Origin of the sequence: Kurthia populi, assembly GCF_042686175.1 — a bacterium.
Taxonomy (GTDB): Bacteria; Bacillota; Bacilli; order Bacillales_A; family Planococcaceae; genus Kurthia; species Kurthia populi.
Genome location: NZ_JBHUOR010000044.1, coordinates 57672 through 106823 on the forward strand (window position 1 = coordinate 57672; position 49152 = coordinate 106823).

48 protein-coding genes (1 of these 48 cut by a window edge) are annotated in these 49152 nt (G+C 38.7%); 20 read left to right on the plus strand and 28 right to left on the minus strand.

What is annotated here, in order from left to right:
* The 7 genes from ACFSY7_RS09530 to aceA form a co-directional block, all read right to left on the minus strand.
* Positions 1 to 93, minus strand: the 5' end (the start) of a protein-coding gene (locus ACFSY7_RS09530) for an ABC transporter permease (protein ID WP_020189314.1). 720 nt of this gene lie to the left of the window's left edge; 93 of the gene's 813 nt are visible here — the first part of the coding sequence; the start codon lies at positions 91 to 93; its stop codon lies beyond the left edge, outside the window.
* Between the two features lie 12 nt (positions 94 to 105).
* A complete protein-coding gene (locus tag ACFSY7_RS09535; protein WP_020189313.1) occupies positions 106 to 894 on the minus strand; it encodes an ABC transporter ATP-binding protein in 789 nt (262 codons plus the stop codon).
* Positions 895 to 1247: 353 nt separating this feature from the next.
* A complete protein-coding gene (locus tag ACFSY7_RS09540; protein WP_126990829.1) occupies positions 1248 to 1907 on the minus strand; it encodes a potassium channel family protein in 660 nt (219 codons plus the stop codon).
* 37 nt (positions 1908 to 1944) lie between these two features.
* The gene (locus ACFSY7_RS09545) at positions 1945 to 2199 is read right to left on the minus strand and encodes a hypothetical protein (RefSeq protein WP_199754666.1); all 255 of its coding nucleotides are present in this window, start codon (positions 2197 to 2199) and stop codon (positions 1945 to 1947) included.
* 134 nt (positions 2200 to 2333) lie between these two features.
* Positions 2334 to 2459 (minus strand): protein YhfH, encoded by a 126-nt coding sequence (gene yhfH / locus ACFSY7_RS09550; RefSeq protein ID WP_020189310.1) that lies wholly within the window; start codon positions 2457 to 2459, stop codon positions 2334 to 2336.
* 20 nt (positions 2460 to 2479) lie between these two features.
* Complete coding sequence (aceB, locus tag ACFSY7_RS09555; protein WP_380147693.1) at positions 2480 to 4075, minus strand: malate synthase A; 1596 nt, start codon at positions 4073 to 4075, stop codon at positions 2480 to 2482.
* 159 nt (positions 4076 to 4234) lie between these two features.
* A complete protein-coding gene (gene aceA / locus ACFSY7_RS09560) occupies positions 4235 to 5506 on the minus strand; it encodes an isocitrate lyase (protein ID WP_126990831.1) in 1272 nt (423 codons plus the stop codon).
* A 201-nt stretch (positions 5507 to 5707) separates the two neighbouring features.
* Here aceA and ACFSY7_RS09565 point away from each other — a divergent pair, with 201 nt between their 5' ends.
* The 8 genes from ACFSY7_RS09565 to ACFSY7_RS09600 all read left to right on the plus strand — a co-directional run bounded on the left by ACFSY7_RS09565 (position 5708) and on the right by ACFSY7_RS09600 (position 13271).
* The gene (locus ACFSY7_RS09565; protein ID WP_380147694.1) at positions 5708 to 6376 is read left to right on the plus strand and encodes a LytTR family DNA-binding domain-containing protein; all 669 of its coding nucleotides are present in this window, start codon (positions 5708 to 5710) and stop codon (positions 6374 to 6376) included.
* Positions 6377 to 6632: 256 nt separating this feature from the next.
* Complete coding sequence (locus ACFSY7_RS09570) at positions 6633 to 7175, plus strand: helix-turn-helix domain-containing protein (RefSeq protein WP_020189306.1); 543 nt, start codon at positions 6633 to 6635, stop codon at positions 7173 to 7175.
* Positions 7176 to 7190: 15 nt separating this feature from the next.
* Positions 7191 to 8291 (plus strand): ABC transporter ATP-binding protein, encoded by a 1101-nt coding sequence (locus tag ACFSY7_RS09575; protein WP_020189305.1) that lies wholly within the window; start codon positions 7191 to 7193, stop codon positions 8289 to 8291.
* Positions 8281 to 9105, plus strand: coding sequence for an ABC transporter permease (locus ACFSY7_RS09580; protein ID WP_020189304.1), 825 nt, complete (start codon positions 8281 to 8283; stop codon positions 9103 to 9105). The genes ACFSY7_RS09575 and ACFSY7_RS09580 overlap by 11 nt, the downstream gene beginning before the upstream one ends.
* On the plus strand, positions 9092 to 9883 hold the full coding sequence (locus ACFSY7_RS09585) for an ABC transporter permease (protein ID WP_020189303.1): 792 nt from the start codon (positions 9092 to 9094) through the stop codon (positions 9881 to 9883). Before ACFSY7_RS09580 ends, ACFSY7_RS09585 begins: the two co-directional genes overlap by 14 nt.
* Positions 9883 to 10959 carry an ABC transporter substrate-binding protein gene (locus ACFSY7_RS09590; RefSeq protein WP_380147695.1) on the plus strand — a complete coding sequence of 359 codons (1077 nt, stop codon included), beginning with the start codon at positions 9883 to 9885 and terminating at the stop codon, positions 10957 to 10959. Before ACFSY7_RS09585 ends, ACFSY7_RS09590 begins: the two co-directional genes overlap by 1 nt.
* 209 nt (positions 10960 to 11168) lie before the next feature.
* Positions 11169 to 12794: an FAD-binding protein gene (locus tag ACFSY7_RS09595; protein ID WP_380147696.1), complete on the plus strand. Its 1626-nt coding sequence runs from the start codon at positions 11169 to 11171 to the stop codon at positions 12792 to 12794.
* Positions 12795 to 12815: 21 nt separating this feature from the next.
* Positions 12816 to 13271: a CoxG family protein gene (locus tag ACFSY7_RS09600; RefSeq protein ID WP_380147697.1), complete on the plus strand. Its 456-nt coding sequence runs from the start codon at positions 12816 to 12818 to the stop codon at positions 13269 to 13271.
* Between the two features lie 125 nt (positions 13272 to 13396).
* Here the strand turns inward: ACFSY7_RS09600 and ACFSY7_RS09605 are convergent, their stop codons facing one another.
* A complete protein-coding gene (locus tag ACFSY7_RS09605; protein ID WP_380147699.1) occupies positions 13397 to 14035 on the minus strand; it encodes a TetR/AcrR family transcriptional regulator in 639 nt (212 codons plus the stop codon).
* Positions 14036 to 14194: 159 nt separating this feature from the next.
* On the opposite strand from ACFSY7_RS09605, the gene ACFSY7_RS09610 reads away from it, so the two are divergent.
* Positions 14195 to 15364 (plus strand): MFS transporter, encoded by a 1170-nt coding sequence (locus tag ACFSY7_RS09610; protein ID WP_380147700.1) that lies wholly within the window; start codon positions 14195 to 14197, stop codon positions 15362 to 15364.
* A gap of 158 nt (positions 15365 to 15522) precedes the next feature.
* Here ACFSY7_RS09610 and ACFSY7_RS09615 read toward each other — a convergent pair whose 3' ends face one another.
* The 6 genes from ACFSY7_RS09615 to ACFSY7_RS09640 form a co-directional block, all read right to left on the minus strand.
* The gene (locus ACFSY7_RS09615) at positions 15523 to 16653 is read right to left on the minus strand and encodes an N-acetyldiaminopimelate deacetylase (RefSeq protein WP_380147701.1); all 1131 of its coding nucleotides are present in this window, start codon (positions 16651 to 16653) and stop codon (positions 15523 to 15525) included.
* 61 nt (positions 16654 to 16714) lie between these two features.
* A complete protein-coding gene (gene dapD / locus ACFSY7_RS09620) occupies positions 16715 to 17428 on the minus strand; it encodes a 2,3,4,5-tetrahydropyridine-2,6-dicarboxylate N-acetyltransferase (RefSeq protein WP_126990836.1) in 714 nt (237 codons plus the stop codon).
* 95 nt (positions 17429 to 17523) lie between these two features.
* Complete coding sequence (locus tag ACFSY7_RS09625; protein WP_020189295.1) at positions 17524 to 18420, minus strand: LysR family transcriptional regulator; 897 nt, start codon at positions 18418 to 18420, stop codon at positions 17524 to 17526.
* A gap of 77 nt (positions 18421 to 18497) precedes the next feature.
* Complete coding sequence (cbpB, locus tag ACFSY7_RS09630; RefSeq protein WP_020189294.1) at positions 18498 to 18935, minus strand: cyclic-di-AMP-binding protein CbpB; 438 nt, start codon at positions 18933 to 18935, stop codon at positions 18498 to 18500.
* Between the two features lie 228 nt (positions 18936 to 19163).
* A complete protein-coding gene (locus ACFSY7_RS09635; RefSeq protein ID WP_020189293.1) occupies positions 19164 to 21278 on the minus strand; it encodes an RNA degradosome polyphosphate kinase in 2115 nt (704 codons plus the stop codon).
* Between the two features lies 1 nt (position 21279).
* Positions 21280 to 22818, minus strand: a complete 1539-nt coding sequence (locus tag ACFSY7_RS09640) for a Ppx/GppA phosphatase family protein (protein ID WP_380147702.1) — start codon at positions 22816 to 22818, stop codon at positions 21280 to 21282.
* Between the two features lie 151 nt (positions 22819 to 22969).
* Here ACFSY7_RS09640 and ACFSY7_RS09645 point away from each other — a divergent pair, with 151 nt between their 5' ends.
* Complete coding sequence (locus tag ACFSY7_RS09645; protein WP_020189291.1) at positions 22970 to 23404, plus strand: YkyB family protein; 435 nt, start codon at positions 22970 to 22972, stop codon at positions 23402 to 23404.
* Between the two features lie 111 nt (positions 23405 to 23515).
* On the opposite strand, the gene ACFSY7_RS09650 is transcribed toward ACFSY7_RS09645, so the two are convergent.
* From ACFSY7_RS09650 to ACFSY7_RS09660, 3 genes are all read right to left on the minus strand, one after another.
* Positions 23516 to 24418 carry a chemotaxis protein gene (locus ACFSY7_RS09650; RefSeq protein WP_380147703.1) on the minus strand — a complete coding sequence of 301 codons (903 nt, stop codon included), beginning with the start codon at positions 24416 to 24418 and terminating at the stop codon, positions 23516 to 23518.
* 249 nt (positions 24419 to 24667) lie between these two features.
* Positions 24668 to 25537, minus strand: coding sequence for an NAD(P)-dependent oxidoreductase (locus ACFSY7_RS09655; RefSeq protein ID WP_380147704.1), 870 nt, complete (start codon positions 25535 to 25537; stop codon positions 24668 to 24670).
* 70 nt (positions 25538 to 25607) lie between these two features.
* Positions 25608 to 27002, minus strand: a complete 1395-nt coding sequence (locus ACFSY7_RS09660) for a YfcC family protein (RefSeq protein ID WP_126990839.1) — start codon at positions 27000 to 27002, stop codon at positions 25608 to 25610.
* Positions 27003 to 27147: 145 nt separating this feature from the next.
* On the opposite strand from ACFSY7_RS09660, the gene ACFSY7_RS09665 reads away from it, so the two are divergent.
* The 3 genes from ACFSY7_RS09665 to ACFSY7_RS09675 all read left to right on the plus strand — a co-directional run bounded on the left by ACFSY7_RS09665 (position 27148) and on the right by ACFSY7_RS09675 (position 29741).
* Positions 27148 to 27630: a GNAT family N-acetyltransferase gene (locus ACFSY7_RS09665; RefSeq protein WP_380147705.1), complete on the plus strand. Its 483-nt coding sequence runs from the start codon at positions 27148 to 27150 to the stop codon at positions 27628 to 27630.
* 82 nt (positions 27631 to 27712) lie between these two features.
* Entirely contained in the window at positions 27713 to 28906 is a 1194-nt protein-coding gene (locus ACFSY7_RS09670; protein ID WP_380147706.1) for an MFS transporter, read from the plus strand.
* Entirely contained in the window at positions 28893 to 29741 is an 849-nt protein-coding gene (locus ACFSY7_RS09675) for a MerR family transcriptional regulator (protein WP_380147707.1), read from the plus strand. Before ACFSY7_RS09670 ends, ACFSY7_RS09675 begins: the two co-directional genes overlap by 14 nt.
* A gap of 99 nt (positions 29742 to 29840) precedes the next feature.
* On the opposite strand, the gene ACFSY7_RS09680 is transcribed toward ACFSY7_RS09675, so the two are convergent.
* Positions 29841 to 30023, minus strand: a complete 183-nt coding sequence (locus ACFSY7_RS09680) for an aspartyl-phosphate phosphatase Spo0E family protein (protein ID WP_020189284.1) — start codon at positions 30021 to 30023, stop codon at positions 29841 to 29843.
* Between the two features lie 109 nt (positions 30024 to 30132).
* Complete coding sequence (locus tag ACFSY7_RS09685) at positions 30133 to 30321, minus strand: hypothetical protein (RefSeq protein WP_020189283.1); 189 nt, start codon at positions 30319 to 30321, stop codon at positions 30133 to 30135.
* Positions 30322 to 30424: 103 nt separating this feature from the next.
* Between ACFSY7_RS09685 and ACFSY7_RS09690 the strand changes: the two genes are divergently transcribed.
* Positions 30425 to 30619, plus strand: coding sequence for a YkvS family protein (locus ACFSY7_RS09690; RefSeq protein ID WP_020189282.1), 195 nt, complete (start codon positions 30425 to 30427; stop codon positions 30617 to 30619).
* Between the two features lie 90 nt (positions 30620 to 30709).
* Positions 30710 to 31309 (plus strand): CPBP family intramembrane glutamic endopeptidase, encoded by a 600-nt coding sequence (locus ACFSY7_RS09695; RefSeq protein WP_380147709.1) that lies wholly within the window; start codon positions 30710 to 30712, stop codon positions 31307 to 31309.
* A gap of 120 nt (positions 31310 to 31429) precedes the next feature.
* Here ACFSY7_RS09695 and ACFSY7_RS09700 read toward each other — a convergent pair whose 3' ends face one another.
* Positions 31430 to 31879, minus strand: a complete 450-nt coding sequence (locus ACFSY7_RS09700; protein WP_126990843.1) for a MarR family winged helix-turn-helix transcriptional regulator — start codon at positions 31877 to 31879, stop codon at positions 31430 to 31432.
* 138 nt (positions 31880 to 32017) lie between these two features.
* Here ACFSY7_RS09700 and ACFSY7_RS09705 point away from each other — a divergent pair, with 138 nt between their 5' ends.
* Positions 32018 to 33745: a B12-binding domain-containing radical SAM protein gene (locus ACFSY7_RS09705; protein WP_380147711.1), complete on the plus strand. Its 1728-nt coding sequence runs from the start codon at positions 32018 to 32020 to the stop codon at positions 33743 to 33745.
* A gap of 47 nt (positions 33746 to 33792) precedes the next feature.
* On the opposite strand, the gene ACFSY7_RS09710 is transcribed toward ACFSY7_RS09705, so the two are convergent.
* Positions 33793 to 35151: a TrkH family potassium uptake protein gene (locus tag ACFSY7_RS09710; RefSeq protein ID WP_020189278.1), complete on the minus strand. Its 1359-nt coding sequence runs from the start codon at positions 35149 to 35151 to the stop codon at positions 33793 to 33795.
* Between the two features lie 222 nt (positions 35152 to 35373).
* Positions 35374 to 36144, minus strand: coding sequence for a TerC family protein (locus ACFSY7_RS09715; RefSeq protein WP_126990845.1), 771 nt, complete (start codon positions 36142 to 36144; stop codon positions 35374 to 35376).
* Between the two features lie 621 nt (positions 36145 to 36765).
* Here ACFSY7_RS09715 and ACFSY7_RS09720 point away from each other — a divergent pair.
* Both ACFSY7_RS09720 and ACFSY7_RS09725 read left to right on the plus strand, forming a co-directional pair.
* Positions 36766 to 37221 carry a hypothetical protein gene (locus ACFSY7_RS09720; RefSeq protein WP_380147713.1) on the plus strand — a complete coding sequence of 152 codons (456 nt, stop codon included), beginning with the start codon at positions 36766 to 36768 and terminating at the stop codon, positions 37219 to 37221.
* Positions 37222 to 37237: 16 nt separating this feature from the next.
* Positions 37238 to 38584: a hypothetical protein gene (locus ACFSY7_RS09725; RefSeq protein WP_380147714.1), complete on the plus strand. Its 1347-nt coding sequence runs from the start codon at positions 37238 to 37240 to the stop codon at positions 38582 to 38584.
* Positions 38585 to 38714: 130 nt separating this feature from the next.
* Here ACFSY7_RS09725 and ACFSY7_RS09730 read toward each other — a convergent pair whose 3' ends face one another.
* The 5 genes from ACFSY7_RS09730 to ACFSY7_RS09750 all read right to left on the minus strand — a co-directional run bounded on the left by ACFSY7_RS09730 (position 38715) and on the right by ACFSY7_RS09750 (position 45099).
* Positions 38715 to 39260: an NADPH-dependent FMN reductase gene (locus ACFSY7_RS09730; RefSeq protein WP_126990847.1), complete on the minus strand. Its 546-nt coding sequence runs from the start codon at positions 39258 to 39260 to the stop codon at positions 38715 to 38717.
* 138 nt (positions 39261 to 39398) lie between these two features.
* Positions 39399 to 40973 carry a peptide chain release factor 3 gene (locus ACFSY7_RS09735; protein ID WP_020189273.1) on the minus strand — a complete coding sequence of 525 codons (1575 nt, stop codon included), beginning with the start codon at positions 40971 to 40973 and terminating at the stop codon, positions 39399 to 39401.
* Between the two features lie 196 nt (positions 40974 to 41169).
* Positions 41170 to 42420 carry a LysM peptidoglycan-binding domain-containing protein gene (locus ACFSY7_RS09740; protein ID WP_380147715.1) on the minus strand — a complete coding sequence of 417 codons (1251 nt, stop codon included), beginning with the start codon at positions 42418 to 42420 and terminating at the stop codon, positions 41170 to 41172.
* A gap of 143 nt (positions 42421 to 42563) precedes the next feature.
* Positions 42564 to 44036, minus strand: coding sequence for a UDP-N-acetylmuramoyl-L-alanyl-D-glutamate--2,6-diaminopimelate ligase (locus tag ACFSY7_RS09745; RefSeq protein WP_380147716.1), 1473 nt, complete (start codon positions 44034 to 44036; stop codon positions 42564 to 42566).
* Positions 44037 to 44040: 4 nt separating this feature from the next.
* Positions 44041 to 45099, minus strand: coding sequence for a M42 family metallopeptidase (locus ACFSY7_RS09750; protein WP_020189270.1), 1059 nt, complete (start codon positions 45097 to 45099; stop codon positions 44041 to 44043).
* A 218-nt stretch (positions 45100 to 45317) separates the two neighbouring features.
* Between ACFSY7_RS09750 and ACFSY7_RS09755 the strand changes: the two genes are divergently transcribed.
* Complete coding sequence (locus ACFSY7_RS09755; protein ID WP_380147717.1) at positions 45318 to 46820, plus strand: two-component system sensor histidine kinase NtrB; 1503 nt, start codon at positions 45318 to 45320, stop codon at positions 46818 to 46820.
* 41 nt (positions 46821 to 46861) lie between these two features.
* Here the strand turns inward: ACFSY7_RS09755 and ACFSY7_RS09760 are convergent, their stop codons facing one another.
* A complete protein-coding gene (locus ACFSY7_RS09760; RefSeq protein WP_380147718.1) occupies positions 46862 to 48238 on the minus strand; it encodes an aldehyde dehydrogenase in 1377 nt (458 codons plus the stop codon).
* Between the two features lie 154 nt (positions 48239 to 48392).
* Here ACFSY7_RS09760 and ACFSY7_RS09765 point away from each other — a divergent pair, with 154 nt between their 5' ends.
* Positions 48393 to 48815, plus strand: a complete 423-nt coding sequence (locus ACFSY7_RS09765; protein WP_020189267.1) for an Ohr family peroxiredoxin — start codon at positions 48393 to 48395, stop codon at positions 48813 to 48815.
* The last annotated feature ends 337 nt before the right edge of the window (positions 48816 to 49152 follow it).

Here is a 49152-nt window from a genome sequence, read left to right on the forward strand (position 1 = left end):
TAATACAATGGATTGCTTAAATAGCTTTGTGCCTATCGTAAATCCGCTCGTTTCCTGCGCTGGTTTTGCGATAGCTTTTTTAATCGTAACCATCCAATTCCTCCTTTAAATATAAGCCCCCTGGTATTCCTTCTCATGCAGCTCACTCCATACCTGATGACGAATGCTTGAAAATTCACTGCTTGAACGAAAATCAGCATCTTGTAGTCGGTGCTTCGTATCATTATCGATTATCGTTTTGACCTTTCCTGGATTCGCTGACAGCACCGCAATACGCTGACCTAAATACACTGCCTCATCAATGCCATGTGTAATAAAGACAATCGTTTTTCCAGTCTTTTGCCAAATACGCACAAGCTCCTCCTGTAGATTTTCACGCGTTTGTGCATCAAGTGCCGCAAACGGTTCATCCATTAATAGCACCTCCGGATCATAGGCGAGGCTTCTCGCAATCGCGACGCGCTGCTTCATACCTCCTGATAATTCATTTGGATAATGATCATAAAATTGCTGAAGACCGACTAAATCCATATAATATTTTGCCTGCTGTAGCCGTTCTTTTTTCGAAATGCCCTTCGCCTCTAAGCCAAACGCCACATTTTGTAGTGCCGTACGCCAAGGATACAAAGCATATTGCTGAAAAACGATAGCACGATCTAAACCCGGTCCTGTAATTTCCTGCTCGTTAATTAAAATGCGTCCTTTCGTTGGCTTCGTTAAACCACCTAGCATATCTAACAATGTCGACTTCCCACAACCCGAAGGCCCTACTACTGTTAAAAATTCACCTTCGCGAACTTTTAAATTTACATCTGACACTGCTGTGAATGGTGGTTTGCCGTTTCGTGCTGGAAATGTTTTTTCGACAAACTCAAACGAGATTTTATTTTTCATCGACATCGCCTTCCTTATAATTCTTAGTGGTTTAATAGGTATTGAGGTGTAAAAAAAGGCTTCCGTGCCCGAAGAAATTATTCTTCCGGTACGAAAGCCTCTGGTTGTCCAGTGAGCATTTTTTAAACGCTAAAGCCTATTAACTTGATAGGAATACTTTAACAGCTATTCCTTTTTTGCGCAAGTAGTTTTCTGAATATTTTAAATTCGTATTAAAAAAGTGACTGGGCCAGAATACGTTATTTTCCTTTTTTAGCGTTCGCAACGAAAAACCGGAACCGCACCACAGCGCGATTCCGGTTTTTCTTATGCTCATATGGGAGGTTGTTTTTATACATATGTCCCAGCCTCTTTTAATGCATCATTTTTTTCTCAAAACGATTAATATCTGCATCTGCACCAATAACGATTAAAATATCACCTTCATGAATTTCCTCTTCCGCCTGTGGTGACACGATAACATCATTACCTCGCTTGATGGCCATAATGTTAATACCATAGCGTGCGCGGATATCCATACCAATAATTGTATGACCCTCTAAATGATGGGTCGCCTGAATTTCGACGATTGAGTGCTCATCCGATACTTCTAAATAATCTAATACATTATTTGATAGCATATTATTTGCGACACGAATCCCCATATCACGCTCTGGGTGGACAACATGGTCAGCACCAATTTTACGTAGCACTTTTTCGTGATAATCATTTTGTGCCTTCACCGTAATTTTTGGTACACCGATTTCTTTTAAAATAATCGTCGTTAAAATACTCGCCTGAATATCATCACCAATCGCGACAATCACATGCTCAAAATTACGAATACCTAATTGTTTTAGTACCGTTTCATCCGTTGTATCCGCTGTTACGGCTTCGGTTGCAATTTGCGCAAATTCATTGACGCGCTCCGATGACTTATCAATCGCCATCACATCGGCTCCTTGACTAACAAGCTCATTTACAATACTTCCGCCAAAGCGGCCTAGGCCAATGACAACAAATTCCTTTTCCATGAAAATACCTCGATTCTATTTTTTCACTGTCGACACGTTATTCAGCACTTCGATGTCGTTCATTGCCACACTCATCTAAAGGCTTTTCTGGACGACGCTCGCATGCTTCACATGTCGGGTCATCGCATGTTACCTCTACCCATTCATTACAAGTAGCACAGTACAATGCATCATAGTCATCCGAAAAGCGCAGTAGCTGTATACACATTGGACAATAATCGCGTAAATCCTCTACGTCAATGAGACGACGATCCATCGCTAAAAAAGTCCCTTCAATCGCTGCACGATCCAACGCTAACTCCCCCTTATTCGTCAGTATAGTATAGCATACAAAAAAGCAAGAAGTTGTCTAAAAGCCTGAAATAATCAGGTACTAGACAACTCCTTGCTGACGTTAGGAAAGGGTTAATTTTTTATATGAAAGCACTACGATTGGTGTTCATCATCTCGACCAATACAGCGCTCACACTGCGTATGAATTGACTCTACTTTTTCTCGGATTTCACTACCACATTCACAACAAATTTTTGGTTCTCTTTGACGATTTTCCATCAAAATCCCTCCATTTTTTGTTAAGCTAGTTGTTTGTATCCCGAAAGCGTAAGGAACTCTTCAAATTCATCTTGCTGCACTAAATCTTTAAAGATTCGTACAGCTTCATTAAATTTCGATGCATTGTACGCCGCTTCACCAAATTGGTCTTTTAGCTTTTGCATCTCCTCTTCAATCGTTTGCTCGACTAACTCAAGCGTAATGTCGCGTCCATCATCGAGCTTACCAGCCTCCATGCGAATCCACTGCCACACTTGTGTACGCGAAATCTCTGCAGTTGCTGCATCTTCCATTAGATTATGAATCGGTGCTGCCCCTTGACCACGAAGCCACGACGCGATGTACTGAATGCCCACACTACAGTTAATACGTAAGCCTTCTTCTGTAATTGTGCCCTCTGGTACTTCTAATAAATCTTCTGCTGACACTTGTACATCCTCACGTTTTTTATCGATTTGATTGGCATTTGGCATGTATTGATCGAATTGTTCCATCGCAACTGGTACTAAGCCCGGGTGAGCTACCCATGTGCCGTCATGCCCGTCCATCGCTTCACGTTTTTTATCCTCACGTACTTTAGCGAACGCAATGTCATTTGCCGCCGGGTCATCTTTAATTGGAATTTGAGCCGCCATCCCACCAATTGCCGGAGCATTACGTTTATGACAGGTTTGAATACATAGCGATGTGTACGCACGCATAAACGGCGATGTCATCGTCACTTGACCACGGTCTGGTAAAATAACCCCTTCTTGATTACGAAGGCGTTTGATGTAGCTAAAAATATAATCCCATCGACCACAGTTAAGACCTGCCGAATGCTCGCGTAATTCATAAAGAATTTCATCCATTTGGAACGCGCCTGTAATCGTTTCAATTAATACCGTCGCTTTAATTGTCCCACGAGGAATATCAAGTGCATCCTGTGCAAAATTGAAGACATCATTCCACCAGCGCGCTTCTAAATGATGCTCTAGTTTCGGCAAATAGAAGTATGGGCCTGTGCCATGCTCGAGTGCAGCTTTTGCATTATGGAAGAAATACAGACCGAAGTCGAATAAGCTCCCTGACATTGGCTCGCCGTCGATTTCAATATGCTTTTCGATATAATGTAACCCACGAGGACGTACAAGTAAGGTTGCATGCTCACTGTTTAAGCGATACTCTTTCCCCGCATCATTTGTAAATGAAATCGTTTCACGAATCGCATCGGCCATATTAATTTGACCATCAATCATATTTTCCCACGTTGGGCTTGTCGCATCCTCGAAGCAAGCCATAAACATCTTCGCACCAGAATTCAATGCATTGATAACCATTTTACGATCAACAGGTCCTGTAATTTCTACACGACGATCCTGTAAGTCCGCTGGTAGTGGTGCAATCGTCCAATCTCCTTCACGAATGCTCTTCGTTTCTTCTAAAAAATGTAGCTGCTCCCCAGCATCTAGACGCGCTTGTTGCTCTTCACGCGCCTTTACTAATGCCATACGGCGCTCATTAAAGTTTTTTTGAAGTGACGCTAAAAACTGTAATGCCTCTGGTGTCAGTACACGCGCTGTATGGTCATTTTGTTCCCCTATAATACGGATATGTGCAGTCGTTTGTTGTTGCATGTGAATTCCCCTTCCCCAGTGTAAGATATAAAAATAATCTATACTGCGGCTGTAAGCGATTTCCTTTATTGCATGAACCTATCGGATACGGAGGCGCCCATATCGTCTATGCTCACGGTCAAAAAATTTAATCCCGCAGTATAGATTGCTTATGAAAAATTAGAATTGTGCTGTTTCTGTTGAGCCAGCCATTGCTGTTGTAGAAGATGTACCACCTGAAATGATTTGTGATACTTCATCAAAGTAACCTGTACCTACTTCACGTTGGTGCTTCGTCGCTGTATAGCCTTTTGACTCTGAAGCGAACTCAGCTTGTTGCAGTTTTGAGTATGCTGCCATCCCATTATCTTTGTAGTCATTCGCAAGTTCAAACATTGAGTGATTTAATGCATGGAAGCCAGCTAATGTTACGAATTGGAATTTGTAGCCAAGCTTACCTAATTCGCGTTGGTATTCAGCAATTTCATCTTGTGATAAATTCGCTTCCCAGTTGAATGAAGGCGAACAGTTATATGCTAGCATTTTTCCTGGGTATTGTTCATGAATGGCATTAGCGAATTGACGCGCTTCTTCTAATGAAGGTTTTGATGTTTCACACCATACTAGGTCTGCATAAGGTGCGTACGCTAGGCCGCGAGAAATCGCTTGCTCAATACCTGGATTTGTACGGTAGAAACCTTCTGGTGTACGTTCACCTGTTAAGAACGGTGCATCGTATGGATCAATGTCAGATGTAACCATATCTGCTGCGTCTGCATCTGTACGTGCGATGATAATCGTATCAACGCCCATTACGTCTGCTGCTAAACGAGCTGCTACTAAGTTACGTACCGCTGTTTGTGTTGGTTGTAATACTTTACCACCTAAGTGACCGCATTTTTTCTCAGAAGCTAATTGGTCTTCTAAGTGGATACCTGCTGCGCCCGCTTCGATCATGCCTTTTACTAACTCGAATACGTTTAGTGGGCCACCGAAGCCTGCTTCAGCATCTGCTACGATTGGTGCGAACCAGTCGAATTCACCGCCGCGACCTTCTGCTGTATCGATTTGATCAGCACGTTGTAGCGTTTGGTTAATGCGTTTTACAACTTGTGGTACAGAGTTTGCTGGGTATAATGATTGGTCTGGATACATTTGGCCCGCAATGTTTGCATCCGCTGCTACTTGCCAGCCTGATAAGTAAATCGCTTGTAAACCTGCTTTTACTTGTTGCATTGCTTGGTTACCAGTTAAAGCACCTAAGGCATTGATGAAAGGCTCTGTGTGTAATGAGTTCCATAAGCGAGCTGCGCCACGTGTTGCGAGTGTTTGTTCAACTAATACAGAACCACGTAATTTTAAAACGTCTTCCCCAGTGTACGGACGCTCTACACCTTCGAAACGAGCCTCTTTCCATTGTTGCTCTAATTGCTGTGCTGTTTGATTTGTCATTATAAATCCTCTCCCTCTATCTGATAAAGTTAACAACGATGTTCTGTTCTTGTGTTGCATAACAGTTATCATTTGTTGTAAACTACTATATAACAAAGATTAAAAGTTTGTATCATTTTTTGGATAAAATACCCATTATTCATGATAAAACGGTATAATGCTAGATGAAACCGTTTTAATTCTACTTTAGGAGGTAAGGAAATGACTGTAACAGATATGCAGCTACAGGATGTATTAGTACAATATCAGGTTCTATGGGAAGATTGGATGCCAAAGGATGCGACCATTGCGCTCGCATATGAAGAACAATATATTTATTACGCACCCAAGCATTACGACATTCGTGTACAAATTGGGACACAGCCAGCTGAGACAAGTATTGCTTATCAAACCATTACGAAAAAACAAAAAGTCGCACAGCTTATCGAAGACCAAGAGACAAAGGCTTCTTACTACGGTGTGGGCTATCCGATTACCATTCAAGAGCGCGATGCTGCTTTAGTCGTCGTCTTACCTCCATCTTATGCAAAACATCAAAGCCCGACGCTAAAATTTGTGACAGGTCGCCTCGAAGACGAATGGATGCCTGTAGCTGTCTCAACCATTGCCTATTTTGAAAGCTACAATAAGAAAAACTGGTTTTATATAGAAGGACAGCAATACCAGGTGTCCTTAACAATGAAGGAATTGTCCGAGCGCTTACCTGAAGAATTTATTCGGATACACCGTTCATTCATCATAAATATTCATAATATTTCAAAAATTTCACGTGATATTACATCCAATCTCGTTATTGTGACACGTGATGGTACGCATTTACCGGTAAGTCAAAGTTATGTTGCCGACTTACGAAAAGCACTCGAATTTTAACTAAAACGAAAAACCTTGCTACGGCGCGGTTTTTCGCTTTAGTTTTTTTCATGTTTACATATTTTTATTTGTGTAATACAACTGTTAGATTCTTTTTTTCATAAAGGAGTTGAAAATTTACGTCAATTTTGTATAATAAATAACGTTTGAGTAAACTTTAAGTTTTGTTAAAGTAAACTTTCTTTACTAAAAGTATGGTTAAAGTAAACTTTCTTTACTAGAAGTTTACCTATAGTAAATGACGAGGAGCAACGACATGCAAATCGGTAAAAAAATAAAACGTCTGCGCCTAAAAAAAGGCCTCACGCAAGAGGAACTTGGTGAACGCACAGATTTAAGTAAAGGATATATTTCGCAGCTTGAACGCGATTTAAACTCCCCATCAATTGAAACACTCTTTTCATTATTAGAAGTACTTGGTTCAACACCAAAGGAATTTTTTGATGATGATGTGACAGAGCAAAAAGTTGTTTATATGGAAGAAGATCAAACACTTTATACCGATGAAGAAAAACATTTTCATCTTCAGTGGCTGATTCCAACATCAAATGAAAAAGAAATGGAGCCAGTGCTTTTAACATTGGAAGCACATGGTGAGTTCAAGCACTTTGAGCCATCCCAATCGGAAACATTTATTTATGTCGTCGAAGGTCGTCTACGCCTCGAACTTGGTAAAGAGCATTATATCGCTACAAAAGGGAATGCCCTTTACTTTGAGGCTTCTGACCATCACCAATTATTTAATGACCATGACGGACAAACAAAAATTTTACTCGTCGCAACAGACTCATATTTGTAATTAGGAGGCTCTCTTATGGACACGATTATTCGTTTTGACAACGTATCAAAAACATATGACGACGGTACAGTCGTTTTAAAAGACATCAGCTTCGAAATGGAGCGTGGAAAGTTCTACACATTACTAGGTCCCTCTGGCTGTGGTAAAACAACCATTCTACGCTTAATTGCAGGCTTTATGGAACCCTCACAAGGCACAATTTATTTCAACGGCAATAAAATCAACAATGTGCCCGCCAATGAACGTCAAGTAAATACGGTTTTCCAGGACTATGCACTTTTCCCTCATTTAAATGTTTTTGAAAATGTCGCATTCGGCTTGCGCATTCAAAAGTTAAAAGAGAAAGTGATTAAGGAACGCGTAGAAGAAGCACTTCGCTTCGTAAACTTAGCTGGCTATGGCTCACGCGAAATTCAAGAAATGTCAGGTGGTCAGCGCCAACGTGTTGCAATTGCACGCGCCATCGTCAATGACCCTGAAATTATTTTATTAGATGAGCCATTATCAGCACTTGATTTAAAACTACGTACAGAAATGCAATATGAGTTACGTGAATTACAACAACGCCTTGGTAAAACATTTGTTTTCGTTACCCACGACCAAGAGGAAGCACTTGCGATGAGTGATGAAATCTTCGTGTTAAACCAAGGAACAATTCAGCAAAGCGGCTCTCCTGTCGATATTTACGATGAACCAATCAACCGCTTCGTTGCGGATTTCATCGGCGAATCAAATATTGTCGAAGGCATTATGGAGCGAGACTTTGAAGTATCGTTTATCGGCAAAACATTTGAATGTGTCGACCAAGGGCTAAATCCACATGAAAAAGTAGACGTTGTTATTCGCCCAGAGGATTTAGAAATTACAACGGTCGAAAATGGGAAAATCCCGGTAACCGTTGATACACAATTATTCCGCGGTGTTCACTACGAGCTATCTACTTATGACGACAATGGCAATGAATGGCTTATCCACTCGCTGAAAAAAGCTGATGTTGGTGCAAAAATCGGCTTAGACTTCGAACCGGATGCCATTCATATTATGCGTCCAAATGAAACTGAAGAAGAGTTTGACGCACGCCTAGAATCATACGGGGACGAAGAACATGCAAAATAAGCGTAGCGGTAGCTTAACGCTCGTACCTTATTATGTATGGATTGCCTTATTTGTTATCGCACCAATCATTTTAGTAGGCTACTATTCCCTACTCGATTTAGAAGGCAACTTCACATTCGAAAACTATAAAAACTTTTTAACACCTGTTTATTTAAAAATGACATTGAGTTCCTTCTGGTATGCCTTCTTAATTACCTTGTTCTGTCTAGTTGTGTCGTACCCAGCTGCATTCATTATTTCACGTCTTAAAAATAAACAACTCTGGCTCATGCTAATTATTATTCCATCATGGATTAACTTATTATTAAAAACATATGCATTTATCGGTATCCTCGGTCAAAGCGGTCCAATTAATGCATTCTTATCAGCAATCGGACTTGAAAAACAACAAATGCTATTTACGAGTGCAAGCTTTGTATTCGTATCCGTTTATATTTTCATTCCATTTATGATTTTACCGATTTTTAACTCGATTGATAAACTAAGCCCTGCCTTATTAGACGCCTCTCGTGATTTAGGTGCTTCTCGCCTTTATACACTACGCCGCGTCATGATTCCACTAACAATGGATGGCATTAAAGCAGGCATTCAGGCAGTCTTTATCCCTGCATTATCCCTGTTTATGATTACGCGTCTAATCGCTGGTAACCATGTGATTACACTGGGTACAGCCATTGAGCAGCAATTCCTTGTGACGCAAAACTGGGGTATGGGTTCGACAATCGCCGTATTCTTAATTATCTTTATGTTTATCATCATGGCCTTCACTGGCGAAAAGAGAAAGAAAGGAGCGTCTCGTCGTGACAAAAATTAATACAGGCTCTAAAGTCTATCTAGCACTTGTTTTTATCGTGCTATACGCGCCGATTTTCTTCTTAATTTTCTATTCGTTTAATAGTGGTGACTCGATGACAAACTTTAAATCATTTACACTCGATCATTATAAAGATGTCTTTGCGGATTCGCGCCTTGTCGTTATTTTATTAAATACCGTTGTTGTAGCGCTCTTGTCTGCATTAATCGCTACAATTATCGGTACAATGGGTGCTATTGGCATTCAAACGATGCGTAACCGCAAGCTACGCAATACCGTATTATCACTAAACAATATTTTAATCGTTAGCCCAGATGTTATTATCGGGGCATCTTTCTTAATTTTATTCACAATGGTTGGCATCAAGCTTGGGTTTATCTCTGTATTACTTAGCCATATCGCCTTTAGTATTCCAATCGTTGTGATTATGGTATTACCAAAAATGCAAGAAATGTCGAATACCTTAATCGATGCAGCACTTGATTTAGGTGCTTCGAAAAAAGAAGTACTAACGCGCGTCATCTTACCATATATTCAACCGGGTATTTTCGCTGGATTCTTTATGGCATTGACGTATTCACTCGATGATTTCGCCGTAACATTCTTCGTTACAGGGAATGGCTTCTCGACGCTGTCTGTTGAAATTTATTCAATGGCACGTGCCGGTGTTTCATTAACGGTCAATGCATTAAGCGGTATCGTCTTCGCTGTAACGATGCTCCTTGTACTTGGTTATTACTTCGTCACAACACGTAAAGTGAAAGGAGTGCGCAAATAATGAAAAATCTTGTGAAAGCAATCATTGCGATTGCCTTTGTATGCGCCGCACTCATGTATCTCGTCAATTCACTTGATAAAACATCCTCACAAGGCGGAGCAAATATTTTAACGGTTTATAACTGGGGTGAATATATTGACCCTGCATTACTGAAGAAGTTTGAAAAAGAAACAGGCATTCAAGTTATTTACGAAACATTTGACTCAAATGAGGCGATGATTACGAAAGTAGATCAAGGCGGTACAAATTACGATATCGCCATTCCGTCTGAATATACGATTGAACAAATGAAGCAAAAAGATTTACTGCTACCAGTAGACCACAGTAAAATACCGAATTTAAAAAATATTGATGAGGATTTTTTAGATTTAGATTTCGATAAAAAAAATGAATACTCTATCCCCTACTTCTGGGGAACAGTCGGTATTGTATACAATCCAAAAATGCTGAAAAAAGACTTAGATTTCACATCGTGGGATCAATTATGGGACCCTTCCTTAAAAGGCGAAGTATTGCTTGTTGATAGTGCACGTGAAGTCATGGGGATGAGCTTAAACAGCATGAATTTATCACTTAACTCAACGGATTCTACAGAATTAAATAAGGCGACAGATAAATTAATCAAATTATCACCAAATGTAAAAGCAGTTATTGGCGATGAAGTGACACAGCTAATGGTCAACGGCGATGCGCCTGCTGCTCTTACATGGTCAGGACAAGCCGCAGATATGATGTATGATAATGAAGACTTAACATACAGCGTTCCAAATGAAGGCTCTAACTTATGGTTTGATAATATGGTTATTCCAAAAACGTCTAAAAACGTTGAAGGCGCACATAAATTTATTAACTTTATGCTAGACCCTGAAAATGCAGCACAAAATGCCGATTATGTCGGCTATTCAACACCAAATAAAGCAGCACTGAAATTATTAGACCCTGAAGTCATTCATGATGAGCGCTACTACCCATCAGCGGAAGTACGCAAAAATCTACACGTTTATAAAGACTTAGGAAAAGAAAAAATTGGTGAATACAATGAATTGTTCTTAAAATTCAAAATGTCGCTTCAATAATCAACGAAAAAGCACCGCAATTGCGGTGCTTTTTTTGTTGCATGCAGAAGCAAAAATCCATATCAATAAAAGAAAATAAAAGTTCAAAATACAATATTTTGAATTAAAATAGATTTTTTCGCATTTTTCGTTTTACTTTTATACCAAATTCTTATAGAATCAAAATTGATAGTGACACTATCAATTTTGAATTTTAAAAGGTGTTTTTAATGACGACGCATCCAACAAATTGGGATCAAACAGTAGATGTTATTGTTCTTGGTACAGGAGGTGCCGCTTTATCTGCAGCTTTATCTGCAGCCGAAGAAGGCGCTAATGTTTTAGCACTTGAAAAAACGAATCAAATTGGTGGTTCTACCGCTTTCTCTGGTGGTGTGCCATGGATTCCAAATAATCCTTACATGAAAGAGGCTGGCTATGAAGATTCAGCAGAAGCAGCCGCTACTTTTATTAAACGTTTAGCACTAGGTCGCGCAGATGACCATATGATTGATGTTTTTGTAGACAATGCACCAAAAGTGATTGAATTTTTACGCGAGCACACGCCGGTTAAATTTAAAACACCTGCTGGCTATCCAGAATATTATGCGCATATGCCAGAAGGACTTAAAAATGGCACGCGCTCATTAGACCCCCTACCATTTGACTTAAATGAAATTGGCGAATGGGGCGACGTCTTACGTCAAAATCCTATTTTCCCACCACTGACATTAGAAGAAGGTGGCGCTGTTGGTGGCATTGACTTTGAAGTCGTAGCTGACCGCATGGAGAACAATATCGTAACGATGGGGCGCGCATTAATCGCTTCATTATTAAAAGGGTGTTTAGACCGCGGCGTCACTGTACAAACAGAGATTGCTGGTAAAGAGCTCATTGCTGATGAAGATGGCACAATTATTGGTCTTGTAGCCGAAACAGTGAATGGTGATAAAAAATATATTCGTGCAAACAAAGGGATTGTTTTAGCTTCAGGTGGTTTCGAGTGGAATAAACAGCTTGTTAAGTCATTCTTGAAAGCAGAAATTCCAACCCCAGTTACACCTCCTGGCAACGAAGGCGATGCGCTTTTAATGTCAATGAAGGCTGGTGCAGCACTGGATAATATGAGTGAGGCTTGGTGGTATCCTGCAATGGTCGACCCAACGTTCGAGTACGAGGACAATGTGATGGCACAGTTAGGTGGCGGTCGTGAAGGTCCAAACTCAATTATCGTTAACAAATACGGCAAACGTTTCGTGCACGAGGCAACGACATACAATGATATGCCACGTGCGATGTTCGAGTATGATCCAGTAGCGGTAGAATTTCCGAACAAAGGTCCTGTTTGGATGGTTTTTGACCAACAACTAAAAGATTCAAAATTGATTATTACGATGTCACCTGGCGATCCAATTCCAGACTGGCTTGATCAAGCACCTACGATTCGTGAGTTAGCAGAAAAAATCGGTGTCGATCCGGATGGTTTAGAAGCGGAAGTAGAAAAATGGAATGGCTTCTGTGAACAAAAAGAAGACACAGACTTCCACCGCGGTACAATCCAATTCGAAGGCCTCACAACTGGCGGCGGTAGCCCTGAAAATAACTTAGGAAAAATCGAGCAAGCACCATTTTACGCCGTGCCTGTTTACTTAAGTGCCCTTGGAACGAATGGTGGCCCGCGCATTAATGAGCATGGTCAAGTCATGACATATGCGAACGAGCCGATTAAAGGCTTATACGCGGCCGGTAATGCTTCTGCCAATCCATTAGGCCCTATTTATCCAAGTGCTGGCGGTACAATCGGTCCTGCTTTAACATTCGGTTTCTTAGCCGGCAAACATGCCGCAACACACTAACACGCGAAAGAAGGAATCAGCATGCCACAAGGAACATATACAGTAAACGTACCATTAAATATCGAACAAATTTGGGATTTCGTACAAGATATGAATAACTGGGCACCACTTGTACCCGGCTATATCGCACACGAAATTAAAAGTGAGCGCGAATCAACGTGGGAATTTAAAGGCGACCTTGGCTTTATGAAGAAAAAAGTAAAACTAGGCGTCGACATTAAAGAATGGAATGAACCTTCAGAAGTTATTTTTGACTTAACAGGGTTATCGGATAATTTTAATGGTGGCGGTTACTTCAAAGCAGAGCGCGTCGATGATTACAACACAACGATGACAGGTCATTTAGACATTACTGCTGGCGGTAAAATGGGCGCGATGATTAACCAAATTCTTAAAAAATTCGTTCCAACAACAACGGAAGAGCTAACAAATGCTATCGTTGAAAAAATGCTAGAAATCAATAAAGTTCACTTATAGATGCAAAAAGAGACTGGGACAAACCACGTCATTTTCTTTTTTTAGCGTTCGAAACGAAAAACCGGAACCACGCCACAGCGCAATTCCGGTTTTTCTTATGCTCATAGGAGAGGTTGTTTTTACACTTATGTCTCAGCCTCTTTTTCATTATTTTTAATAACATGCTCAATTAAAAAATCTTTTACCGTATAGAGCTCTTCAACAGCTGGCATATAGCTCGCTAAGCTTTTTGTTGAGGCATGTAGTGAATACTTTTTAATCGCGGTCCCAAATAAATTAATAATCGTCGTGACAATTTTAGGGCTTTCTAGATTTCTTCGAATGCTACCGTCCTGCTGCCCTTGCTCTAATATTCTCGTAATGAGTGCCGGTATTAAGCGAAAGACGCGCTGAATTTGTGCGAGCACTTCATCCTCTACATCATAAAATGCCACATATAACTCAAATGTTTCAAGAATTTTCGTCATTTCAAAATTTTCCTCTGATAGATAATCTATGTATGCCTCTAAAATCAAATTCACTTTTTCAAGCGGTGAAATGCCTAAGTTTTCAATATGTTCAAAACGTGGTATTTGATCTTTATAAAGCTGTGAGACGATTTCAAAAAGAATGAGCTCTTTGCGCGGAAAATGACGAAAAACAGTCGCGACACCAATTGCCGCTTCATCTGCTATATTTTGCATCGTCGTTTGTTCAAAGCCCTGCGTCGCAAATAGTATCCTGCCCGCATCCACAATCTTTTGTCGTCGTTCAATTTTTTTCATAATGTCTCTCCTCCTTATTCTAAGGTATCCTTCCTTACTATACCCGTCATCTACGACTTTATACTGAATTAATTCGCACTCCTTGCGGCAATGGTTCCAGCAAGGATATAATCGAATTAGATGAAAAGCTTGAATTCAAGAAATAGTAAGGAGACGCGTATGAACAAACATAATCGCTTTGCACTCTTCCTACTCATGTTTATTATGTTTATTACTATGAGTAGTATCGGATTAATTATTCCGATCATGCCTGCTTATTTAAAAACATTTGGCGCGGCCGGTCAAGTACTCGGCTTTCTAATCGCTATCATTGCCTTTGCACAATTTATTTTTTCTCCACTAGCCGGCAATCTTTCTGATCGTATTGGTCGTAAAAAACTAATTGTCTTTGGCTTAGTGATGACGGGGATCGCACAAATTGGCTTTGCACTATCAGGCCATTTAGTTGAATTATTTTTATGGCGCTTCTTAACAGGTGTTGGGTCAGCCTTTATTATGCCATCCGTTATGGCCTATGCAGCCGACATTACAACGCTTGAAGAACGGGGAAAAGCGATGGGACTGATTGGCGCTGCTATCTCATTTGGCTTTATGATTGGACCTGGTATCGGTGGTGCCTTATCGAATGTTAATATCCATTTTCCGTTTTATTTCGCGGGTGGCGCAGCCATTGTAACAGCCATTTTGTCTGTGATTTTCTTACCGAAAACCGCACTGACTGTTGCAGCAGCATCAGAAGCCTCTAATAATATCGTAAAAGAAATTATGCGCTCCTTTAAAAAGCCTTATTTTATTATGCTTGTCATTGTCTTTATTTTCTCATTTGGGATTTCAAACTTCCAAGCAACCCTATCAATTTATTTAACATACAAATTTGATTACTCACCGAATGATATTGCCATTTTAATGACTATTGGTGGTTTTGCTGGGGTTATTATTCAAGGTGTACTACTTAGCCGACTGTTCAAACGATTTGGCGAACTACGCATTGTGCTCTGGAGCCTTGTAGTTGCAGCCATTTCCTTTATTTTAATGATTTTTGTCAGCGGCTACTTTATTATTATGCTTGTCGCAACCATCTTCCAAATCGCGACGACACTTATTCGCCCAGCAATCAATACACTCGTATCAAAATCTGCTGGCAATGAGCAAGGCTATGCAGCCGGCATGAATACCGCCTATATGTCTCTTGGAAACGTCATTGGGCCAGCACTTGCTGGTACACTCGTTGACTGGAAGCTAGACTCACCATTTGTATTAGGCGCTATTATTTTATTTATAGGCTACCTTGTTTTATATCGCTGGTCACGAAAACAACCAGCACTTTAACAAATTAAAAAAGAGACTGGGACAAAACATGTCATTTTCCTTTTTTAGCGTTCGCAACGAAAAACCGGAACCGCGCCACCGCGCGATTCCGGTTTTTCTTATGCTCCTATGAGAGGTGATTTCTACACGTATGTCAAAACCTCTTTCTATCGATTCTTTTATGCTTTCCCGTTAAATTGACGTAAAAAGCCGGCAACATACGCGACATTCGTATCAAGTAATGCTTCATCTGGACTCATCTGAGCATCATGTAAGCCATATGGCGTGTTGGCACCTGCCCAGAACATTGCGCCTGGTAATTCTTTTAAGAAGAAGCCAAAATCTTCCCCCGTCATGGCCGCATCACATTCATAGGCCTCTACACCGTCACACTGTGCTGCGTAATCAAGTAATGCACGTGCACAATCCTCATCATTGGACACCTGGTAATAGCCAGAGCCCCAGTCAATTGTCACCTCACAATCATAAGCAATCTCGGTTGCCTTACATAGCTTTACTATACGCTCTTTAATTAACGTCATCGATTCCGCTGACATTGTGCGAATAGTGCCTTCAAGGCGCGCATTTTCAGCAATAATATTTTGCACAACACCACTCGTCATTTTACCAATCGTTACAACACCACTATCAAGTGGATCGACATTACGGCTAACAATCGTCTGCAATTGTAAAATTAAATTGGCTGCAACAACCGTCATATCCTTCGTTAAATGTGGACGTGCCGCATGACCGCCCTGACCTTTTAAGTCGATAAACAGCTCAGATGTATTCGCAAACAGCATCCCTGGACGCGTCGCAACAGTTCCCACTGGATACTCCGGTGCAACATGGCATGCAAATAAATAATCGGGTAATAAATCGGGGCGCTCTGCCTTCATAAATTCAAGCATTGGTTTCGCACCACCCGGACTTTCCTCTGCAGGCTGGAAGTAAATAATAATCGTATTATCCGGTTGCTGCTTCGCAAAATCTTGTACAAGACCGAGCGCAATCGTCATATGACAATCATGTCCACAAGCATGCATAAATCCTGGATGTGTCGATGCAAATTCAAGTCCTGTCTCTTCTGTAATAGCGAGTGCGTCAATATCCGTGCGCCAGCCAATTTTTAGCTGTGGGCTTTTCCCATCAATCGTCAAAATAATCCCTGTACGCCATGTATCCACATGAAAATAGGGTTGCATATATTCATTAATTACTTCTAATAAATATGCCTGTGTTTTAAATTCCTGAAAGCCAATCTCAGGAATTTGATGTAATGCGCGTCGAATTTCTCGTAGTTCCTTCATGTTCTCATCCCCATTATTAAAAAAAGCCATCTCAAAAAACCATTGAGACAGCTTTTATTTATTAGATTTTACGTAAATCTTGCATAATTTCTGTTTTTGATTTTGTTTTTTCATCGATTTCTTTAATGACTTTTGCTGGAACACCTGCAACAACTGTATAAGCTGGTACATCTTGTGTCACAATCGCGCCAGCCGCAACAACTGCGCCTTCGCCCACTTGTACACCTTCTAAAAGAACGGCATTTGCGCCAACCATTACATTGTTGCCAAGCACAACCGGATCTGCACTTGGTGGTTCAATAACGCCTGCTAACACAGCGCCTGCTCCAACGTGACAATCTTCCCCAACTGTTGCACGACCACCTAATACAGCATTCATATCGATCATTGTGCGTGCACCGATTTCTGCACCAATATTAATTACTGCACCCATCATAATAACTGCATTGTCACCGATAGCTACTTCGTCACGAATAATTGCACCTGGTTCGATGCGCGCATTGATTCCTTTTAAATCAAGTGTTGGTACTGCTGAGTTACGACGATCATTTTCAATAACATAATCTTCGATAATGTTGTTGTTCGCCTCTAACACTGCTTCGATTTCTTTCCAGTTACCGAATACAACAGCTGTATTCCCTTCACCGAAAACTTGGCTATCTGTACCAAAATCAAGTGCCGCTACACCTTCACCTTTTACATAAACTTTTACGGGTGTTGCTTTTTCTGCATTTGCTAAGTATGCAATAATTTCTTGTGCATTTAATTTTTCCATCGTGACAAATTCCTCCTATGTAATGAAATATATTTCATTGTACATGATTTCAGGAGAAATTTCATTCTAAATTGTTCGAAAAATCATATTATTTGCTATTTATTATTCGAATAATCATATAAACACTGTGCTTGTTGCTTCACAATGTTGGTAAATGCTTGCACTTGGCGTAATTGAAGTGATGATTCATAGCCAATTAACCACGTATCACGTGTAAGCTCAAAATCCTTTGAATCCGCATTTAAGTTAATACGGTTAATATTTTCCGTACCACTTAGTGTGATCGACGGTAAAATCGCATAGCCAATGCCGTTAAGGGCCATTTGCTTACATGTCTCAATTTGGTCGACTAAAATTTGATGTTTTGGATTTGACGTAAAATGCCGTTGCCACCATTGTTGAATCTCCTGAAAGTAATTCGAGTCACTTTTAAATTGAATAAATGGGCGCTCTGTTTCAAATACTTCCTCAAGCGTTTCAATCTCCGTATCAACTAAATAGAGCGTATCGCGGAATAAATGCTCTTTCGGACCCTTCCAATCCGTATTACCACGAATAATGCCAATATGTGCTTCTCCTTCATAAATCGCACGCAAAATTTCAGAGCTCCACCCTGTAATAAGCGATACTTTCGCATCTGGATACTGCGTCACAAATTCCTTTAATACTTTCGGTAGCCACGTATGGCCAACAATCGAGGCACAGGCAATTTTTAGCGTACCATGTACTTTTGAATTCAGTGCCTGAAGGGTTTCAAATACTTCCTCGCGACGCATAATCATTTCATTTGCATATTGAATCACAAGCTCTCCTGCAGGCGTTGCAGTTAGCCCCTTTTGTGAACGTAAAAATAATTTAGCGCCCCAATCCTTTTCAATTGTTTGTAGACGCTGTGACAGTGCTGGTTGCGATAAGAAAAGTCGCTCTGCAGCGCGGCGCATATTGCCTTCTTCAGCGAGGATTTTCATAATTTCTGCTTCAGATGTAGTCATGCTTAAATTCCTCCTTGCTTCATGACTTCATTTTAACAGAGTACAAAAAAAGAGGCATCAATTGATGCCTCTGATCGTTACGATTGATATACATATTTTTTTAATTGTTTTAAAATGACACGTCTCGTCATAATGCCAACAAATCGCCCTGCATCATCTACAACGCATAAAAATGCATGGTTGATAACAAGCTCCAATGCTTTACTGAATGTCTCATGTACATTTAACGTCGCAATATTTTCATCCATGACTTCATCAACTACTTTGTCAGCTAATTTATCGTATTCGATGCGCTCTAAACCTAAGATGGAATCCATAATCATGCGCGCACTGATTAGGCCACAAAAACGGTATGTTGGATCGAGTACGGGAATTGCTGAGTAACCACTCTTTGTTAAAACAAGTAGTGCATGCTCGACATTATTACCGAGCTGCACATGCGCTACTTTCTCAGCAGGAATGATAAACTCTTCTACGGGCATTTCTAAAAATTCTTTCTTACTTAAAGAAATCATATCCCTCTACCCCTTCTATCTATTCTAGGAAGTTTTACAACCTATCTTCCAATTTATCATATCATACAATAAGACATTTATACTAACTAAAACGTTTTCAAACAGCCTTTTTATACAGTTATTAGATTTTTTATGCATATCTATACACTATAGGAATTTCCAAATAATCATGTAAAAAAGAAGCTAAGGCATATGCTTCTATGCCCTAACTTCCTTTTTATTTACATGCTATTCCTCATCATTTAATACACGGTATGCCTGCTTTAAAAATGTTTCTTGACTATTAATTAATTTGTCATTTGCGGAAGCTCTCTTATAATGATAAACACCATTCGCATCTTGAATACGTGCCTTCATATTGTCCGAAAGCTCTAAATCAATCGTATCTAAAATACGTTGCTTAATTCCCTTGTCATAAATCGGGAATAAAATCTCCACACGCTTAATCATATTACGCGTCATCATATCAGCAGAAGATAAATACAGCTTATTTTCACCATTATGATGGAATAAATAAATGCGCGAGTGCTCTAAGAAGCGTCCGACAATACTCGTTACCGTAATGTTGTCGCTTATTCCTGGAATTCCTGGGCGTAGGCAGCAAATGCCTCGAATAATTAAATCAACTTTCACCCCAGCCACCGAGGCCTCATACAATTTCATAATTAAATCCTTATCTGTTAACGAGTTCATTTTCGCACGAATTTGGCCGTTGCCATATTGTTGCTGGAAGGCAATCTCCTCATCAATTAATGCTAAAAATTCATCACGAATATCGAATGGTGATACGACTAGATGTTCAAAATTCGGTTTTTCTGTATAGCCACTTAAATAATTAAAGAAATTTGTCGCATCCGCACCGATTTTTTTATTTGTTGTAATGATGCCCATATCCGTATAAATTTTTGCCGTCGCATCATTATAGTTTCCGGTACCAAGATGGACGAAACGTTCGATATGTCCTTGGCGCTTACGAACAACTAATGTAATTTTAGAATGCGTTTTTAAATTATGCATACCATAAATTACGAGACAGCCTGCCTGCTCAAGCTCCTTGGCCCAGTGAACATTATTTTCCTCGTCAAAACGAGCCTTTAATTCTACTAATACCGTCACTTGCTTGCCATTCTCTGCGGCCTGCTTTAATGCACGAATAACCGGCGAATTTCCACTAACACGATACAAGGTTTGCTTAATGGCTAGTACATCGGGATCCTCTGCCGCTTCCGTAACAAAATCAACAATCGGCTGGAATGATTCATATGGATGGTGGAAAAATAAATCTTCTTTTAATGCTTTTTCAAATAAATCTTCATCTGATTCAAGTGATAGCGGCACCTGTGGAATAAAGCTTTCGTATTCAAGCTGCTCGCGACCCTCTGCGATTTTTTTACAGAAACTAAATAAAAACGTTAGATCAAGCGGTCCATCTAAACGGAAAACCTGCGCATCCCAGTCCTCTAACTCTTCTAGAAGATATTTCAGCATATCGTCATCCATCTCGCCTGAGCGCACTTCAATACGTGTTGTTGCGCCCCATTTACGTTTTTTTAATTCCTTTTCAATTTCAACAAGTAAATCACGTGCGCCCTCTTCATGAATTGTTAAATCGGCATTACGTGTTAGGCGGAATCCTTGCACAGACTTCACCTTATAACCTCGAAACATTTCATCGATATTTTGAACGATTACATCTTCTAACAGCACGCCATGAATTTCATGCTGTGCACTCGGTAATTGAATGAAACGATCAAGAACAGATGGCACTTGCACAATCGCCATTTTTTTACGCAATTCCTCGTCCTCTTCCTCTTCGCGCTCTAATAGTACAATTAAATTCTGTGTTTTATTTAATAGCGTCGGAAATGGACGATACGCATCAACCGCAATCGGTGTTAGTACCGGAAAAATGGTTTCATCAAAATAGTTTTGGATAAATTCATGTTGTTCTACCGTTAACGAATCCATCTTTCGAATAAATACTTGCTCACGTGGTAGCTGCTGAAAAACTAGCTCTTTATACACATCAATTTGACGTGTAATTAATTGTCGTGTGCGCGCTTCAATACGCGCGAGCTGTTCTTTCGGTGTTAAGCCTGCTTTATTTTCAGGCTTATGAAATCCGGCCTTTACCTGGTCCTGTAACCCTGCAACACGTACCATGAAAAATTCATCTAAATTCGAGCTAAAAATAGCTAGAAAACGTAGACGCTCAAGTAATGGATTTCGTTCATCCTCCGCTTCCTCTAAAACACGTTCATTAAATGCTAACCAACTTAGTTCACGATTATTATAATATTTTGGTTGCGCAATCTCTTGTAATGTAGCTAACTTTTGGTCCATATTATCCTTCCTCTTCTATAAAGTGTAGTTCAATCGTTTTTTTGATCAATCGCTCTAAATGCTTGGTCTGGCGATTTGCACGGTATTGCTCAGCTAACGAATTGCTGTTTGTGTAAATATACATCTCAACGACTTCCCCTTTGTCGAACAGACGCACCTTACGTACAACATTACGTTTTGTCGCATCGAGCGCATACGTAAATTTTAAAATCGAGCCTAGCTCAAATAATATCTTCAATTCATCTTCCGAGAACCATTGCTCAAAAGGCGCCGCATAGCGCTTGAAATTATCTTTATTTTTATACGAGGCCATCAGCGCTAGACGCACGCGCTCCTTATGATTTAAGCCATCGATAGCGCGATTCGATAAAATGTAAAAGGTATGCTGACTTGCCGCGTCTTTATCAATGTATTCGCCTAAGAAATATACTTTTGCAGCATTTAATAATAAACGTAAATTTTGGCGTTCAAAATCAACAGCGCCAATATCACCTAGTTGCTTGTACAACATTTCCGCTAAGTATTCATGATGCTTGATTTGCCCTTGATCCTTTCCAAACTCAGCACATAAAAATTTGGCCGTCGTCGAGAAAACATCATAGCGATCAAAGGCATGTGGATTTTGCTTTAGGATGCGGTGAATGACAAGACCTTCACGCAGTCCTTTGCGACTGAACTGAAATTTTTGTGCCCCTACGACATCCATTAACGCATGGAACACCTCAATAACCGGGCCGATAATATCCGCACGGTCACTAGATAAGCCATCTAATTTTTGAAGTTGCTCTAGTGGCATTGATGTAAGTGTTTCAGCAATTTCTAAAAAGTCTTTTCGTGTAATACGATACTGATGAACACCCGACAGCGGATAGTTATTACGATGTTGATCAAAAGTGGCCATATTACGCGCACTACCGCCGATTCCAATGACTGGTAAATTTAAATCCTTCAGCCATGGAATCGTACTGAACTGCGCGATGGCAAAATCATACACACTTTGGCGTTCATCCGCCGTCAGTACCTCCCCTGCAACGAACTGTTGCTTCAGTGATACCGAACCAAATGGTAAGCTAATTGACTGCATTAATTCTTTCTCATCAAAATACGTTAGCTCCGTACTACCGCCGCCCATATCAATCGTCACACCAGATGGGGTAGAAGTTGTATACACAACCGCAAAGTAGCCATAAAAAGCTTCTTGGCGTTCCGATAAAAGCTCAATATCCACGCCAACAACTTCTTTCATGCGTGCTAATATCGCCGCCCCATTTTGTGCTTGACGAATAGATGCTGTCGCAATTGCGCGAACATGCTCCACATTATAATCCTCTAATATTTCATTAAATGAATGTAAAATTCCTTCTAACCGTTCAATGCCCTCTTCTACTAAAATACCTGTATCATCAATAAAACTTCGTAATCGCGCAACCGCTTTTACGTTTTCAATTTCCTTTAATCCTCTAAGCTGTTCATAGTGATAGATAACTAGACGAACAGTGTTCGAACCGATGTCGATAATGGCTGTTTTATACTCTGTCATGTTGGCACGTCCTTTACTGTAATAGCTGCTATTCTCTCTATACTATATACTGTATACTTTTTCTATAAACATTGATATGATGGATATTGACTATTAAATTGAATGCTCTGAATTTTCTCAGTTATTTCCCGATGAGAAAGGTGGGCTTTTCATGACGAATTTATTTAGCAATAATGACTTAGCTTTAGCTGTTTTCACCGTCAATAAACATGCCAAAACAGCAATTGATAACCGAGGACTTTACGCTTTAAAACGTAACGCCATTTGTGAATTACTTCGCACAAAACGCGCAAAGAAAATAGGGTTACATTTTGTAGAAAACCCCAAATTCAGCAAACAACAATCTACCGTATTAATTCAATGTGCAGATTATTATTTTCATACACCGCCGAAAAAAGAGGATTTTCGGCAGTTGCCCCATCTTGGACAATTAGATCGACAATACCGAAATCCTAAGCGTCAAATGAGCCTGAACGAGGCAAAGCGTATTCTTCATTTATTTACAAAAACCTCACCAGAAATGATACCAAAACAACCGCAAAAAACGAGAATGACTAATTCTTCTAGTTATTTTTACGGTTATTAACATCCTATACGCATACAAAAGCCCGCACTTCGGTGCGGGTTTTTGTATGTGCCGAACCTGATAACGAAACATTACACAGCCGTTCTTATTTCGTTCTACCGTAACTCATTTTTATAGAATGTATTGATCAATTTTTAAAATAAGTTCAGCAATTTCAGGTTTACTAATTTGCTCTTCTGCACCAACTTCAAGACCCTTATGTCGCAAGTCATCTGTGATTAAACTTGAGAAAATAATAACCGGTAACTTTTGTAATTGTGCACTTGATTTAATTTTTTTCGTTAAATGATGGCCATCCATTTGTGGCATCTCAATATCCGTTACGATTAATTGGACATAATCCGCAATATCGCCACGCGTCGCACTAAACTCTAAAAATTCATAAGCATCTTTACCATTTTCAAAGAACTCAATATTCGTATAACCCGCTTCTCCAAGCGTATCATTTAGAAGTTTACGTAATAGCGGTGAATCTTCCGCGACAATAATTTTCTTATCGCTACGCTCACGCTCGCCTAATTTTTTCACAGACTCAATTTGAATACCTGATTCAGGATTAATATCTACCATAATGCGCTCAAAATCTAGTAATAATAACATACCATCTTCACGCTTAATAACACCAATTACCTGTGAGCCACCACCTTGATACATATCAGACGGTTTTTCAATTTGATCCCATGAAATACGATGGATTTTTGTGACATTATCGACATGGAAAACGACTTTTTGTTTATTAAATTCCGCGACAATATACTTTTGTTGCTCACTATAATTTTGTGTTGGAACGCCGAGTACTTTTTGCATATCAACAACCGGTAACACCTCTCCGCGTAGCTGCACAATACCTTCTACATGTGGGTGTGCGTGCGGAATAAATGTTACTTCAATCGGTTGAATAATTTCTTTTACTTTAATAACATTAATCCCGAATTTGTTAGAAGCCACTTCAAATTCGACAATTTCAAGCTCATTTGTACCACTCTCTAACAAAATACCTTTGTTACTTTCCATTGAAAAATCGCCCCCTCAGGCATAATTTATTACACCCATTGTACCATATTGCATATAGACAATATAGCCAAATATCACGATTAACCTCTAAATAAACACATCGTATTTACCATATCTTTTTATCTATTACCCGATTTCGGATAATAAATATGCGTCTTCTGTAAATTTCAAATATTTCCTAAGGGACTTTTTAATAATAGCGTAAAACCACAAAAAGAATGGTCCTTCCAAATGACTTTTACAAAACATTTACATTTCATAGTAATCAATTAATGCCTGTGTACCATTTTGGTCATACCCTTTTGCTGAAAGCTCATCATACATCGCTTTAGCCATTGCTAAGCCGGGAAGCTTAAGCTCCATGCGCGAAGCTTCATCCAGCGCAATGCCCATATCCTTAATCATATGCCTAATATAAAAGCCTGGCTCCTTATCACCTTGCAACATACGCGGTGCTAAGTTACTTAGTGACCATGAGCCCGCTGCACCTGTCGCAATCGATTGTAAAACCCGTTCCATATCAAGACCGGCCTTTTTACCATAAGCAAGCGCCTCACAAACGCCAATCATATTTGTCGCAATAGCAATTTGATTACACATTTTTGTATGCTGTCCTGCACCCGCCTCGCCTTGTAGCACAATATTTTGACCAATAACTTCAAATAATGGTGTTACTTTCTCAAAAGCTTGTTTTGAGCCCCCTACCATAATGGATAAGGTGCCATTTTGCGCGCCAATATCGCCACCTGACACGGGTGCATCTAGTGCCTCCATGCCAAATGCTTGTGCAGCATCGGCAATTTTCTTCGCCAGTGCGGGCTGAGAGGTTGTCATATCAACAACGATTTTCCCTTGCTGTGCCGCTTTAAAAATACCATGATCACCAAAATAAACTTCCTCTACATCTTTCGGATAACCTACTACTGTAAAAATAATATCCCCCTGCTCTGCTGCTGCTTGTGCGGTATCATACCATGTAGCACCTAGCTCCACTAGCGGCAGTGCACGCTCCTTTGTACGCGTATACAAATGAACCGTATGCCCCGCCTTTAAAAAATTCTTAATCATGCCTTGACCCATAACCCCTGTACCAATAAACGCAATATTTGTCATCATCATTTCCCCCTTTTGCATTTATTGTATCAAAAAAGAGCAGCTGCCTAATAGCGCTGCTCTTTCATAAAAAAATTTAGAATGGACCGTAATTAATAAAGTGTGCCACAACTAAAATGATAATGCTGACAATCACTTGGATAACGAAGAATGGGAAATACCAGCGTACCCATTTATTCCACGGAATACCGGCAACTGCAAGTGCGGCGATTAAAGCACCGTTTGTAGGGAATAATAAAGCAGCAATCCCGTCCCCTAATTGGAACGCAAGTACAGCTGTTTGACGCGTCACATCGACTAAATCTGCAAGTGGTGCCATGATTGGCATCGTTAATGCTGCTTGACCACTTTGTGATGGTACAAGGAAGTTGATAATCATTTGAATGAACATCATCGCCACAGCAGTTAACGCAGATGGCACACCTTGTAATAAATCACTCATATAATGAAGCATCGTATCAAGTAAGCCACCATTTTGGAACACAACTAATACCGCTTGTGCTAAACCGATAATTAACGCACCACCGATTAATTCACTCGCACCTTTCACAAAATTATCTGCGATGCCTGATGGACTTAAACCACCAACAATACCCATGATAATACCTGCTAATAAGAATAACCCTGCTAGCTCTGGAATATACCAATCATACAGTTTCACACCTAAAATTAACACAACAAAGTTTAATAAAAAGACGATTAGTACAAGCTTATGACGACCTGTCATTTTAATATCTTTATCTTTATCTTTTGGACTAAATTTTTCGAACTTGCCATAAATACCAAGCTCCGGATTTTTTTGAACTTTTGACGCATGACGGTAAATGAAAATCGACGCCATAATGACAAAAATCGCAAATACGACTAAACGTAAGCCCATACCTGAGAAGGTTGGTAACTCTGCAATACCCTGTGCTACAGCTGTTGAGAATGGGTTAAGGAAACCAGCTGTAAAGCCCATCCAAGCCCCCATGACAACAATCGCAAAACCAGTCACTGCATCAAAGCCTAATGCAATTGTTAATGGCACGATTAATGCCACATACACCGCTACTTCATCACTCATACCCATTGTTGAACCACAAACCGCAAAGAATAATACGAACACTGGAATCATCAGTTTTTCTTTACGTTTCATTTTTTCAGCAAATGTCACGATAAACGTATCCAGTGCACCAGTTGCATTCATAATACCGAATACACCACCGATGATTAATACGAAGAAAATCGTACCGGCACCGTTCACCATACCCTGGTGAATACTTGTAAAAATATCTAAGAATCCGACTGGGGTATTTTCTATAAATTTAAATGACTCTGCAATAATGACGCTATGGCCATCTTGATCTTTTGTATCATAATGACCTGCTGGTACGATGTACGTTAAAATAGCTGAAATCACAAGTAATGCAAAAATTAATACATATGCATTAACACCACCAGCAAGGCCTTTCTTTTCTTTTTTATTCATATGTTATTGTTCTCCTCTTAATACACCTTTTCAAAAGACGTAAACTATCTTAAAAACAGAAATAATTATACACAACACTATATTTTTATACAAGCCTTTCAACTCATTTGTCATAAATTAAATTTACATTACAGGAGGACTGCGCATGCTTACATTTACTGACTATGAATCACACTATTTCGAGGAAGTTTTTTCATTATATAAGGAAAATACCCAATATTTCTTATTATCTGGTGGCCAGGAAGCGACGCGTGAGGATGTGCATGCAGACCTCAACACCCGTCCAGAAGGAGTGGCACCTTGGCAGCATCATTACATATTAATACATTTTCAGGAAGAACTTGTTGGTGTGCTCGTATATGTTGACGATTACCCAACAGTAAATACCATCTATATTGGCTTATTGCTACTATCCCCTCGCATTCAGGGACAAGGAATAGGCTCCTTTATTATGCAGCAATTAAAAGAAGAGCTAGCCCCTGGACACAAATTCCGCCTAAGCGTACTCGCAGAAAATACAAAGGCTCTGCAATTTTGGCAGCACCATGGCTTTAAGAAGGTTGATGAAAAGCCATTCACACTGCATGCAAAAACACAGCAAAGTTTTATTTTAGAATTCCAAAAATAAATGAAGATTTCCTTCTTGACTCTCTAGTTACTCTAGGGTTTATAGTTACGCTTAGAACTTTTAAAAAAGGAGGAATCTTCATATGAAGAAAAAGCTGGCATTAAGCCTTGTATTAATGAATTTATTTTTAGCCTTCGTTGGCATCGGATTGGTTATTCCCGTCATGCCAACCATTATGAACGAGCTTGGCATCACCGGCTCTACTGTCGGATTGATGGTTGCAGCATTTGCGATTGCCCAGCTCATCTTCTCGCCAATCGCTGGTAAATGGACGGATACGATTGGTCGTAAAAAAATGATTGTTGTTGGCTTAATCATTTTTGCTATCTCTGAATTTTTCTTTGCTATCGGGACAAACGTTGAAATGCTTTTCATATCACGTATTTTAGGTGGGATTAGCGGTGCCTTTATTATGCCTGCTGTCACAGCCTTTATTGCTGACATTACAACAGTGACAGAACGCCCACGTGCACTTGGATTAATGTCTGCCGCGATTTCAACAGGCTTTATCATCGGCCCTGGCGTTGGTGGTTTCCTTGCAGCATTTGGTACACGCGTGCCATTTTTCGTTGCGACAATGATGGCCTTAATCGCTGCCGTATTATCATTTATTACATTAAGAGAGCCAGAGCGCCCACAAAATGCGGCGCCAATCGCGCAAAAACATGATGATAAAAGTATTAAACGTGTATTCTCAAAAGTGTATTTCATTCCATTTGCGGTATTATTTATTTCAACATTTGGACTAGCCGCATTTGATTCATTCTTTAGCTTATTTACAAATCATAAATTTAATTTCACACCAACGGATATTGCGATTTCGATTACAGTTGGTGCCATCTTTGGCGCAATTGCTCAAGGTATTTTATTTGCACCACTGACACGAAAACTTGGCGAAATCCGCCTTGTACGCTGGTGCCTCGGTATTTCAGCCGTTGTCGTTTTGTTAATGACCCTTGCACCAACGCATTTCACTGTCATGCTTGTGACATTTTTTGCGTTTATCGGCTTTGATTTGATTCGCCCGGCCATTACTACTTATTTATCAAAAATTGCGGGGCATGAACAAGGTTTTGTTGGAGGGATGAACTCGATGTTCACGAGTCTCGGTAATATTATTGGCCCATTACTTGGTGGGATGCTATTTGATTTAAATGTTAATTTACCATTCCAATTTGCCGCAGTTGTACTTATCCTTGCTTTATTGATAACATTTAAATGGATAATGCCAAAATTTGTACAACAAACTGTAGGTGAGGTAATTGAAGAAAGATAATCTTTATACAATTGGTGATGTCGCAAAGTTAATGAATATTTCGATTTACACATTGCGTTATTACGATCAAATCGACTTATTTAAGCCTGCTTTCACAGACCCCAAAACAAATTATCGCTACTATGAAGATACACAGCTTTTTCAGCTTGATTGGATTAAGTCACTACGCTCAATAGGAACGCCGCTTGAAAAAATCCATGAAACATATCAAATTTCAACCGCAGAACAGCTTCATTTCTTAGATGAGCAAGAGCAAGTCGTCAATGAGCAGCTAAGTGAGCTTACTGCCGTACAAAAAAATATCGCACAGGTACGTCAATATTTAACACAGCAGCTTGATGACCATCAGTTGAATGAGGTCTATGTGCTAGAGGCACCTGTTACACGTATTTTAGTAAAGCCACTGACGAAAAAAGGCATTAATCCTCGCGCTATTGAAAATAGCTCCTATAGCGATATGAAACATTTTCTAGAAGAGCAGCATCTTGGCATTCATGGTGGCTATGGTGGCATCTTTCCTTACCGTGCAGATTACGCGTCCGTTGAGGAGATGGATTACCATACATTATTCACGCCGCTTTTTAGCGACAAATGGGTAACAGAGATTGCAGAAGGAATGGACATCGGCAAAATTCCAGGTGGGCGCTACGTTGCAATTCGTTTTGAATTCAGTCCATCCGCCTATGTAATAAACTATCAAAAACTATGTGCTTATATAGAAGAAAGGCATTTAAAGCCTAAAAGTATTTACGAATTTTTCACGATGACGCAGTATGCACCCGAAGCAAAATCCGTTTTCATTATCGAGCTACGTATTAGTTTAGATAAAGCATAACTGCATTAAAAAAGGTCGAAACCCCTTTAGAACGGGATTTCGGCCTTTTTAGCATAAAAAATAGGCAGCGTATGCTACGGTGCCTATCGTTTATCATCATTAATCTAATTTATCGTAATCGTTTACATCATTTGTTGTATGGAATTGATAAAGATTTAGAAGTTGATCAAGTTTTTCACTTAAGCGGATGGTTTCATCATTCAAAAATCCTTTTTCCAGGCCTGACTGAATCATTTTTTCACGAGTGATTTCTAATTTTCTTAAAAGCGTATCAGACATCATTTGTCCATCCTCCCTCTATATACTTCGTTAAAATAGTTTACGTAACGTTCATTATTATACTATTATTTCCACATTTTCGGAGATGAAATTTACGACAAAATTCGACAAATCAGCTTCTACCTTCAACAGAATACACATAAGAAACATTGCCACCCTGCTTGGCAATCCCTCTAAAATGTTTAAAATCTTCTCTTTTAATGACAATTTCTCTAATTTCATAGAATTCATTTTTATCTACATCAATCGAAGCGATTTTGCCATTTTTCAAGTCATCTAGCATAGAATTATAATCCTTCATTGTAAATTACTTCCTTTTTTGTTTTTTTAATAGTTTTTATTTTACTTTTTCTAGAAATTCATGCACAATATTTACAATATTATTGCAAAAGGGGCTGTTGAATATGACAGAAAGAGTAGAACTGGGAAATATCATTGAGTTTGGTGATGGCTTACAAGGTATTGTAGAAAAAGTAAATGAGAACTCTGTAATTGTTAATTTAACATATATGAGCAATTTTAGTAGCCTTGATTTAGAAGAGCGTACTGTAATCAATCATAAGCGCTATAAAGTCATTGCAGAGCACGCAGCTAAATAATTTCTTGCTATCGGTATCATTTAATCCTACAATAGCTGTAATGAAGTACCGTCCTTATGAGACGGTACTATTTTTTTAGGAGGACTTTATATGTTGCGGCGCTATCATCTTGTTTTTATATTTTCATTGATTGCTGTTTTTGCACTAATGACAGTTAGCTTTCAAAATCCCGCACTCTTTTGGTTTACATACACGTTTTCAATGCTGTTATGTGTCGCATTTAGTAAAACGTTTTCGGAAGTTTTTGATGAGCTATCAACTGCTAACTATTTAGTATTAGGCATTCCAAGTGGTATTATCGGTTACTTTATTATTTTAGGGTTTTATCAACTTCTACCCCATACTGCGGCGACAAACGTACAGACATTTCTTGTAACGTTTTCCCCACATTCTCTTTTTGAATATATTTTGCTTATTCTGATTATTGCTGTAGCTGAAGAGCTCTACTGGCGTGGCTTTGTTCAACAATACTTAAAACAGTTTATGCGTGATGTATTCGCTATTATCGTGGCTTCATTCGCATTTGCTATTCCACTCGCAATCAATGGCTTTTATATGCCTAGTGTTGCCGCCTTCTTTAGTGGTATTGTAATCGGCTTTCTTTACGAACGCACTAAAAGTATGCCGGTCATTATCATCATTCACATTGTGATGCTAACACTTCTTTTCTTATTATTACCACTATATTAAGATGCTAACCCACATCTTTTTTACTATTTTATGGAATTTATTCCAACAGAATTTTATTTTCTACTTAAAAAGGAGAAATCGCATTTTATCGCGATTTCTCCTTTTTGCTATCCATAAAACTTAGTACGATAAATCTTTAATCGATAAGCCTAATTTTTTTAGCAATTGAATCGCTTGGTTTTTTTCCTCTTCATCAAGAGAGCTCACTAAATGATTTAGTTGCACTTCATGACGTGGGAAAAGTTCGGCCATAAAATCACTGCCCTTTTCTGAGATTTCTGCGTATGTCACGCGGCGATCATTTGGGCATGCAAGACGGTATAAAAAACCTCGCTTTTCAAGTTTATCAATCACGTACGTAATCGAACCACTTGCTAATAAAATTTTATTGCCGATTTGCTGTAATGGTTGGCGGCCTTTATGATAAAGCAACTCTAGTACCGCAAATTCTGTTGGGTTTAAACCATTCTCTTGGAAAAACTGGTTTGTCACTTCATTGATTGCTTTATTTGCTCGTGACAGCACAATATATAATTTAAGAGATTGTTTGATTTCTTCTGAAGAAGTCATTCGTATCATCCTTTATTTTTTCACATTAAATTTATTATAGCGATTATTAAATTGCTTTGTCAAAACGAGTTTGTAACAATCCCCTATTGTTGATACACTAAGCATATCTCTCACACTAATTTAAAGGAGTTTCTACAATTGAAAACTGTACTCGCAACATTGAATGCCAAATATATTCATACGAATATTGCCATTCGTTATTTAAAAGCTTACGCTAGACCAGAATTTGACCCAGAGCTAGCTGAATATACGATTAAGGACCCTTCGTTTAATATCGTTTCAGATTTGTATCAAAAGAAGCCTGATATCGTCGGCTTCAGCTGTTATATTTGGAACATTGAAGAGACGATTCATGTAATCCGTATGCTACGCAAAGTAAGTCCACATACGAAAATTATCTTAGGCGGTCCTGAGGTGTCTTATGACGTTCATGATTGGTTACGCCGTTTAGATGGTCTAGTTGACTACATTTTAATGGGTGAAGGCGAAATTTCATTCAAAAAATTACTACAACACTTACATGGCGAAATCTTACTTGAGGAAGTTCCAGGGGTTTGTTATTTAGAAGATGGTAAAGTAAAAATTCATGCTGCCGCGCCAAAAGCAGATTTACGTACAATGCCTAGTATTTATCGTTTTGACGAAGACAAACGCCATATCCCAGGTCGCGTTGCGTATATTGAGACGAGTCGCGGATGTCCATTTAACTGCCAGTTTTGCCTTTCTTCTATTGAAATAGGGGTTCGTTACTTTAACCGCGAAAATGTGAAGGCAGATATTCGATATTTAATGGAAAATGGTGCACGTACGATTAAATTCGTCGACCGTACATTTAATATTAGCCGTAGTTATGCGATGGAAATGTTCCAATTTTTAATTGATGAGCATAAGCCAGGGGTTGTTTTCCAATTTGAAATTACAGCAGACATTATGCGCCCTGAAGTCATTGAATTCTTAAACGCCAATGCGCCAGCTGGCCTATTCCGTTTTGAAATTGGTGTGCAATCAACAAATGATGAAACAAATGATCTCGTAAAACGTCGTCAAAACTTCGAGAAATTAAAGCGTACCGTGACGATGGTTAAAGATGGTGGCAAAATCGATCAACATCTTGATTTAATTGCTGGTCTCCCTGAAGAAGACTATATGAGCTTCCGTAAAACCTTCAATGATGTCTTTGCCATGCGTCCAGAGGAATTACAGCTGGGCTTCTTGAAATTACTGCGTGGTACAGGTCTACGAATCGATGCCGAAAAATATGGTTACGACTATATCGACCTAGCACCCTACGAAATTTTCTCAAACAATGTTCTCACATTTGATGAAATTTTACGCATTAAACAAACCGAAGATATTTTAGAGAAATATTGGAATGACCATCGTATGAATCGTACAATCGAATATTTAGTAAAAGAAGTATTTGATTCACCATTCGATTTCTTCCAAGAATTCGGCACGTACTGGGATGAGCAGGGCTGGTCAAAAATAGGTCACCAACTAGAAGACCTATTTACCCGCCTATTAGGATTCCTCGAAAAACGTGGTGGTGTGGATACACGTATCGTCGAAAACTTTATGCAGCTAGATTACTTCGATGCACAGCGCTTCTTCCCACGCAAGATTTGGTGGCAAAATGCACTCGCAAAAGAGGATGCTCGTCCACTTTACGACCAATTGCTACAAGCAGAAGATAAAGTACAGCGCTTTAACCTGTCTGAAAAAGATTTATTTAAACACACATTAATCGTGCCTTGTCACATTGATGTGGAGGCTGCACATAATGGCGACTTTATTGCGAAGGAAAGTTACTTATTAACGTACTTCGAGCCATCAGGTAAAACGCACTTCCGCATGATTGAAAAATAATTAGGTTAAATAAAAAACAGGAACCCAGTTGGATTCCTGTTTTTTATTTAACCTATAATCACACGCTCTTTTGGATAATGGAATTTTGGTTTTTCTGATTTTCCTCCAAGTGAATACAGGAAGGAAATCAAGCCAACTCGTCCTATAAACATGAGTAACATAATAATGATTTTCCCAAAGGAGGACAGGTCTTCGGTCAGTCCGAGAGACATTCCACATGTACCGAACGCAGAAGTGATTTCAAAAACAATTTGAATCAAGGTTGCACTCTTTTCAGACAATGCAAGTATCATTGTTGAAATGAGCACCATCATACACGCTAATAAAATAACGGCAAACGATCGATATACATCAATTAAATAAATTTCACGTTTGAAGATTTTAATATCTTCCTTACCACGCGCAAAGTTGTATAAAAATAATGCAGCAATCGCAAAAGTTGTCGTGCGAATACCACCACCTACTGAACTAGGAGAGGCCCCAATAAACATGAGGAAGCTTAAAAACATATCCGTTGATTCATGGAATTGCGTAACATCTACCGTTGTCAAGCCAGCTGAGCGTGTCGAATTCGACTGAAACATTGCGGCAAATAAAGCCTCATGCCAACTCATCCCTTTGAATGAATGGAATGATTCAATTAATAATACGACAAGTGTTCCCACTACAAAAAGCACGCCATATGTAACCGTTGTGATTTTTGCAAATAACGAAAAGCGGAACACCTCATTATGCTTACGCTTTAAAAATGCTTTTACTTCCACTAATACCGGAAAGCCAATCGCGCCAAGTGTAATTAAAATCATATGCACAACTTGTACAAAATAATCATTACGAAACGGTGCCATCGATGTTCCTGTAATATCAAACCCACCATTTGTCGTCGCAGACACAGCACCAAAAATACCATGTAGTAACGCTTGTCCAAATGTATCATGGTACGGAGTAAAATAAAAATAACATGTTAAAATTATCGCACCCACTGCTTCAATGCTTAATAAAATTTTAATAATTTCTTTAATTAAATGCACAACACCAGATAAATTATATTGATTGTGATCGACCATAATCAGCTGGCGCTCTCGCAAGCCAATTTTTTTCCCGACAACGAGCCATAAAAATGTACCCGCTGACATAATACCAATCGCGCCGAGTTGTAAAACAACGAGCAACATGATAATGCCAAATAATGAATACGTTTCAGAAACATTAATCGTCGTGAGTCCGGTTACGCTAACCGCACTAACAGCTGTAAATAAGCTATCAAGCCAGGATACATGAACACCTGGCTTATGTACGCCTGGTAAACTCAATAGGATAAAGGAAACCGTCATCGCCGCAAAATAATATAAAACGATTACTTGGAAAGGTGTTGCACGTTTTTTTATCTTTTTTATACTTCCCATAAAATCGAGTCCTTTCAATTAGTTAACGTCATAATATCCTATTGTAGGAGAAAAGTTTGTAAAAAGATAGACTGTCTTATCCGAAAGAATTGTCAATATATTATTCCCTATAGTTACATATACAACCATAAAAAAATACTAGAACAAAATGTATCGGTTCCTAACAAAAAGAAGGAATCGCGCCCGCGCAATTCCTTCTTCACTTATGCTTATTATTTATTTTTAGTGTTGTTCTTTTTTCGCACTACGAACACCCATAATATAACCACCAACAGCTAATAACACAAGTACTGTCCAGAAGATAGCTTTCCATGTAAATGAATGTGGGAAATGCTCATCTAATACACCAATGTCTTTATGTGCTAATGTCATAACTGTTAATTTTACACCAACCCAGCCTACGATTAAGAAAGCAGCTGTTTCAAGTTGTGGGTATTTTTGAAGTAATTTAACGAATGCTTGTGCAGCGAAACGCATAATGACAAGCCCGATAATACCTCCTAAGAACATAACGGTGAATTGACCACCATTGATACCGCCAATTTCCCACTCACCCCAATGAGGAAGTGTGACAGCTAATGCTACTGCTGCAAGCATTGAGTCAATTGCGAATGCTAAATCGGCTGCTTCTACTTTTACAACCGTCATCCAGAAGCCAGAGCCTTTTTTCACTGACTTTCCTTCTTCATCTACATGCTCATCATCGTCATGCCCTTTCCGCAGATCATATAAATTCTTCGCGCTAATGAATAGTAGATACGCAGCACCGATTGCTTGTACCCACCATAATTCGACGATTAATGTAATCATGAATAATGCAGCGAAACGCATAACGAATGCACCTAGTAAGCCGTAAAATAATGCTTTTTTCTGTTGTGCTGGTGGTAAGTGTTTTACCATTACAGCCATTACAACGGCGTTATCAGCTGCTAATAACCCTTCTAATGCAACTAGCACAAGTAGTACCCAACCATATTCCAATAATAGTTCCATTTGGATTTCTCCTCCTTTTTTGAACAAACAAAAAGAGACCCATGCCTAAATAAAGGCAAAGGTCTCACTTAGCAAAAAAGTTTTGCTCTTATAACCGATGATCTCTCTATAGATCATGTACTGACGATTATAAGGATAGGAACACGTCCTATAGCTACTCCCCCTTGACCGAAGTCAAAAGTTTATTCTGTTTGTTGTTACTGCTATTATAACAACATCTATTTCAAAAAGTAAATAAAAAAATACTACTTTTCAAAATTTACAATATTTTTGAATTAAAATAAGTCTTAATGCTATACATACCTAACCATTTAACATATAAATACCTATCACCTAAAAACAATTATCATATTTTATTGATGTCATTACTAAATTTGTTATACTTAATTATAAGACACCTGTTCAGGAGGATTTTATGAGTGACATCCCTTTATTAACAAAAAATATGGACATGACATTAGAATTTTTTTCTCGCAAAAAACAAGTTTATTTGTCATAAGCGATTGTCATTACAATCATTTTAAGGAGCAAGTATTTCACTATGCCCCTTTATTAACAACAATCGACTATGAAGCAATTAGCCATATTCAAACATGGGATATACTTCGAGATACTTACTTCATGTTAATGATTCCAAAAGATCAATACTTTGAAGAACCACTTACTAGCATGATTTTTAATGTCCGCCACCTGATTTTAAAACATGTACGAGAAAACGTAATATTCCCAACAATATTTGAAGCCATTCAACAACAACCTTCACGTGCTTATATCGCAGCAATTGCCATAACACGCTATTTAACGTATTGGTTAAGCGATATTTTCAAAGACTCTTCATTACCGAATGAAATCTTACAAAATGAAACATTGCGTAATATGGATATTCGTCCACTTTTTGAAGAAAAATATAGCACGATCGAACCCGTCCCTTCGGCAATTACAAATTTACAGGGGCGTATACTACGAAAAATTATTCAATATTCGAATACACATGATGAAGCATTAACAGCTCAATTGCAACAAGCCTTAATAGCCGCTCGTGCACAGTGGTCTATTTTTGAAAGCCATCATGTTTAAAGAAAGTAGGGATTATATGCAAGCGAAAGAATTTGAAAAAATCATTCAATCCCTTGAGCAAATGTGCTGTGAAGGTGCTTATGAACAAGCAAAAAAACAAGCATTTCATTATTATCAACTCGCTGTTAACGAAAAAAATAACTTTGTTGAGTTACACATGCTGCGCTACATGATGATGGCTAGTTCCAATTTAGGACAATATGAAATTTTATTGCACTTCTTTGAACGCTACGAATACCTCTGTCATGAGCTAGATGATGAGCAAAGCAAATTATTTTTAAATTTATATTTAACGTTTATTTATAACTATCAAGGCTATTACGAACAATCAATGTATGTACTAAAACGAGCATGTCGAATGGCCCTGAAAAAAAAGAACCAGCTCGCAATCGTCGAATCATTTAGTAACGCGTGTCATACAGCAACACTATTAAAAGATTATTCCCATGCGATTCAATATGCACTCATTGGTATGGCCCATCTTAGCGATGATATCAAGCATCCTATTTTGGCGATGCGGATTGAAATGAATTTAAGTGAAGCACTTATTTATGACGGACAACTTACGTTAGCACAGCGCTATATACAGCGTAATCGAACCATTATTGAAGAACCTTGCTATACGCCATTTGCGAGTGACCAAGCAACATACTATCGTCTAAAAGCGCTACTAGCACAACAAGACCAGCAGCTACTTGCAGCAAAGGTGTATTTAAAGCAAGCATTAGCGATTTTATTACGTAACTCACATATGGCTGATTTGGCTCATACCGTCCATGCCAATCTACTATTGGCAAAAAAACGCTTAGATGACCCTTATACAAGTTCAATGGATCATGTACTGACAACATTAACGATGAATACTTCTCAGCAGCGTATCGATGATATTACGACATTAAATATTCAACGTCATGCCCAGCGTGATAAGATGGCTACACAACTATTTGATGATGCCATGGGCTCATACCGTGCTAAAGGTGTATTTCAAATTGTCAATGATTGGTTAGCACAACACGATCATGTCGATTGTGCTGTGATGACCATTGATACGCTCGATGAGAAGGATGCACGCTTTCAACAACTGATACAGCAAATCCATCTACTCATGGCGAATCAGCATAGTATTGTCGGCTTTAATTACCAACAAATTTTACTGTTCTGGCGTAATCAGCCCTGTACACATATTACAGCTCAGCTTTTGCAAATTGAACAACTTATTCAGAGCAATGGCTTAGTCGCAACAATTGGTCAAAGCTCAAGTAATAATGATACGATTTATGCGAAAGAGCTGCATAACTTTGCCTATGCGCAGCTCTATTATATGCGTGAATTAAATACACAAATTAATATGGAACAAAATTAAAATGAGATTGGGATGTCATGTTCCTTTTTTAGCGTTCGCAACGAAAAACCGGAACCGCGCTTTTGCGCGATTCCGGTTTTTCTTATGATCATAGGAGAGATTGTTTTTAGACGTATCTCCTAGCCTCTTTTTAGTTATTCTTTTCAACGAATTCAACAAAGTTTGTTGTCACCATGTCTAAAAAATTCACCGTGTTATCATCCGTTAAATTGCCTTGTTCATCAAATTTTGTATGCGCTGCACCAACAACCACTTGGTTTGCACCAGCTAAAAATGGGGAGTCAATACCAGGTGAGCGTAAGACATCATATAAATGTGCTTGTGCTTTTACAGTGCCTAATGCACCCATTGAAGCCCCCATTACTAATGATGGCTTTCCGACCATTACACGATTAACACGTGATAGCCAGTCAATAGCATTTACCAAAACGCCTGGCATCGTACCATTATACTCAGGTGTGAACCAAATCACTGCATCTGCTGCCGCTACTTTTTCTTTAAAGCTTTTTACTTCTTGAGGTGCATCATTTTCAATATCTTGATTATACAAAGGAATATTTTCCAATGTCAGTACTTCCATTTCAAATTTATGCTCAAATTGTTTTGCTACAAAATTTGCGAGTGCTTTATTTAATGAATCTTTACGAACTGAACCTACAATACCTACTACTTTCATACTTTACGACCTCCATTTTATCTCAATTTCAAGATGATTGTATCGCTTCATGTAATATTTTTCAATTATTTTGACTTATAAAAGTCAAAATACCATAAAAAAAGATACTTTCCTAAGTAGGAAAGCACCTTCTTTTACTTATAGTAAGCTATATAGCTCAACTTCTGGATATTTATCTTCGAACCAACGCATCGCGAATTGGTTTTCAAATAAGAATACTTTATTGCCAAAACGATCATTTACTAAAATTGATCGTGGACCAGTCATTGAATCTTTAATCACTTCTTCATTACGAATCCAGCGCGCCATTTTTTGGCCGATATGTTCCATAATAACATCCACATTGTATTCATTTTTCATACGATTTTCAAATACTTCAAATTGTAATTGACCAACCGCACCAAGAATGATGTCTTCTGTAAATAAAGTTTTGTAGTACTGAATTGCACCCTCTTGTACAAGCTGGTCAATCCCTTTATGGAAGTGTTTTTGTTTCATAACGTTTTTCGCACTTACGCGTACGAATAACTCTGGTGTGAATTGTGGTAGTTTTTCGAATTGGAATTTCTTTTTACCACCAACGATTGTATCACCAATTTGGTAGTTCCCTGTATCATATAAACCGATAATATCCCCTGCTACGGCTTCATTTGCTGTTTCACGATCATCCGCTAAAAATGTTGTTGCTTGTGTTACTTTAAATGATTTACCTGTGCGGTTCATCGTAATATTCATACCGCGTGTAAACTTACCAGAAACGATACGTACAAAGGCAATACGGTCACGGTGAGCTGGATTCATATTTGCTTGAATTTTAAATACAAAACCTGAGAAGTCTTTATCTGTTGGCTCTACAATTGTTTCTTGTTCTGTTAAACGAGGTTGTGGCCCTGGCGCAAATTTTAAGTATGTTTCTAAAAATGTTTGCACACCAAAGTTTGTTAACGCAGAACCGAAGAATACAGGTGTTAATTGACCTTTTTCAATTGCTTCTTCAGAGAAGTCATTTCCTGCTTCGTCTAATAATAAAATGTCATCTAATGCTTGTGTATAATAAGATGTTTTTGTCATATCATTTTCAACATCAATTGTTCCTTCATCATTTAATGGAATAAAGCGGTCTTCTTCTTCCGTACGGAATTGTTCAATACGACGATTATAACGATCGTAAATTCCTAAGAATTCTTTACCCATACCGATTGGCCAGTTCATTGGATATGCATTGATACCTAATACTTCTTCTAAGTCTTCAATTAGTTCCAATGGTTCTCTACCTTGACGGTCTAATTTGTTAATGAATGTGAAAATAGGAATACCACGCATACGACAGACTTGGAAAAGTTTTTTCGTTTGTGCTTCAATCCCTTTCGCAGCATCAATAACCATGACTGCACTATCGACAGCCATTAACGTACGATACGTATCCTCAGAGAAGTCTTGGTGCCCTGGTGTATCTAAAATGTTAACGCGGCAACCATCGTAATCAAATTGCATTACAGAAGATGTTACTGAGATACCACGTTGTTTTTCGATTTCCATCCAGTCAGATGTCGCAAATTTCCCTGTTTTTTTACCTTTTACAGTACCCGCATCGCGAATTGCGCCACCGAAGTATAAAAGTTTTTCTGTAATTGTCGTTTTACCAGCATCGGGGTGAGAGATAATGGCAAAGGTACGACGTGAAAGAATATCTTGTTCTAAATTCGTAGTCATGTTGTTCTCCTTTATTTTAAATCAATATACGATTAATCATTCAATTTATAACTGCTACTTGTACACCTACATAAGATATCACCTATTAGTTTAAATTCAAATGCTCGTGTTCTATTACTTAACTTATCAAGTATATCAAAAATGAAAGCATGAAAAAAGAGGATGTGCTTCGAATACACTATCCTCTTTCATACAATTACGCTTTTGTAACATTTAGTACTTGGCCAATTTTAATCGTTGATGATTTTAAACCGTTCCATTTTTTTAAATTCGTTACAGTCGTACCATACTTTTTCGCAATTTTTGTTAACGTGTCGCCTTTTACTACTTTGTATGTCATGTTTGCTTTTGCTGTTAATTTTAATTTTTGACCAATTTTAATCGTTGATGATTTTAAACCATTCCATTTTTTTAAATTTGTTACAGTCGTACCATACTTTTTCGCAATTTTTGTTAACGTATCGCCTTTTTTCACTGTATGAATTGTCGCTTTTTTAGACGTTTCTGTCACATTAATTGATGTATCTTTACCTGCTGGTGTTACAGTCGTATTTGTCGATGACGTATCTTTTTCATCCACTGTAGGTACTGTTTTTGAAACATATAAGGTTTGACCAACAAAAATCGTTGTCGTTTTTAATGAATTCCAGCTTGTTAGATTTTTCACTGTTGTACCATATTTTTTCGCGATTTTCGTTAGCGTATCACCTTTTTTCACAACATAGGTTGTACCTTTTGAAATCGAATTCCCTGTTTGTGTCACGGTCGTATTTGAGCTAGTAGAACCTGTTGTTAATGGTGCATCGAATTGTGTTAAATCATAGCGTGCGATTAAGTCGTTTAATTTTGTGTTGTAACGAGTATCTGTTGCATATGTACCTGTTAAGGCTTTCGTTGCGTCTTTATATGTTTTTGCGCTTTCACGCCACGCTTTACTATAATATTTTGCGTTCCAGCTAACACCGTAACGTAATTTTTTTGCATTATCTTCTAATGATTCTTTGTAAGAAGGATATTTACGGAATTTTGCTGTGATTGTATAGTACTGCCCTTTACCGTTATCTTCTAATGTTTTCATGTTCACATATTGCCCGTTATAGTCACCTTTAATGCCGAATAAGTTATAATTTGGTGCTGAAGCTAGCGCGCTTCGACCATAACTACTTTCTAAAATCGCCTGTGCCATCATAACCGAGCCATAAATGCCATATTGTTGAGAAAGCATCACAACATCTGGTGAAACTTGATCAATAAAACTTTCGACAGTGGCTGTTGCACTTTTCGCTTTTGCTAAAACTTTTGTGTTTTCCTCAGCTGTATTTGCCGTTAAGTTGCTTACTGTTGATTCTTTTTGCACAGCTGTTGTTGCTTGAGCAGTTGAAGCAAGTGTTGCGGTAGTCACAACGGTTGCCATTGCTGCTGCAAGCCATTTGCCTTTTTGATTCATGTAACTATTCCCTTCTCTATAACCTTTTTCTGTTACTATTAGATAACATTAGAATACCATTAATGTTTCAAATTGGGTAGGACACTAAAAAAATGACATAAACATCACATAATTGTAATGTTTATGTCATTTTTCGACAATAATTATTTAGCGTATTTTTTTGCCGCTTCATCTAATGCGATTTGGGCATCGCTATGCGGATATTTTGTGTTTTCAATGATTTGATAATCTTCATGGCCTTTACCTGCAAAGAGGATTAAATCCCCAGGTTCAGACATTTGTACAGCATGACGCACCGCTTCTTCACGGTCCCCGATACATGCATAATTTTTATGTTCCATCCCTTTTTCAAGGTCGCCCATAATTGAATCATACGCTTCGTAACGTGGATCATCTGTTGTTAATATAACATATTCAGCTTTTGACGCTTTACGTGCCATGTCTGGACGTTTCGATTTATCACGGTTACCACCTGTACCAATCACAAAAATCATCTTGTTCTTTTTGTATGGCATTGCGGCATCGATTGCTTTCTCAATTGCGTCTGGTGTATGTGCATAGTCAACAAAAATATCGATTGGTAAATCACCTGTTGGTACACGTTCCATACGACCTTTAATCGCTGTTAAGCTTTCTAATTGCTCGATAACATCATCGATTGGATAGCCTTTTGCGTAAAGTGCTGCAACGGCTGCAAGTGCATTGTAGACGTTAAATTCACCTAATAATTTTAATTCCACATGACGTTCGCCTTCAGGAGTTAACATCGTGAATTCTGTATGTTCATTATGATACGTAATATCCACGCCACGGAAGTCTGCTGTCTCATCGTGAAGTGCATAGCGCCAAATCGGGAATGGTGTTAGCGTTTCGTATTTTTCGCTCCAAGCATCGTCTGAGTTTAACACGACATGTTTATCTTTTGTTAAATCTTGGCCAAGTTGTGAGAATAACATGCCTTTTGCATTCCCGTAGTTTTCCATTGTTCCATGGAAATCTAAATGGTCCTGTGTGAGGTTTGTAAAAATCGCGACATCAAAGTCAATACCTGCTACACGTCCTAATACAAGACCGTGTGAGGAGACTTCCATAATCATCGCACGACAATGCTCTGATTTTGCACGGAAAATCATTTGTTGGGTAGAAAGTGCATCACTTGTTGTATTTGAAGATTGATATAATGTGCCATTAATATCAAAACCAATTGTTCCTTTTAATGCTGATTTAATCCCTAATCCAAGAAGCATTTTTTCAATCATATTTGATACAGTTGTTTTACCATTGGTACCTGTGACACCAATCATTGTTAAATCTTGTGATGGGTAGTCAAAGAATTTCGCCGCTAAAATACCTAGCGTACGGTCTGTGCTGCGGACGATAACTTGCGCCACATCACCTGTTAAATCTAGTTCGCGCTCGGTAACAACGACTGTTGCGCCGCTATCAACAGCTTGTTGTGCATAATCATGCCCATCTACTGTATAGCCCTTAATACAAATAAAAATTGTTTTTTCTTCTACTGTACGTGAATCAATCGCCATATTACGCACTTCTTCTGGAAGTGTACCGACGATACGTTTTTGCGCTAAGCGATGTAATAGTTCTGTAGTTTGCATAAAATTAGTCCTCCTCATCGATCATTGGAGAAGTAACATAAGCGTATAATAAAGCAGCTGTATGGCGTAAAGAGTCTACATGTGTACGTTCAAAAGCATGTGATGATTCAATGCCTGCACCGAATAATGCATGGCGCACATCAAAGCCTGCGCGAATTGCTGCCGATGCATCCGAACCATAATGTGGATAAATATCGAGCTTATACTCGATATTATTGGCATTAGCAAGAGCTACTAACTGACGAGTCAATTCATAATGGTAAGGACCACTAGAATCTTTCGCACAAATTGAAACCGTATATTCATCAGATTGTTGGCCATCGCCAATTGCACCCATATCGACTGCAATATACTCTACGGTTTGCTCTGGTACGCTTGCATTTCCCCCGTAACCGATTTCTTCGTTATTTGAAATATAAAAATGAGTTGTATAAGGGAGTTCAATTGACTCGTTTTTAATCAATTTTAATAATTGAATAAGAAGTGTTGTACTCGCTTTGTCATCTAAATGGCGAGATTTAACAAAGCCTGATTCCGTAAACTCAAAACGGTTATCAAATGAAATAAAGTCGCCTACTTCAATACCTAATGCACGCGTATCTTCTGCTGATGTTGTCTTCGCATCAACACGCACTTCAATATGCTTTTCGTCGCGTGGTAGCGTGCCCATTTCACTGTAAACATGGACAGATGTTTCGTGCATTAATATAGTACCACGAATTGCTTCACCTCGTGCGGTATGAATTGTACAATATTCACCTTCTACCGCATTCCAGCGGAAACCACCTACCATTGATAATGCAAGGCGACCAGAAGATTTTACTTCCTTCACCATGGCACCTAATGTATCAGTGTGCGCTGTTAATAAACGATGACGGTCATCGTTTTTCCCTTTAACAGTCGCAATAAGCGCACCTTTATTTGTTTGTACATATGATACACCAATGTCATCTAGCATACTCGCCATCAATTTCATGATTTTGGTCGTATAACCCGATGGACTTGGCGTATTTGTTAACGTTTCTAATAGTTGAATGGTTTCTTTTTCATTAAAAATTTGCACAGTAGAAAATCTCCTTTATTTTTAAATAGTAGAAAGGCGTAAATATATTCTTCCATCATATCAAAATATGCCTTTTTCCGACAGAGAGAAATCATGGTATGATAGTATCATCAAGTATTCGAGGTGTCTTTATGAAGAACTCTACTAGTTTACGTAGAAGAAATCAATTCTTGCTATTTCTTTATACACTTGGCATGTTTTTATTTACATTTCTATGTATGATTCGTGGACTAGATTATCCACTTGCCGCTCCAATTATTTTTGTTATAATCGGCGGTATTTTTTCGATTATTTTTGCAACAAAAAAATTAAGCGAGCCTTTAAATGCTGCCCTTATCATTCTTTTATTAAATATAACGGGTGTCGTGACACTAATTAATACCGATAATCCTTTTTACGTTTTATTCCTAATTTTTGACTTATTGCTTATTTCGCTTTATTTTTCATTCATACTCAACGTTGTCATGCTCATTGTGACATTTCTTGAAACTGGTTTGTTAACGTATTGGTTATTTCCAGAGCTATGGCGCGCCTTATCTAGCGAGCAACTCTTTTGGCTCCTCATCTCAATTTTATTTCTTATTACGTTTAGCCTCGTTCAAGCACTGTATTTACACGCATCAAATCGATCAATCGAACGAAAAAATGATTCAATGGAAAAAGAGTTTGAATCAAAAGAAGGCTATTTGAAGTTGTTTTTTGAGAATGCAAAAGACAGCATTGCTGTTTTTGATTTAGATAATAAAGTCATTGCCGCCAATCCCGCTTTTGTAAAGCTCTATGGCTGGTCCTTAGAAGAAAGCATCGGTCAACAAATTCCGATGGTTCCGCCAGATTATTATGAAGCTTCGAAAAAACGTATTACGAATATGGTCGCTGGTGAAAGCTTTGACTTACTCCAAACAAAAGATATGAAAAAAGATGGCACTATCTTTGATGCTGAAGTAACATTGTCACCTATTTTCGATGCAAATGGTCAAGTTATTGCGACGTCCGTTATTACACGTGATGTTTCGTATCGTAAGGAAGCGGAGGAATTACGTGTGCAGTCTGAAAAATTAAAAGTGGCGGGTGAAATCGCAGCGGGTGTTGCGCATGAAGTGAAAAACCCACTATCTGTTATTTCAGGCTTTGTTCAAATGATGAATGAAGATGTCAATTCGCCCTATACTTACTATACGAAATTAATTAAATCTGAGATTGACCGTATTAATTTAATTATTAGCGAATTCTTAGTGCTATCTAAACCACATGCCCAAGATGCAAAAGATTTTAATATTGAGCATATACTACAAGATATGCTTGCGCTCTTTAAACTTGAAATGGATGTTAAAAACATTACAATTCATGAGGTTTGGGATGCACCAAATGCTATTATCAAAGGGGATGCTAACCAAATTAAACAGGTGTTTATTAATATTTTCAAAAATGCGATTGAAGCCATTGAAGCAGAAGGTCATATCGATTTTGCGATGACAACCACTACTACGCACGTCGTTGTAAAAATTTCAGACAACGGCATTGGTATGAAAAAAGACGTTGTTGATAACATTTTCCAACCATTCTATACAACGAAAGAAAAAGGAACAGGTCTTGGCATGATGATTACTGAAAAAATCATTCATGAGCATAAAGGAGATATTAAAATTAAAAGCACATATGGTGTAGGTACGGAATTTACAATTCTATTACCACTCAGCACAATTTTTTATAACAATTAAAAAAACACTTCCAGGTAGTATTCTCTGGAAGTGTTTTTTAGTTAGCGCATAATCGTTTTTACTAATGCGACTTTCTTTTTATACGGTGGGAATAACACATTATTTGCGAGTTTTGTTGAACGTTTCAAAATTGATTTTGGATGTGTGAAACAGTCAAAGCTTGCGCGGCCATGATAATTCCCCATGCCCGATTCACCTACACCACCGAATGGTAAATGTAGTGAGCCAACATGTGTAATCGTATCATTAATGCAACCGCCACCAAATGGTAAGTTTTCTAAGAAATAATCAACAGCCTTATCAGACTCAGAGAATAGGTACGCTGCAAGTGGTTTTGGTTTCTTTTTAATTAAGCGGATTGCCGTTTCTAAATCTTCGTACACTAAAATCGGCATAATCGGGCCAAAAATTTCATCTTCCATAATCGGACTATTCCATTTTACATCTTGTAAAACAGTAGGAGCGATGTACAGGTCTTCAGGATCTTGTTGGCCACCAATCAATACCTCACTCTGCATTTGCTGTAGCAATGCGCTTAATCGTTCAAATTGACGTGTATTAATAATACGACCGAAGTCTTTTGAATTTTGGGGGTCTTTACCGTAAAATTTTGTCAGCGTTTTTTTCAATTGACGTAAAAATGGTACCTTTACGGATTCATGCACAAGCACATAGTCTGGTGCCACACATGTTTGACCAGCATTTGTGAATTTACCCCATGCAAGACGTTTTGCAGCCACTTCTAAATTAGCCGTTTGATCAACGATAGCTGGACTCTTACCACCTAACTCAAGGGCATACGGTGTTAGGCGCTCTGCACAGGCAGCAGCGACAATTTTGCCGACTGCGACACTCCCGGTAAAGAAAATAAAATCAAATTCTGCATGAATTAATCCTTGCACTACTTCTTTCTCGCCTTCTACAACAGCAACATATTCACGGTCAAATGTTTCCTCTAAAATTTGGCGAACAATCATCGCTGTGTATGGCGCCGTTTCAGCCGGCTTCACAATCGCTGTATTGCCGCCCATAATTGCACCTACTAGTGGCTCCATGACTAATTGGAATGGATAATTAAATGGCCCAATAATACAGGTCACACCATATGGTTCACGTACGATAAAACTTTTCCCTGGTTGAAATTGAATCGGCGTAGATGTTGTTACAGGATGCATCCATTCCTCTAGGTTTTTCAGTGCAAAACTAATCGAATCGTAAAGAATCCCAATTTCTGTTGCAAAGGCTTCAAAGTCACTTTTGTGTAAATCTCGATATAACGCTTCGGTAATCTTTTTCTCGTTACTAGAAATGGCCTTCTTCAGTTTTTTCAATTGGTCTTTTCGAAAAGCTAATGAACGCGTTGCACCACTATCAAAATATCGGCGTTGTTCGTCAATTAAATGTTCAATATGTTCCACGTGTTGTTTCCCCCTTCACTTCGCTATTAGTTGAATTGTATCACTTTTCCACGCTTTTCTTCCATTCGGACCTTCTCAAATTATTCCAAATAAAACGGTTTAAGACATCCCAAAAGGAGGAAAGCTAATAAATAACGACGAGAAAGGATGATGAATGATGACAGTATTCTTTACTTCACAAGCAACAGCGAAAAATGGACGAGAAGGTCATGTTGAATCAAATACTGGTTCAATTAACATCGACCTCACAAATCCAGCGAAAGATAAAGATCCTTCAAAAACAAATCCTGAAGAACTATTTGCAGCAGGTTATGCAGCCTGCTATGATGGCGCGCTCAACTTAGCAGCGAAAAAAGCCGGCCATAAAATCGACTCTACCGTCACAGCAAAAGTTAGCCTACAATCAGATGAAAATGATGGTGGTTTTAAAATTGGTGTCATTCTAGTTGTTGATATTCAAGGTGTATCCCAAGAAGTTGGTGAGGAACTTACGGCTACTGCCCATCAAAATTGTCCATACTCTAAAGCAACACGTGACAATATCGATGTAGAAATTATTACACAAGCACAAATTTAATGTTGCATTTTCTTAAAACATCTGTATAATTAACTATTAGGTGCCAAACCTATTGCTATTCTTTTTTGAATAGCAGACTTACTCGCTCATAACAGCCGGATGCTGGAGCGAGTTTGTTTTTTTCGGCGGGAAGATGAGCTCCCGCCATTTTATTTTGTCTAAAATAGTATGCACATATATAAAAAGGACGTTCACACTGTAATTTCAATGTGAACGTCCTTATTTTATTTAGACGATAGATTGTCAAATTAACTGCACCACTTCACATTCAAATGCATCCTGTGTGGTATTCCAGTTGAGGCACTTTCTTGGTCGATTGTTGATCAATGAAAGTGCT

What these genes read in the sequence shown, in the direction of transcription:
- dapD (WP_126990836.1), bottom strand. Translation starts at nt 17,428, where the DNA reads ATGGAAAAATTAAATGCACAAGAAATTATTGCATACTTAGCAAATGCA.
- ACFSY7_RS09660 (WP_126990839.1), bottom strand. Translation starts at nt 27,002, where the DNA reads ATGAATAAAAAAGAAAAGAAAGGCCTTGCTGGTGGTGTTAATGCATAT.
- aceB (WP_380147693.1), bottom strand. Translation starts at nt 4,075, where the DNA reads ATGCAACAACAAACGACTGCACATATCCGTATTATAGGGGAACAAAAT.
- ACFSY7_RS09720 (WP_380147713.1), top strand. Translation starts at nt 36,766, where the DNA reads ATGTTAATGATTCCAAAAGATCAATACTTTGAAGAACCACTTACTAGC.
- aceA (WP_126990831.1), bottom strand. Translation starts at nt 5,506, where the DNA reads ATGACAAATCAAACAGCACAGCAATTAGAGCAACAATGGAAAGAGGCT.
- ACFSY7_RS09745 (WP_380147716.1), bottom strand. Translation starts at nt 44,036, where the DNA reads ATGCAAACTACAGAACTATTACATCGCTTAGCGCAAAAACGTATCGTC.
- ACFSY7_RS09690 (WP_020189282.1), top strand. Translation starts at nt 30,425, where the DNA reads ATGACAGAAAGAGTAGAACTGGGAAATATCATTGAGTTTGGTGATGGC.
- ACFSY7_RS09740 (WP_380147715.1), bottom strand. Translation starts at nt 42,420, where the DNA reads ATGAATCAAAAAGGCAAATGGCTTGCAGCAGCAATGGCAACCGTTGTG.
- ACFSY7_RS09635 (WP_020189293.1), bottom strand. Translation starts at nt 21,278, where the DNA reads ATGGACCAAAAGTTAGCTACATTACAAGAGATTGCGCAACCAAAATAT.
- ACFSY7_RS09615 (WP_380147701.1), bottom strand. Translation starts at nt 16,653, where the DNA reads ATGAAGGAACTACGAGAAATTCGACGCGCATTACATCAAATTCCTGAG.
- ACFSY7_RS09580 (WP_020189304.1), top strand. Translation starts at nt 8,281, where the DNA reads ATGCAAAATAAGCGTAGCGGTAGCTTAACGCTCGTACCTTATTATGTA.
- ACFSY7_RS09535 (WP_020189313.1), bottom strand. Translation starts at nt 894, where the DNA reads ATGAAAAATAAAATCTCGTTTGAGTTTGTCGAAAAAACATTTCCAGCA.
- ACFSY7_RS09765 (WP_020189267.1), top strand. Translation starts at nt 48,393, where the DNA reads ATGATGACAGTATTCTTTACTTCACAAGCAACAGCGAAAAATGGACGA.
- ACFSY7_RS09735 (WP_020189273.1), bottom strand. Translation starts at nt 40,973, where the DNA reads ATGACTACGAATTTAGAACAAGATATTCTTTCACGTCGTACCTTTGCC.
- ACFSY7_RS09645 (WP_020189291.1), top strand. Translation starts at nt 22,970, where the DNA reads ATGACGAATTTATTTAGCAATAATGACTTAGCTTTAGCTGTTTTCACC.
- ACFSY7_RS09710 (WP_020189278.1), bottom strand. Translation starts at nt 35,151, where the DNA reads ATGGGAAGTATAAAAAAGATAAAAAAACGTGCAACACCTTTCCAAGTA.
- ACFSY7_RS09600 (WP_380147697.1), top strand. Translation starts at nt 12,816, where the DNA reads ATGCCACAAGGAACATATACAGTAAACGTACCATTAAATATCGAACAA.
- ACFSY7_RS09670 (WP_380147706.1), top strand. Translation starts at nt 27,713, where the DNA reads ATGAAGAAAAAGCTGGCATTAAGCCTTGTATTAATGAATTTATTTTTA.
- ACFSY7_RS09565 (WP_380147694.1), top strand. Translation starts at nt 5,708, where the DNA reads ATGACTGTAACAGATATGCAGCTACAGGATGTATTAGTACAATATCAG.
- ACFSY7_RS09680 (WP_020189284.1), bottom strand. Translation starts at nt 30,023, where the DNA reads ATGATGTCTGATACGCTTTTAAGAAAATTAGAAATCACTCGTGAAAAA.
- ACFSY7_RS09655 (WP_380147704.1), bottom strand. Translation starts at nt 25,537, where the DNA reads ATGATGATGACAAATATTGCGTTTATTGGTACAGGGGTTATGGGTCAA.
- ACFSY7_RS09575 (WP_020189305.1), top strand. Translation starts at nt 7,191, where the DNA reads ATGGACACGATTATTCGTTTTGACAACGTATCAAAAACATATGACGAC.
- ACFSY7_RS09595 (WP_380147696.1), top strand. Translation starts at nt 11,169, where the DNA reads ATGACGACGCATCCAACAAATTGGGATCAAACAGTAGATGTTATTGTT.
- ACFSY7_RS09725 (WP_380147714.1), top strand. Translation starts at nt 37,238, where the DNA reads ATGCAAGCGAAAGAATTTGAAAAAATCATTCAATCCCTTGAGCAAATG.
- ACFSY7_RS09715 (WP_126990845.1), bottom strand. Translation starts at nt 36,144, where the DNA reads ATGGAACTATTATTGGAATATGGTTGGGTACTACTTGTGCTAGTTGCA.
- ACFSY7_RS09625 (WP_020189295.1), bottom strand. Translation starts at nt 18,420, where the DNA reads ATGACTACATCTGAAGCAGAAATTATGAAAATCCTCGCTGAAGAAGGC.
- ACFSY7_RS09610 (WP_380147700.1), top strand. Translation starts at nt 14,195, where the DNA reads ATGAACAAACATAATCGCTTTGCACTCTTCCTACTCATGTTTATTATG.
- ACFSY7_RS09605 (WP_380147699.1), bottom strand. Translation starts at nt 14,035, where the DNA reads ATGAAAAAAATTGAACGACGACAAAAGATTGTGGATGCGGGCAGGATA.
- ACFSY7_RS09640 (WP_380147702.1), bottom strand. Translation starts at nt 22,818, where the DNA reads ATGACAGAGTATAAAACAGCCATTATCGACATCGGTTCGAACACTGTT.
- ACFSY7_RS09755 (WP_380147717.1), top strand. Translation starts at nt 45,318, where the DNA reads ATGATTCGTGGACTAGATTATCCACTTGCCGCTCCAATTATTTTTGTT.
- ACFSY7_RS09695 (WP_380147709.1), top strand. Translation starts at nt 30,710, where the DNA reads ATGTTGCGGCGCTATCATCTTGTTTTTATATTTTCATTGATTGCTGTT.
- ACFSY7_RS09700 (WP_126990843.1), bottom strand. Translation starts at nt 31,879, where the DNA reads ATGACTTCTTCAGAAGAAATCAAACAATCTCTTAAATTATATATTGTG.
- cbpB (WP_020189294.1), bottom strand. Translation starts at nt 18,935, where the DNA reads ATGATTTCTTTAAGTAAGAAAGAATTTTTAGAAATGCCCGTAGAAGAG.
- ACFSY7_RS09540 (WP_126990829.1), bottom strand. Translation starts at nt 1,907, where the DNA reads ATGGAAAAGGAATTTGTTGTCATTGGCCTAGGCCGCTTTGGCGGAAGT.
- ACFSY7_RS09650 (WP_380147703.1), bottom strand. Translation starts at nt 24,418, where the DNA reads ATGGAAAGTAACAAAGGTATTTTGTTAGAGAGTGGTACAAATGAGCTT.
- ACFSY7_RS09685 (WP_020189283.1), bottom strand. Translation starts at nt 30,321, where the DNA reads ATGAAGGATTATAATTCTATGCTAGATGACTTGAAAAATGGCAAAATC.
- ACFSY7_RS09665 (WP_380147705.1), top strand. Translation starts at nt 27,148, where the DNA reads ATGCTTACATTTACTGACTATGAATCACACTATTTCGAGGAAGTTTTT.
- ACFSY7_RS09590 (WP_380147695.1), top strand. Translation starts at nt 9,883, where the DNA reads ATGAAAAATCTTGTGAAAGCAATCATTGCGATTGCCTTTGTATGCGCC.
- ACFSY7_RS09570 (WP_020189306.1), top strand. Translation starts at nt 6,633, where the DNA reads ATGCAAATCGGTAAAAAAATAAAACGTCTGCGCCTAAAAAAAGGCCTC.
- yhfH (WP_020189310.1), bottom strand. Translation starts at nt 2,459, where the DNA reads ATGGAAAATCGTCAAAGAGAACCAAAAATTTGTTGTGAATGTGGTAGT.
- ACFSY7_RS09730 (WP_126990847.1), bottom strand. Translation starts at nt 39,260, where the DNA reads ATGAAAGTAGTAGGTATTGTAGGTTCAGTTCGTAAAGATTCATTAAAT.